At 68.4% G+C, this 42,869-nt stretch carries 30 protein-coding genes and 5 pseudogenes; 26 read left to right on the top strand and 9 right to left on the bottom strand.

Features of this window, described 5'->3' with window-relative positions; translation table 11 throughout:
• Nucleotides 1-1,212 precede the first annotated feature (1,212 nt).
• From A6A27_RS33265 to A6A27_RS33220, 12 genes and pseudogenes are all read left to right on the top strand, one after another.
• The gene (locus tag A6A27_RS33265; RefSeq protein ID WP_241825572.1) at nucleotides 1,213-2,106 is read left to right on the top strand and encodes a hypothetical protein; all 894 of its coding nucleotides are present in this window, start codon (nucleotides 1,213-1,215) and stop codon (nucleotides 2,104-2,106) included.
• Between the two features lie 136 nt (nucleotides 2,107-2,242).
• A complete protein-coding gene (locus A6A27_RS47800; protein ID WP_443190023.1) occupies nucleotides 2,243-2,506 on the top strand; it encodes a hypothetical protein in 264 nt (87 codons plus the stop codon).
• 248 nt (nucleotides 2,507-2,754) lie between these two features.
• The gene (locus tag A6A27_RS43665) at nucleotides 2,755-3,318 is read left to right on the top strand and encodes an IS110 family transposase (RefSeq protein ID WP_143194293.1); all 564 of its coding nucleotides are present in this window, start codon (nucleotides 2,755-2,757) and stop codon (nucleotides 3,316-3,318) included.
• The gene (locus A6A27_RS33255) at nucleotides 3,308-4,129 is read left to right on the top strand and encodes a transposase (RefSeq protein WP_143194292.1); all 822 of its coding nucleotides are present in this window, start codon (nucleotides 3,308-3,310) and stop codon (nucleotides 4,127-4,129) included. The genes A6A27_RS43665 and A6A27_RS33255 overlap by 11 nt, the downstream gene beginning before the upstream one ends.
• Nucleotides 4,130-4,372: 243 nt before the next feature.
• Nucleotides 4,373-4,481: pseudogene (locus A6A27_RS43660) on the top strand (IS5/IS1182 family transposase); the annotation flags it as partial.
• A 98-nt stretch (nucleotides 4,482-4,579) separates the two neighbouring features.
• Entirely contained in the window at nucleotides 4,580-5,125 is a 546-nt protein-coding gene (locus tag A6A27_RS33250) for a CGNR zinc finger domain-containing protein (protein ID WP_073838625.1), read from the top strand.
• 962 nt (nucleotides 5,126-6,087) lie between these two features.
• Nucleotides 6,088-7,083 (top strand): zinc-dependent alcohol dehydrogenase family protein, encoded by a 996-nt coding sequence (locus A6A27_RS33245; protein ID WP_073838624.1) that lies wholly within the window; start codon nucleotides 6,088-6,090, stop codon nucleotides 7,081-7,083.
• Between the two features lie 110 nt (nucleotides 7,084-7,193).
• On the top strand, nucleotides 7,194-8,294 hold the full coding sequence (locus tag A6A27_RS33240) for an MBL fold metallo-hydrolase (protein ID WP_073838623.1): 1,101 nt from the start codon (nucleotides 7,194-7,196) through the stop codon (nucleotides 8,292-8,294).
• A 396-nt stretch (nucleotides 8,295-8,690) separates the two neighbouring features.
• Entirely contained in the window at nucleotides 8,691-9,158 is a 468-nt protein-coding gene (locus A6A27_RS33235) for a Dps family protein (protein WP_073838622.1), read from the top strand.
• A gap of 34 nt (nucleotides 9,159-9,192) precedes the next feature.
• The gene (locus tag A6A27_RS33230; protein ID WP_073838621.1) at nucleotides 9,193-9,963 is read left to right on the top strand and encodes a pirin family protein; all 771 of its coding nucleotides are present in this window, start codon (nucleotides 9,193-9,195) and stop codon (nucleotides 9,961-9,963) included.
• Nucleotides 9,964-10,067: 104 nt separating this feature from the next.
• Complete coding sequence (locus A6A27_RS33225) at nucleotides 10,068-10,391, top strand: GNAT family N-acetyltransferase (protein WP_073838620.1); 324 nt, start codon at nucleotides 10,068-10,070, stop codon at nucleotides 10,389-10,391.
• A gap of 677 nt (nucleotides 10,392-11,068) precedes the next feature.
• A complete protein-coding gene (locus A6A27_RS33220; protein WP_073838619.1) occupies nucleotides 11,069-14,416 on the top strand; it encodes a S8 family serine peptidase in 3,348 nt (1,115 codons plus the stop codon).
• Between the two features lie 265 nt (nucleotides 14,417-14,681).
• On the opposite strand, the gene A6A27_RS47795 is transcribed toward A6A27_RS33220, so the two are convergent.
• From A6A27_RS47795 to A6A27_RS47790, 3 genes and pseudogenes are all read right to left on the bottom strand, one after another.
• On the bottom strand, nucleotides 14,682-14,906 hold the full coding sequence (locus A6A27_RS47795) for an RICIN domain-containing protein (protein WP_158074107.1): 225 nt from the start codon (nucleotides 14,904-14,906) through the stop codon (nucleotides 14,682-14,684).
• Nucleotides 14,816-16,402 carry a serine/threonine-protein kinase gene (locus A6A27_RS44585; RefSeq protein ID WP_073838618.1) on the bottom strand — a complete coding sequence of 529 codons (1,587 nt, stop codon included), beginning with the start codon at nucleotides 16,400-16,402 and terminating at the stop codon, nucleotides 14,816-14,818. The genes A6A27_RS47795 and A6A27_RS44585 overlap by 91 nt, the downstream gene beginning before the upstream one ends.
• Before the next feature lie 240 nt (nucleotides 16,403-16,642).
• Nucleotides 16,643-17,655 (bottom strand): annotated as a pseudogene (locus tag A6A27_RS47790) (transposase).
• Between the two features lie 446 nt (nucleotides 17,656-18,101).
• Between A6A27_RS47790 and A6A27_RS33200 the strand changes: the two are divergent.
• From A6A27_RS33200 to A6A27_RS33190, 3 genes are read left to right on the top strand one after another with little or no spacing between them, the layout of a single operon-like run.
• Nucleotides 18,102-18,953, top strand: a complete 852-nt coding sequence (locus A6A27_RS33200) for a hypothetical protein (RefSeq protein ID WP_073838616.1) — start codon at nucleotides 18,102-18,104, stop codon at nucleotides 18,951-18,953.
• Between the two features lie 50 nt (nucleotides 18,954-19,003).
• Entirely contained in the window at nucleotides 19,004-20,683 is a 1,680-nt protein-coding gene (locus A6A27_RS33195; RefSeq protein WP_158074105.1) for a class I tRNA ligase family protein, read from the top strand.
• Nucleotides 20,668-22,029, top strand: coding sequence for an 8-oxoguanine deaminase (locus tag A6A27_RS33190; RefSeq protein WP_241825571.1), 1,362 nt, complete (start codon nucleotides 20,668-20,670; stop codon nucleotides 22,027-22,029). The genes A6A27_RS33195 and A6A27_RS33190 overlap by 16 nt, the downstream gene beginning before the upstream one ends.
• 317 nt (nucleotides 22,030-22,346) lie before the next feature.
• Here the strand turns inward: A6A27_RS33190 and A6A27_RS33185 are convergent, their stop codons facing one another.
• Nucleotides 22,347-23,129, bottom strand: coding sequence for a hypothetical protein (locus tag A6A27_RS33185; protein WP_143194290.1), 783 nt, complete (start codon nucleotides 23,127-23,129; stop codon nucleotides 22,347-22,349).
• Complete coding sequence (locus tag A6A27_RS33180; RefSeq protein ID WP_073838613.1) at nucleotides 23,114-23,677, bottom strand: RNA polymerase sigma factor; 564 nt, start codon at nucleotides 23,675-23,677, stop codon at nucleotides 23,114-23,116. Before A6A27_RS33180 ends, A6A27_RS33185 begins: the two co-directional genes overlap by 16 nt.
• Before the next feature lie 193 nt (nucleotides 23,678-23,870).
• On the opposite strand from A6A27_RS33180, the pseudogene A6A27_RS33175 reads away from it, so the two are divergent.
• Nucleotides 23,871-24,710: pseudogene (locus A6A27_RS33175) on the top strand (IS5 family transposase); the annotation flags it as partial.
• A gap of 207 nt (nucleotides 24,711-24,917) precedes the next feature.
• Here the strand turns inward: A6A27_RS33175 and A6A27_RS33170 are convergent.
• Nucleotides 24,918-25,955: a zinc-dependent alcohol dehydrogenase family protein gene (locus tag A6A27_RS33170; protein WP_073838612.1), complete on the bottom strand. Its 1,038-nt coding sequence runs from the start codon at nucleotides 25,953-25,955 to the stop codon at nucleotides 24,918-24,920.
• A gap of 469 nt (nucleotides 25,956-26,424) precedes the next feature.
• Here A6A27_RS33170 and A6A27_RS33165 point away from each other — a divergent pair.
• Nucleotides 26,425-27,528, top strand: a pseudogene (locus A6A27_RS33165) (RNA-guided endonuclease InsQ/TnpB family protein); the annotation flags it as partial.
• A gap of 651 nt (nucleotides 27,529-28,179) precedes the next feature.
• Here the strand turns inward: A6A27_RS33165 and A6A27_RS33160 are convergent.
• The gene (locus tag A6A27_RS33160) at nucleotides 28,180-28,527 is read right to left on the bottom strand and encodes a hypothetical protein (RefSeq protein WP_073838610.1); all 348 of its coding nucleotides are present in this window, start codon (nucleotides 28,525-28,527) and stop codon (nucleotides 28,180-28,182) included.
• Nucleotides 28,528-28,857: 330 nt separating this feature from the next.
• Here A6A27_RS33160 and A6A27_RS33155 point away from each other — a divergent pair, with 330 nt between their 5' ends.
• The 3 genes from A6A27_RS33155 to A6A27_RS33145 all read left to right on the top strand — a co-directional run bounded on the left by A6A27_RS33155 (nucleotide 28,858) and on the right by A6A27_RS33145 (nucleotide 32,229).
• Nucleotides 28,858-30,222: a dihydrolipoyl dehydrogenase family protein gene (locus tag A6A27_RS33155; protein ID WP_073838609.1), complete on the top strand. Its 1,365-nt coding sequence runs from the start codon at nucleotides 28,858-28,860 to the stop codon at nucleotides 30,220-30,222.
• A 67-nt stretch (nucleotides 30,223-30,289) separates the two neighbouring features.
• Nucleotides 30,290-31,018 (top strand): alpha/beta fold hydrolase, encoded by a 729-nt coding sequence (locus A6A27_RS33150; RefSeq protein WP_073838608.1) that lies wholly within the window; start codon nucleotides 30,290-30,292, stop codon nucleotides 31,016-31,018.
• A gap of 752 nt (nucleotides 31,019-31,770) precedes the next feature.
• On the top strand, nucleotides 31,771-32,229 hold the full coding sequence (locus tag A6A27_RS33145; RefSeq protein WP_073838607.1) for a hypothetical protein: 459 nt from the start codon (nucleotides 31,771-31,773) through the stop codon (nucleotides 32,227-32,229).
• Nucleotides 32,230-33,254: 1,025 nt separating this feature from the next.
• Here the strand turns inward: A6A27_RS33145 and A6A27_RS33135 are convergent.
• Together A6A27_RS33135 and A6A27_RS33125 are read right to left on the bottom strand one after the other, a co-directional pair.
• Nucleotides 33,255-33,527, bottom strand: a complete 273-nt coding sequence (locus A6A27_RS33135; RefSeq protein ID WP_073838605.1) for a hypothetical protein — start codon at nucleotides 33,525-33,527, stop codon at nucleotides 33,255-33,257.
• A 1,152-nt stretch (nucleotides 33,528-34,679) separates the two neighbouring features.
• Nucleotides 34,680-35,870, bottom strand: a complete 1,191-nt coding sequence (locus A6A27_RS33125) for a thiolase family protein (RefSeq protein WP_073838603.1) — start codon at nucleotides 35,868-35,870, stop codon at nucleotides 34,680-34,682.
• 142 nt (nucleotides 35,871-36,012) lie between these two features.
• Here A6A27_RS33125 and A6A27_RS33120 point away from each other — a divergent pair, with 142 nt between their 5' ends.
• The 6 genes and pseudogenes from A6A27_RS33120 to A6A27_RS33095 all read left to right on the top strand — a co-directional run bounded on the left by A6A27_RS33120 (nucleotide 36,013) and on the right by A6A27_RS33095 (nucleotide 42,354).
• Nucleotides 36,013-36,591: a TetR/AcrR family transcriptional regulator gene (locus A6A27_RS33120; RefSeq protein WP_073838602.1), complete on the top strand. Its 579-nt coding sequence runs from the start codon at nucleotides 36,013-36,015 to the stop codon at nucleotides 36,589-36,591.
• 1,223 nt (nucleotides 36,592-37,814) lie between these two features.
• A pseudogene (locus tag A6A27_RS47785) lies at nucleotides 37,815-38,642 on the top strand (transposase).
• 146 nt (nucleotides 38,643-38,788) lie between these two features.
• Nucleotides 38,789-39,337 carry a zinc ribbon domain-containing protein gene (locus tag A6A27_RS47780; RefSeq protein ID WP_198940552.1) on the top strand — a complete coding sequence of 183 codons (549 nt, stop codon included), beginning with the start codon at nucleotides 38,789-38,791 and terminating at the stop codon, nucleotides 39,335-39,337.
• On the top strand, nucleotides 39,312-39,992 hold the full coding sequence (locus A6A27_RS33105; protein WP_073838601.1) for a VOC family protein: 681 nt from the start codon (nucleotides 39,312-39,314) through the stop codon (nucleotides 39,990-39,992). The genes A6A27_RS47780 and A6A27_RS33105 overlap by 26 nt, the downstream gene beginning before the upstream one ends.
• A 365-nt stretch (nucleotides 39,993-40,357) precedes the next feature.
• Entirely contained in the window at nucleotides 40,358-41,362 is a 1,005-nt protein-coding gene (locus tag A6A27_RS33100) for a zinc-dependent alcohol dehydrogenase family protein (protein ID WP_073838600.1), read from the top strand.
• Between the two features lie 116 nt (nucleotides 41,363-41,478).
• Nucleotides 41,479-42,354: an alpha/beta fold hydrolase gene (locus A6A27_RS33095; protein ID WP_073838599.1), complete on the top strand. Its 876-nt coding sequence runs from the start codon at nucleotides 41,479-41,481 to the stop codon at nucleotides 42,352-42,354.
• Nucleotides 42,355-42,869: the final 515 nt, after the last annotated feature.

The following is a 42,869-nucleotide window of genomic DNA, read 5'->3' as shown; positions in this document are numbered from 1 at the left end:
CACCCGCACCGCCCGACAAACCCGCCTGGCCATCGCCGACCACTGGCCCTGGAAGAACTCCCTGGTCACCGCATTCAGCCGGCTCGCCGCCCTGCCCCGACCCGCCGGCTGACCCCGCACCCCGTATTCCGACGAACACCCCGGAGGAACCCGGCTCCGCGCCGGGCCCTCACCATGCCCGAAACCCCGCCCACCCGCCGAACACCAGCCACATCGATCAACAGCGATGACTGACGGGCTTAGCGAAAGACGGAGGCTAAGGCCAGCCGCACGGACCGGTCGAAGACCGGCCCCACCCGGCACAAACCATCACGCCCCGCGCCCAGGCGACGCAGGACACCCTCCCCCGCCCGGCCCCACAGCCGAGCGGGCAAGCGTCCGGAGGGATACGCACCAACGGACCGGATAAGACTGCCCCGCGCGGCCCACCAACCCAGGGCATGAACATGATCAGCACACCCACCGTCGCACGAGGAGCCGCACCGGGCGCGGGATTCCACTTGCACGCCCACGCCTGCCCACCACGGTGGGAAACGATCCCGGAAACCCAATCCGACTCAGGATCACAAAGCTGACCAGGGACGCTTGGGCGGCCGTGGCGCTGCGTACTCGTACCTTGATGCGGTTGCGCTCGCCCTTGCTCATGCCGGCCGTAGAGGGTCATGACGAGGTCGTGGGCGTCGCTGCCCAGGTCGACGGCTCCGCCAACCTCGGGCACTCACAGCGCGACACCGTAGTGCTCGAACACGGGAAGGTGAGGCCGAACTGGTTGCCGTAGAAGGCGCGCTGTGGCTCACCCATTATCACAGCGTCGAAGCCGCGGCGTGGGTCGCGGAGCGGCGAGAGGGCGGGACGCCTCACGGCGGCGCTTCCGCGGTAGCGAGCGGGACAATCCGATGTCGAAGAACTCGGCGACCAACTGCGACCCGCCTGACTCATGTCGCACCAGATCCCTCCAGCGCTGACGAGTCGAGCCGACGGCTACGGCCGGCGGATGCTGCTGGCGCCAGCTTCCGGGGGCTTGCTGGCGGCTGGTCTCCTCGGCGATCTTCTCCTACCAGGCGCGGTGGTGCTCATCACTTTGTGCGTTGCAGCTAGGGCCGAGAGCTGATAGAAAGTAATCGCCGCCGGACTAACGACCATTACTTGGTTGCGGAAGGGATCAACATGTCCAAGAGAGGTCTCACTGCCGCCGTTCTGGCCGCCGCGGCGGTGTTCGGCTCGGCCGTCCCGGCCTCGGCGGCCTCGAGGCCGCTGTCCCATGCACGGATCGTCGCGCATTTCGATGTGGCCGCGGGTCAGCAGCCTGAGAACATTCTGGTCGAGCCGGGTGGGGTCGACCTGGTGTTCGCTGGCAGCTTCCAGGTGGTGCGGATCGGCAACGATGGCCGACGGCGTGTGCTGGCGACCCTGCCGGCACCTGACGACGGCGGGGTGAACACCCCGGGGATCGGTGTCGCGATCGCCACCGGGATCGCCCGCGGGACTGACGGTAGCCTCTACGTCGGCTACGCCGCAGGCGGCGACGACCTTACCGGCGTGTGGCGTATCCGTCCCGGTGAGAAGCCGGAACGGGTGATCCCGCTGACGGCAGCCAGCTTCCCGAACGGGATCGACGTCGACCAGCGCACCGGTGACATCTACGTGGCGGATTCGTCGCGCGGGATCCTCTGGCGGGCCCCGTCGGGTGGCGGTATCCCCGTCGTCTGGTCGGCTGCGCCGGAGCTCGCGCCGACCACCTTGTTCGGCGCCAACGGTCTCAAGGTGCACGACGGTGCCGTGTGGACATCCAACCGAGACCGCGGCACGTTGCTGCGAATCCCGCTCGGGCGGCATGCCGGCCGGGTAGAGACGCGGTTCACCGGGGCGCCCGGGATCGACGACTTCGCGTTCGCCGGTGACTCAGTGCTCGCCGCAAACGTCGGTGCCAACGAGGTCGTGCTGATCACGCCGGACGGCACCTCCAGCACAGTGCTGACCGGTGCCGACGGGCTGCAGCAGCCGACCGCCGTCGCCATCGACGGGCACACCGTCTACGTGACCAGTGCCGCGTACTTCTCGCGTCAGGATCCGAACCTTCTGGTTGCGCACCTGAACGGCAGGTAGTGAGCCACGATCCGCGGATCGGGTCGGCTTGCAACAGGCGTCCGAGTTGGCGTGTAGATGACGAGAGTGCCCTTCTAGGCTGCGATGATCGGGTTTGTCTAAGACCTGACCTTCGCGGCTTGGAAGGGCACTCTCGGTGCAACGATCTCATGCCTGGCGCGCGGACGGCGCGGCGTTCGACGAGGAGACCATCGTGTCGCACGCGGGCCTCGTGCCGGTACTGGAACTGGCCGAGCGGGCCGGCCGATGCGGGCAGATCAGCGTCCACGCCGACCGCCACGCCGCCGCCCTACGCCACCTCTTCAACCGGCTCATCGGCTGCCTACATCAATGCCTCACAACACGCCAGCTCTACGACGAGACCAAGGCATTCCCCACCCGAACCCCAGCCCCCGCTTGACCTTTGGAGAAACCCATGGCCCCTGGCGGGGCCACCCACAGGTGGGTGAAACTCGGTCGGCGGTGTCGCTCGCCGTCGCCGGTTCCGCTTGGTGCCCTTGCGGTGCCTGATTTGGAGAATGGTGTGGGAGTCCGTCCCTGGTATCCCAGGTTGTTGCCCCCGTGCACGTGTCTCAGTGTCATGAGTCTGTGACGGACTCTGCGAGCGATGCCGTCCCGGGTTGAGCCGGTCGGGACGAAGGGGTTCGTGTGGAAGTGTTGTATTCGCACGTCGCGGGGATCGATGTGCATAAGCGACAGGTGACGGTGAGTGTGCGTATCCCGGATCCGCGGCGTACGGTGCGGCGGGAGAAGACCAGGACGTTCCGCACGTTTTACGCGGACCTGTTGGTGATGGCGGCCTGGCTGGCCGAACAGCAGGTGACGCGGGTGGCGATGGAGTCGACCGGCCCGTACTGGTGGCCGGTGTACTCCGCGTTACGGGAGGCCGGCGGGTCGGGCATGGCGGTTGACGTGGTCAACGCCGCGCACGTCAAAGCGGTGCCGGGTCGTAAGACGGATGTGAAGGACTCGCAGTGGCTGGCCCGGCTGTTGGAGGTCGGGCTGCTGCGGGGCAGTTTCCTGCCGCCGGACGACATCCGCCGGATTCGGGATCTGACCCGGTATCAGACGAAGCTGACCGAGGAACGCAGCCGGGAGAAACAGCGGCTACTTAAAGTTCTGGAAGCAGCCGGGATCAAGCTGGACATGGTCGCCTCGGACACGTTCGGGGTGTCGGGCCGGTCGATGCTGGACGCTTTTGGTGGCCGGTGAGCGTGACCCGCACGTGTTGGCCGGGCTGGCCTGCGGGGTGCTGCGGAACAAGACCGAGGATCTGCGGTTGGCCCTGGCCGGCCGGTTCACCGCCCATCACGGTCAGATGATCGGGTTCCACCTGGCCCGGCTTGATCACCTCGACGAGATGATCAGCCAGGTCAAGGAGAAGATCGGCCACACCGGCCGTCCCGGCAGCAGTCGGCGGCCTGCCGTCGAGCCGTCCGGGCTGGTCGCGCCGTTCGCCGCACAGGTCCGGCTGTTGACCACCATTCCCGGCATCGGCGACCGGGTCGCGGCAGTGATCATCAGCGAGATCGGTGTGGACATGAGCCGGTTCCCGTCGGCGAAGCATCTGGCCGCCTGGGCCGGACTCGCACCGGGAAACAACGAGTCCGCCGGCCAGCGTCGCAGGGCCCGGCACCGCAAGGGCAACACCCACGTCCAGTCGATCCTCATCGAAGCCGCTCTGGCCGCGTCCCGGACCCGCACCCGCATCGGGGCAAGGTTCCACCGGCTACACCGCCGCTTCGGCGGCCGGGCAAACAAGACCGCCGCCAAGAAAGCCGCCTTCGCCGTCGCCCATACCCTCATCAAGGTCATCTGGACCGTCCTGGCCACCGGAAACACCTACACCGACCTCGGCCACGACTACTACACCCGCCGCGTCGACCCGCAAGCCCACACCCGGCGGCTGATCGCCCAACTCGAAGCCGTGTCCGGCAAGAAGATCATCCTCGCCGACCACGACAGCGACCACCCGAACAGCGGGAGTCCCGGCAACGGCGAAAGCGGTGAGGCCGCCGCCTGAAAGGCCCACCATCAGCGCACACATAGAGGCGGGAAGAGCGCCGACAAGGCCGTTTCCGGCGAAAGGTCAGCCCCCCGCAAGGGGCGACAACGTGGTCGCTCTTCCCACCAGCACCCAGCTTGCCGCACCCTGCCGCACCCCGGCAAGCCCCGTCACCACGCCCGGAAACCGCATGTCCCGGCTCCGCCGGGACGCTGCCGCACACGTGGCCAAGGTGTCCGAGTTTCGTCTCAGCGATCGGAGGTCTGGAAGATCCTGGCCAAGCTACGCCGCTGCCTGCGCCGCGCCACCGCGATCGTGCAGGCCATCCTCGTCCCTGCACCACGTCGAAGCGACCCGCCACGCAGGATGAAAATGGCTCTATGTTGAAGAGCATTACGCAAGCTGTTAGGTCTTGGCGCTCTGTAAAGATCTTTGGGATTTGGCTCATGTCGCGGGTACAGTGAGGGGATGAGTTCCACGGTCCCGCCGGAGGCGACGACGCTGATCGCGCTGCTGAACTCGCGGGCCCACGCCATCCACGCGGAGAAGCTCGACTCTCCCGAGCACGCCACAGAGGTGCTCCGCCGGCTCGGTCACGCCGGCATCGGGGTCTCCGCCGCACAGTTGGCAGAGCTGCGCGCCCTGCGGGCCGACCTGATGGCGGTGCTCACGGCCGAGCACGACGGCGAGGACCCCGCACCGTTCTGGGCCGCCTTCACCGCCCGAACGTCTGGTGTGACGTACCAGCAACAGTACGCGGCGCCGGCCCGGGTGAGCCTGGAGCAGGTCACCGGCGACCCGCTCGTTGGCCGCGTCGCACGGCTCACTGCCGAGCTCATCGCCTCTGGTCAGTGGACCCGGATGCGGCTGTGCGCCAACGACGTGTGCAGTTCGGTGTTCTATGACACCAGCCGGAGCCGCACCCAGCGGTGGCACTCCTACGAGATCTGCGGCAACAAGCACAACGTCGCGCGGTACCGGTCTCGCGCTCGCCTCCGCGCCGAAACGGACTAACGTGCGGGCTTAGCCGAGGCCGCGCCGGTCGTGGCCACTGGGTGTCGATGCCGAGCAGAAGACTGCTGGGTCGATCCATATCCTATGTCGGAACCCCTGCGGACCAGCCGCAAGGGCGTTCGATCGCCGCAAGAGCGAAGGCCTGCCGATGCGCGGCTGATTGGCCCGGATCGCAAGGCGCCGAATCAGGGCGTTGTGGTCATCGCGGGCCTCCTTGGGCGGGCTTGCCCTCTCACGATCAGCGCCACCGGCCCCGCGCGCCCGTGGGTCCACGGGCCGGTCACGGGCGCTAGGACGCGGGCCGAGTGGTCGGCCGGGCTCGCAACGATGTGTCCCCGGGGCGTGTGGAGGTCGGGTGTACCCCAGTGCACGGGTCACGCCAGGAGCCAGGGTGTTCCCTGGTGCGACGGGTCTGGGTCGTGGCGCACGCTCGTGATCGACGGCGATTCCGCTGAAAGGTCAAGGAGTGATGGGCATGAGCAGCATCGAGACCGGCAAGGCCGATTTCAAGCTCGGGGCGGTCGTGAAGATACTGATCGACGTCGCCTAACTGCGGCTGACGGTCCTTGCGATCGAGGGCGGGCAGACGGGGCAGCGCTTGGCGGTGACGCTCCCACCGAACCTCGTGCTGCGGCGCGTGGGCTACTCGCCGGGCATGACCGGCAGTAGCAAGATCGCCCACTACAGCTGCACGTGAAGACGGTCTACGGCTTCGTCTTCTATGCCCGCCAGGTGGCGCATCTGCGCGATGAGCAGAGCAATCGTGGACAAGGCCTTCCCGTCGATCACCATCAGCGCCGACGTGGTCCCCCATCCACCAACGGTAGACACTCCGACCAGCACAACATGGTCTAAATCTCAAAGACCTTTACACTGTCGGCGAGGGCATGTGTAATGGTCATTGGAAGTCGACGATTACACGCGACTTCTGTTCAGACCTTCGTTCGAAGTAGGAGCAACCCATGAGCAAGCTCATCCTCACCGCCGTCGGTGGCGACCCCGCCGAGACCGTCCGGCTGGACAACGAGCAACAACTGACCGTCGGCGGCGGGGACGTCCTCGTCGAGGTCGAGGCCGCCCCGATCAACCCGGCCGACCAGCTGTTCATGCTCGGCTGGTTCGGTGTGTACCCGCAGGTCCCCAACGCGCTGGGCGCCGAGGGCGCCGGTCGCGTCCTGCAGGCCGGACCCGAAGCCGACCAGACACTGATCGGACGGCGAGTCATCATTCTGCCGACCTTCGTCCAGGGCACCTGGGCGGACAAGGTCGTCGTCCCCGCCCGCAACGTCATCCCCGTCACCGACGACGCCGACCCGAAGCAACTGGCCATGCTGCCGGTCAACCCGGCCACCGCGTACGCCCTGCTCCACGACTACGTCGCGCTCAAGCCCGGCGACTGGATCGGGCTGAGCCTCGCCAACTCCGGCGTCGGCCAGTTCGTCATCGCCCTGGCCAAGCGGGCCGGCATCAAGACCCTCGCCATCGTGCGCCGGGACGATGCGGCCAAGCAGGTCCAGGCCCTCGGCGCAGACCTGGCAGTTGTCGCAGGGGAGAACCTGGGCGACCGGATCGCCGAGGCCCTCGCCGGGGCGAAGCTGCGGGTCCTGTTCGACGGCGGCGCGCAGGACCTCGGCGAACTGGTCCGCGCGGTCGAGGACGGCGGCACGGTCGTCACCTACGCGGCGGTCACCGGTCAGCCGCCCGTCCTGCCGCTCGGCGACCTCATCTACCGGGGGATCTCCCTGCGTTCGTTCTACATCCTCAACTGGATTCAGCAGACCCCGCGCAACGATCTCGAGCGGATCTACACCGAACTGGCGGAACTCGTGGCCCAGCGCGTGATCAGCGCAACGGTCGAGGCCACCTATCCGCTACGCCAGTACCGGGAGGCGCTGGCCCACGCAGGGCAGCAGGGCCGCTCCGGCAAGGTCCTGTTCGTTCCCGGCCAGGACGCGTAGGGAACCACTTCTACGCCGTCGCCGATCGACGCATCCCGGCCTGGTAGCACGATGCGTCGATTGGCGGCGGCCCCGATCGATCACCACTCGCTCAGCTGGAGGAACCTCTCATGACGCCTGAATTCCCGCAGACGGGAAACACACCAGCTCTGGACCGCCGCAAGATCCTGCGGTACGCGGCCCTCGGGGCCATGGCCGTTCCCGCCGGCGCTGTCCTGCTCGACGGTTCGGGGGCGCGGGCCGCCGCGACGGGAACAACCGACGGGCTGCCCGACTACGCACCCATTCCTCCCGACGCACTCGGCCCGGCGCTCAACGCGAACGGGTACTACGTCGGCCAAATCGGCGAGAATCTTTTCTGGGTGACCGATTCCATCTACCAGACGATGTTTCTCACCACGCGCAAGGGGGTCGTGCTGGTCGACGCCCCGCCCGGCATCGGCCACAACCTGATGCGCGCCATCGAGGATGTCACCCGCGCCAACGGCAGACCGAGCCGGGTCACCCACATCATCTACTCGCACTACCACGCTGATCACATCAGCGCCGCTGGCCTGTTTTCGCGCGTGGAGCGGATCGCGCACGCCGAGACCCGCAGCCTGCTCAAGTTCGCGAACGATCCCAACCGCCCGCTGCCGACCACCACGTTCGAAGACCGCTTGGTGCTTGAGGTCGGCGGCGAACGGCTGGAGCTGGCCCACCACGGGCCGAACCACTCGCCCGACAACATCTTCATCTACGCCCCCGAGTACCGGACGCTGATGGTGGCCGACGTCCTCTTCCCCGGATGGACACCATTCCTGAACCTCGCCGTGGCACAGAACATTCCTGCCTGGATCCACGCGCAGGACGTGGCGATGAGCTACCCCTGGAAGACCCTCGTCGGTGGACACATCGGCCGTCTGGGTACCCGCGAAGACGGTGAACTCCAACGGCGGTACATTGCCGACCTGCAGGCGAGCGCCCGGGCGGTGCTCGACACCCTCGACATCACTCCGTACTACCTGCGCTACGGCACGCAGGGCAACCCGTGGGGCATGGTCAACGAGTACTTCAAGGAAGCGGTACGGCAGACCTCGGCGCCGGTGGTCGCCAAATACACCGGAAAGCTGGCCGGGGTCGACGTCTTCACCGAGTCGCACGCGTTGGTCCTGTTCGAGTCGCTGCGCATCGACTGGGGCGTGCTCCGCCCCCTCGGCATCCACCCCTGACCACACCGGCCGTCCGCCCACCTCCGATGAAGTTCTCGTGCCCGCCTGTGAATTGGTCGGCGTCGGCAGGCACGGGGCGTCCGGACTTCCCCGCAGCCTACAGTCGATGCGATGTTTGCGGGGTTTTCGGCGTCCTGCCGGCGGTCTAGCTGACGACCGCCGGCGGGACACCGGTTCCCGGCGGGGAAAGACCACCGGGCGGGGATGCCCCCGATCGGGATCAACTCCTCGTACATGGTGATGCTGTCGCATCGAAGGGCTACTGCGGTGATCCGCGAAGCGATCCTGCGAACCACCGCCTGACCTGACACCGTGCGGCAACGGCCGGCCCGGCAACGGCGCCGGCCGGCCGACCCGCCACATCACCCCATCCCTCCACCTGACAGGAGAAAAGCCATGGCCGTGATCGACGGAATCCTGGACTCGGCGGACCGCAAGGTCACCGGTGAGGCGTTGCAACAGACGCTGGCCGATCTGATCAACCTGGGCCTGCTGGCCAAGCAGGCACACTGGAATCTCACCGGCCCGCACTTCCGCAGCCTGCACCTGCAGCTCGACGAACTTGCCGACCTCGCCCGCCGGTCCGCCGACGAGGTGGCCGAGCGGGCCGTCGCCGTCGGCTTCAACCCGGACGGCCGCGCCGCCACGGTGGCCGACCAGTCGGCGCTGCCCACCCTCGAGCACGGCGACATCGAGGAGGGCACCGCGGTCGAGATCATGATCGACGCCCTGTTCGCCCTGACCCGCACGCTGCGCCAGGCAGTGACCGACACCGCTGCCGCCGACCCGATCTCACAGGACCTGCTGATCGGGATCACCGCCGCCGTCGAACAGCAGCACTGGCTGTTCCGCGCCCAACGCTGAACTCGGCTGTCGCCCGACCCGGAAGGAGGCCGTCATGACCACGTTGCTCACCCCGCGCACCGACATCCGCCGCGCCAGCGACCGATTCAAGACCGACATCGCCTGGCTGGACAGCAAGCACTCGTTCTCCTTCGGCCGGCACTACGACCCGGCCAACACCCACCACGGGCTGCTGCTGGTCAACAACGACGACATCGTCCGCCCGGGCACCGGGTTCGAGACCCACCCGCACCAGGACATGGAGATCGTCACCTGGGTGATGCGGGGCGCACTGGTGCACCAGGACTCGACGGGCCACAGCGGCGTCATCTACCCGGGCCTGGCCCAGCGGATGAGCGCCGGCCGCGGCATCCTGCACAGCGAGAAGAACGACGCCTACCGGCTGGAGACCGACCGGCCCCACGAGGACGTGCACTTCGTTCAGATGTGGGTCGTCCCCGACGAGTCCGGCATCACGCCCGGCTACGAGCAGCTGGAGATCGGCGACGAGCTGCTCTCGGGCCGCCTCGTCCCGGTGGCCTCAGGAATGGACCGGCACGACGGGTCGGCCGCGATCCGCATCAGGAACCGGTACGCCGCGCTGCACGCCGCTCGACTACAGCCCGGGCAGAGCGTCCAGCTGCCCGACGCGCCCTTCCTGCACCTGTTCGTGCCCCGCGGCACGGTGCGGCTGGAAGGTTCCGGGCCCCTGGCCACCGGTGACGCCGTGCGATTCACCGCCACCGGCGGGCAGCTCGTGACCGCCGTGGACCCCGCGGAGATCCTGGTCTGGGAGATGCACGCCTCCCTATCCGACGAGAGCTGACGGCCGCGGTGTTCCCACCAGCCCCGCCGGACGTGGACGAGAACCAGGACCCGGCAACTGGCCGACGAAGACGCTCCCACCCGCTACCAAGGAGACCAGCACAGGTGGATGTCAGCATCACCGACGTACCCGAACGTCGACGGTACGAGGCCAGGGTCGACGGCCAACTCGCGGCGATCGCCGAGTACCTGTCAGCCGACGACACCGTCGTCTTCACCCACACCCAGACCTTCGACGGATACCAGGGCAAGGGCGTGGCGAGCGCGCTGATCCGCAGCGCGCTCGACGACGCACGCCGCAAGCAGCTCTCAGTGCTCCCGGCGTGCTCGTTCGTCGCGCAGTTCGTCCACCGGCACCCGGAAGACTACGCGGATCTGATCCAGGACCCGTCAGCCGGACGGTCAAGGACGCAGGCAGATTCCGACTGACCCGGTCGACGCCGCCAACAGCGGCTCCCGCATCGCCCACCGCGCGTCGACCAACCATGTGCGTGGCCTCCCGCCCCCCAGGGCTGCGCAGTGCCAACCACCTGCCTGATCGCAGCGAAATCGGCATCCGGACGCGCCCGGTCGGCAGTGACGAGACGCTGGCGCCCGGGCGCCGACAGGCCAGCCTGCAACCGCCACGCTGTCCGTTACCGCAGGTAAGGCATGTGGTATCAGCGCATGCGCACTCATAACGCGCATCGATCCCCCTCGGACACCAGCAATCGTGCGAGGTCACGGGAGCTCATCACCCTGGTGGCTCCCGATGAGGCCACCGCGTAGCACTCGTACAGACGCCATCGATTGGGGCTCTCGGCGCCACGCGCTGAGAGCGGCGTAGGGGCGAGGCGTTGCGTTCGAGCCGCAGGCGCTCCAGCGGAGCCCCTGCCGCGCCTGGCGTGCCCATCTCGGACCGCGTCTTCCGGGCATCGCGATCTGGCCAGAGGCGTCAGAGCTCGCCCGCGAGCATGCGGTCCTTAACGGAGGTTATCGACAAATCATGCTCGGGGCCGAGCGGGAATCTGTCGGCCCCGTGATTCCGCGTGCATACCCGGTATGCAATGCTGGCGCTGCGCATCGATATGGCTCCCATCGATGAAGGCCTCTCGAAGGAGGAAAGGTTGTTCCGAAAGAGAAGGAAACTGGCCGGCCTCGGCCTCGTTGGCGCCCTCGTGCTCAGCGCGCCAGCGGCAGCGGCCGCTGGTCCCGCCGCGACGCCGACCGGCCAGCCCGCTGACCGGCCCGGATATGCGACGAGCGGTCGTCCGGTCACCGTCACCCTGCTCACCGGTGACCGGGTCACCGTCACCGCCACCGGCAAGGCCGCCGTGCGGCCCGCACCGGGTCGAACCGGCATCGAGTTCCTGGTCGGCCGGGACCGTGGCCACCTCAGCGTGGTGCCGCGGGACGCGCTGCCGCTGATCCGCTCCGGCCGGGTCGACCGGCGGCTCTTCGACGTCACCGAGCTGGTCTCGTCTGGCTACGACGACGCCCGGCGCGACACGCTTCCGCTGCTGGTGTCCTACCAGAAGGGACGGGCCCGAAGTGCCGCCGCGGTCGCCGGCACCCGGGTGACCCGCGACCTGCCCGCGATCGGCGGCGCGGCCCTCACCGCGGCGAAGGTTGACGCCGGCGCGGTCTGGCGGACCCTGACGGCCGGGCGGTCCGGCGCCCGGCCCGACGCGATGGGGGGTGTCGACCGGATCTGGCTCGACGGCAGGCGGAAGGTCACGCTGGACCACAGTGTGCCGCAGATCGGTGCGCCGGCTGCCTATGCCGCCGGCTTCACCGGCAAGGGTGTCACCGTCGCCGTGCTGGACACTGGCGTCGACGTCACCCACCCCGACCTGGCCGGCCGGGTCGCCGAGTCGCGCAACTTCAGCGCGGCCCCTGACACGGACGACACGGTCGGGCACGGCACCCACGTCGCATCGATCATCGCGGGCAGCGGCGCCGCCTCCGGCGGGAAGTACCGGGGCGTGGCTCCGGACGCCACCCTGCTCTCCGGCAAGGTCTGTGAGAACGAGGGCTGCCCCGACTCGGCCGTCCTGGCCGGCATGGAGTGGGCCGCGGTGGAGAAGCGGGCCACCGTGGTCAACATGAGCCTCGGCGGTTCGGACACTCCGGAGATTGATCCGTTGGAGCAGGCCGTGCAGACGCTGACCGCACAGACCGGCACCCTCTTCGTCACCGCGGCCGGCAACGCCGGCTCGGACAGCTCGGTCGGGTCGCCGGCCTCCGCCGACGCCGCCCTCGCCGTCGGCGCCGTGGACCGCGATGACGCGCTGGCCGATTTCTCCAGCCGTGGCCCGCGCGTGGGCGACGACGCCCTCAAGCCGGACATCACCGCGCCCGGCGTCGACATCGTCGCCGCCCGGGCCGCTCACGGCCAGATCGGCGACCCGGTGGGGGAGAAGTACGTCTCCCTCTCCGGCACCTCGATGGCCACCCCGCACGTGGTCGGCGCGGCGGCGCTGCTCGCCCAGCAGCACCCCGGCTGGGTCGCCGGGCAGCTCAAGGCGACCCTGATGGCCTCGGCGAAGCCGCACCCGGACCAGACGGCGTACCAACAGGGCGCCGGGCGGGTCGACGTAGCGCACGCCATCACCGAGTCGGTGACCAGCGAGCCGGCGAGCGTGTCGTTCGGCCGTACGCTCTGGCCGCACGAGGACGACGCGCCGATCGAGCGGACGGTCACCTGGCGCAACTCCGGGCCGACCGCGCTGACCCTGGACCTCAGCACCGAGGCCACCGGGCCGGGCGGGCGCACCGCGCCGGCCGGCATGTTCCGGTTGAGCGCTCCCCAGGTCAGCGTCCCGGCCGGTGGCGCCGCACAGGTGACCGTCACGGCGGACACCCGGCTCGGCGGGGTGGACGGCGACTGGACCGGCCGGATCGTCGCCCGCTCCGGCGCCACCCTCGCGGTCACCCCGCTGGCCGTGCACCGCGAGGTGGAGAGCTACACGCTGACCGTCAGCCACCACGACCGGAAGGGCACCGCCCCCGAGTCCTACTTCACCACCCTGGTCGGGCTGGACGGCGAGCGTGTGATCGATGTCTACGACGCCGACGGCGAAGCCCAAGTGCGTGTCCCCAAGGGCGTGTACGGCCTGGCCGCCATCGTCTTCGAGACCGACGCGCAGGGCGAGCCGTCCGGCACCACCATGCTGGCGCAGCCGGAGCTGACCGCGGACAGGGACATGACGCTCACCGTCGACTCCCAGACCGCGAAGCCCGTCCGAACCACCGTCCCGCAGCGGGACGCCACGCCGGCGCTGATCGACCTGTCGGCGAACTGGATCACTCCGAACGGCGACGGCTTCGGCCTCGGCCTGTGGTCGTCCGACTTCGCGGGGCTGACCACCGCCCACCTCGGCCGGACGACGACGGCGGACCGCTTCGTCTCCTCGGTCAGCAGCCAGTGGGCCGACGTGACGGTGCCGGTCAGCCCCTACCTGTACGCGACCAGCGAGGTGCTGCCGGGCCGGTTCCCGACCGGCTACGTCAAGCACTACCGGCAGCGGGACCTGGCGACCGTGGTCCAGCGGTTCCGCGGCGGCTATCCGGGGCTGGATGCCGAGCGGCAGGTCTTCCCCGAGTCCGGGTTCAACAACGGCGGCTCGGCGATCATCCTGCCCACCACCGTGCCCGGCCAGCGGGTCGAGCACTACAACACCGCCGGGATGCGCTGGACCGGGGAAATCGACTTCGGTGAGCGCGACGACGAGGGCCGGCTGAACCCGAAGGTCGCGCTCTCCTCGAGGCCGACCGGCTACCAGCCCGCGCGGACGGTCCGGGAGGACTGGAACGCCGCGCCGTACGGGCCGTCCCTCCCCACGCCGCGCCAGGCGGCAGACGGCATCACCCGCAACGGCGACACCATCACGGTCGCGCTGCCGCTGTTCAGCGACGCCGCCGGGCACCCCGGCGGGTCGCTCACCGACACCCAACGGACCGCGCTCTACCGCGACGGCACGCTGGTCGCGGAGCAGCCGAACGGCGGGTACGGCGAGTTCGAGGTGCCCCCGGGCGCGGCGAGCTACCGGGTGGAGACCTCCGCCACTCGCGGCTTCACCGACCTGAGCACCGAGGTCTCGGCAAGCTGGACCTTCCGGTCCCGGCACGTCACCGGCGACGACTGGCTCCGGCTGCCGGCGATGGCGGTCCACTTCGCGCCGCCGCTGGCCGTGGACAACAGCGCCCCGACCGGGCGGACCTTCACCATCCCGGTGACAGTCGAACGGCAGCCCGACGCACCGGCCGCCAAGGTCGCCAAGCTCACCGTCGACGTCTCGTACGACGGTGGGAAGACCTGGCGGAAGGCAGACCTGCACAAACAGGGCGCCGGCTGGGTGGCCGTGGTCTGGCACCCCGCTGGACCCGGGTACGTCTCGCTGCGGGCCACCGCCCGGGACAGCGCCGGCAACACGGTGACCCAGCGGATCATCCAGGCGTACCGCCTGCGGTGAGCCGCCCGTCCGGGTCCGCGGTCTCCCCGCCGCGGGCCCGGACGGCGGTCGGTGGCAAGGTCGTGCGATTCGATACCAGTGACTTTCCGATGGAGCGTGGAGGTCGATTACGTCACCGTGTACCGGTGGGTGCGGCTCGACCGGACCGGCCGGGAGAACGGCATGGTGAACCGGCTCACGCAGCCGCGTCGCCCGCCACCACCGGGAAGGTGCACTGGCAGTCTCAACGACAATGCAGCGCACGGACACGGTGGCCGGAAGCTGATCATGCGACGCGCCACTTCTGGTGAACCTGGCCGTTGCAACTCCATATCTGTAGCGGTGCGCCGATGTAGGTGGCAAAGTCCTTGACTTCCACGCACTTGTCCGCCTGCGAATAGACGAGGTCGTTGGCCGCGTTCAGGACGAACCTTTGGGCGGCGCTGCCGGTGCAGCTGGCGAGCAGGACCTTTGTCCCGTCCGCCGTTGCCCACTGGCCGCAGTTAGGCACTTGCCCATCGATCGAACCGTGCCGTCCGCCGGAAAGGTCCACCGCTGCCGGGCAGCACCTGTGCAGTCCCACAGCCGGAGCTGGACGCCCCCAGAAGCGTTGCTGGACTGGGCGTCGATGCATCGGGAGCTGCCGATGCCGATGATCGCTCTTCCTGGCACGGCGGTAGTGGTCTTCGTTGGCGGGGATGGCGGTGGTTGGGCCTGTGGCGCGCTGCGCGGCCCGCCCCCCGCCTGGCTCGAAAGGGCTGGTCCGGGCGTCGGCGGGGGGGTTGTCGGAACGGGCTGGGCGGTGCCTGTTGCCGGCACCACCGGAGTGAGCGGTCGCACCGCCAGATCGGGCCCGGGGTTCTCGCTGGCTTGCGGGTCATCGGCCCGGAAGCCGGCGAGGCTGAGAAGCGATGCGGCGAGCACCGCCGCCGCGGCGACCAGTCCCGTCGCCGCACGCCGCGGCAGCCGCCATGACTTGTCGAGGTTGTTGTCGGAGTCGGCATCGGTGGCGGTGATCGGCTCGTGGATATCGACACCGGCGGGTATCAGTTCGTCGGCGCTGGCAGCGTCCGCCGGTGTAGGCGTCGAAGCAGGCGTGGTGTCGTCGCGCGAGGCGGTGCTCGGCGGGTACAGCATCCGGACAACCGTCCGCTGTGCGCCCGGGACAGTTACCCAGGACTGCTCGTGGGCACCGTCCTGTGCTGCGCGGGTCAGCAGCTCGGCGGCGATCTCGGCGCTGATGCGCTGCGCCGGGTCCCGGCGCAGCAAGCCGGTCAACGCCGGACCCAGCATGCCCGCCCGTTGTGGCGGTGGCGGCGGTTCGACCGCGAGTGCGGCGATGGTCGCGACGGGTGTGGAGCGGGCGTACGGTGGGTGTCCCTCCACTGCGGTGTACAGCGTCGCGCCCAGGGACCACAGGTCGGCGGCCGGACCGATGCTGCCGTCGGTCGCCCACTCCGGCGCCAGATATGACGGGGAGCCCATTATCAGTCCCGACTGAGTGATGCGTGGGTCGCCTTCACCGATGGCGAGGCCGAAATCGGTCAGGACGGCGCGGCCGTCCTCGGCCAGCAGCACGTTTGCCGGCTTGATGTCTCGGTGCAGGACTCCGGCCTGGTGAGCGGCCATGATCGCGGCGAGGACATCGAGCCCAATGGATCCTGCTCGATGCGGGTCGATGGGACCCTCCTCACGGAGCAGGCCGGCGAGTGAGCGCGATCGGACCAGTTCCATCACGACCCAGGGGTCCTCGCCGCCGAGTACTACATCGTGCACCCGCACGATATTGCGGTGGTCGAGCTGGGCCGCCGTCCGCGCCTCGCGCAGTGCGCGTGTCCGTGCCGCTTTCCGCTCGGTGCCGGTGACGGCGTCCGGCAGCAACAGCTCTTTGAGCGCTACTTCTCGGTGTAACACCTCGTCATATGCCCGCCAGACACGACCCATGCCACCCTGACCGAGCAGCTCGACAAGCTGGTAACGGCCGGCGATCTTCTGCCGGTCGGTCATTCGCCGTCACACCCCACATGTAGGCGTTTCGTTATCAAGGGACAGCGCTTGGTCACTGTGCATCGGGAACAGCACCAGAACAACAAGCTGCGCGCCCGGGTCGAGAACAGACTGCGCTCCCAGTCCGGATCAATGATCCTGCCTTCCTGCCTTCACAAGGTTCCCTTCCCGAGCGGATGCAGGTCCGCGCCCGCTGCGCCCTCAGCTGGCAGGCAGCCCAGGACAGGCAGCGGACACCTGTTAGTCACAACGTAGAGAACGCCACGGGGGCTCACCGACGCCGGAAACGGTGAGATGAACAACTGGTGCAGACACTGACCCGGCGCGGGCGGAGTGCCTGCCGCATCCCCAGTTGCGGCACGGCGACGCCACCCGACCCTCGGGTGCAGCCGGTCCCAGCTGCAGGCTTGCTCGGTGCCGTAACGGCTGGTGGGTGTGGTGGTGTTGCGGCGCAGGCCAGGTGTCGGGGTCGTCCAGGCGGAATCTTGGGTCCGTGTTTGGGTGGGCGGCCGGTCGAACGTCAGCCGGGTGATGTCGTAGCCCGGTGTCGGCGACGATCAGGATCTCAGGACCATCGTGGCGCCAGTGCCCTGCGACGATGAGGCGGTTGACGACGTCGCGTAGCTGGGTGGCGGTCACGGCGGTGGCGTCCTCGGCCCGGGTGAGCCGTTGTGCGTCCAGGATCGCCGTCAACGAGGTGCGGCCGGACTCCAGCGCGGCAACCATCGAGTACGGCCATCCGGGAATCATCTGGGCCTGACCTTCGCCCGGCCGTAGACGTGGCAGCACAGCCGGTCCGCCGAGGTTGACGCGTCCGGGCGCAGCCAGTTGGTGACGTCGCGCGCGAGCACGATCCGCCCGTCCGCGGTGCGCGGTAGCGGCAGGCCGGCCAGCCTCACCCGCAGCCGACCGATGTCGATGCGGCCACTGTTCAGCCCGTCGTACAGGGCGCCGTGACCACGCCGGTGCTCCGCCGCAAGCGACAGGTCGACCAGGCTGTGCGCCGGCCCGCCGGTGCACAGGGCCGTATCGGTCAGCTCGAACAACGCGTCCGCCCGGCGCACCAGGCGCTGATAGAAGTCCCAGCGAAAGCCCGCCAACACCGCCGCCGCATCACTCGCGGGCGTGTCGAGTAACACCAGCCCAGGCAGGTAGCCCACAATCGTGCCGCCGCCCCGGCCTCCAACGCGGGCAGCCGCGGCCACGGCCACCGTCCAGTCCTTCGCGTCCTTGCCAGGGAACCGAAGGATCATCAAACAGTGGCCGGCTTCCGTCTCCACGACACGCAGAGTCCATAAAGGGACTACCACCCTGCAGAGACGCGCGGGTTAAAGAAGGTGCCGACCAGGGTACGGGCCAGGGTATTCCCCGGGTTCGATTGACCTTCCTCGCCCCTAACGATACGAACCGGGCGTGCAACCGGCGGCTAGTTCACCAGGGCGCCGGAACCAGGAGGGAGGGTCGCAGTCGTGGACACCACACTGGTGACCGATGGACCGCCGGTTGCTGAAGCTGGCCGGGCCAACGGCTTCCGTGACCAAACAGGGATGACGAGGAAGCGCGCGGGTGACGCGAGTTCATCGGGCGACCGATGAACCGGTCGAATCCGTATGACGGATACGTCGTCGGTCGGCTTCCGGATTCTGAATGGTGGGACTTCGGAGGACATCTCTACGGGCTGGAACCGCTTACCTTGCCCATGGACGCCCTGCAGGACGCCGACGACGTCACCGGCGGTGCCGCAATGCACGGTGCCGCGCTGGAGTCCAGCCGCCAGCGGCTGCTGACCGGCCATGCGCCTGGCAACATCGGGGCACAGGAATCCATTGATTCATTGGAGCAAGTATTTTGGTTCCGGTGGATAGTTGGGCATCAGACCACGTTCATACTCTGGCAGCTGCTCGCACGTGCCTTGTCCAAAAGAGCAGTTGATGCCGACGGCCGCGAGCAAGATCTACATCGAGAGCGTTGCCTTGTTCGGGGCTACTCGGCAATGTTGCTCTACGCCGGCTCGTGCCCGCGGGAGGTCTATCACAAAGTCATCAGGCCCAGCATGGCGCGCCAGCATCCGGCATTCAGCGGAGCCTGGGCACGCGACTACGGCAACGTCCGAGCGCTGCTGCGTGGCCGTGAATCCGTACACGGCGGAGATGCTGCTGTAGCGCTGCTGCGGGAATGCAGGCTCAACAGGCACATTCATGAGGGCATCGCGGCAAAACTCGTGCCTTCGGCACCGTCGCTGCTGCAGAGCACGGCAGGGCACGGAATGGTCGGGCAACTCAGCACTCTGCGCGTCTTGTACGACGCCTATTTCATGACCCTGCGTGCCCAGGTTCCGTACGATTTGGTGGTGCTGCAGTTATTCCGAAGACTGCATGCCATCAGGCAGGATCTTGCTGCTCAGACTCTTTATGTGCCAATGACCCCCAGTGAGGCGGAAAAGCCGCAGGCCTTGTGGCGGCCTGATGTGGTGGCCTGCGAGCGATCGATGCCGGAAATTCTTGGAGATATCGCCACCGCCGCGCTCGAGCCAATGATCCGCACGGCATGACACCGCTTGCGGCGAGGCGCCCAGGCGAACACCAACAGGGGTGGTTGACAGTGAGCAAGCGAGTATTGATCGCAATACCGCACCCGACGCCGAATGGCGATCTGCATCTCGGCCACCTCGGAGGGCCATTCCTGTCAGCAGACGTCCTGCGACGACGATTGCAGACAGCGGGCACCCACGTTGATTTTGTCACCGGTTCGGACGATTTCCAGAGCTATATCGACCTACAGGCGGTCCGCGACCGCAGGTCCACACAGAGCGTTGCGGCCGAATCGGCGGACAAAATCGAGGAAACCCTCCGTCTGGCTGGCATGGCACCGGATTTTTTCCTGCGCCCCTCCCGCTCCCTTCTGGTGCAGAAGATGATGCGCCAAGCGCTTCGCCTGCTGGTAGATCGCGGTGTGATAGCGATGACCGAACAGGAGTTGCCATATTGCGAGACGGATGAGCGCTACCTGTACGAGGCATTCATTGTCGGCAGGTGCCCGTATTGTGGTTCCAGCGCGGCCGGCAACGTGTGCGAGGAGTGCGGACGGCCAATTGACTGCGTGTTGGTCCGGCATCCGCGATGTGCGCTGTGCGGTGCACCTGCAACACTAAGGACGGGACGGCGACTAACATTGCCCACCTCGCTTCTCGGCGGCCAGCTCCTTGAGTATTGGCAGGATGTACAGATGCCTGCACATATGCGGGCGCTCTGCATTCGTATGGCAGCTGAGGGTCTACCGGAACTACCAATCACACATCCGGATACGGCTGGCGTCTCGCCTGACATCCCTGGATGGGCGGATCAGCGCATCACAATGGGGCTCGATTGCGCAATATACTTCATGGTTTCTGCGGCGATGGCGCAAAGCGAGAAGGGGGAGCATGGCGCGCCCCGGACTCTGAACGACCTGTGCATGCGTTGGAATAGTTATAGCGAGATCATCGCCTGCTTCGGGTTCGACAACAGCTACTTTCTGTCGGTGGTTTTTCCGGCCATTTGGCTGGCGCTCGGCCTGCGTCCACCCAGCCGCCTTGTAGCCAACGAGTTCCTCCGACTGGACGGGAGAAAATTCTCCACGACCAGGCGTCATGCCATTTGGGGAGGAGAATTCCTGGGCCGGCAAGACCGTACAGCCGTGCGCGCCTTTCTCGCTTATCGACGGCCGGCTACAGAGCGGACAAATTTCACGATAGGGGAATTCGAACGATTTCGTGATCAAATTCTCGGCATGGAGTGGCAGGGCTGGCTCGACCATCTGCAATTGGCGGTGACACGAGACTGCGGAGGCGTTGTTCCGCCCGAGACACAGGCGACGCCCGACCACGAAAGATTCGCAGTCCAAGTCAACCAGATTGTCGCCTACGGCGCGTCGGGACTCGAAGCGGGGTCTTTCGCACCTGAGCTAACTATGCGTGCACTAATTGAGTTGGTGCGGCTAGCGTCTTCCTTCGGCAAATCTCAGAGCTATCTCGTCGACGCACCAGGCGCAACGGATACTCTGACCACTGCCAGAGCATACGAGTTGGGCGCCCTAGGCGCTTTCTGCCGGCTCGCGCACGCTATTCTGCCCGACACTGCTGAAGGTTTGGCCGCAGCGCTGGGCCGAGCAGGCGCCAACCTGGCTGCCTTGGATGATGGCTTCCAGCTCCTCGAGCCTCATGTGCCCCTGAAAATCGAGCAGCTTCAGGCTTTCTGGCGACAACCGCGGGCCATAGCAGTCCAATCATGGGACAACTGGTGATGACCTCGAGGACCATCATTTACGGTTGTGCCATCGCCACGGTCGACGCCAGTGACTCGGTCATCGACAGTGGCTATATCGTCCTCGAAAACGATCGGATTCGCGCAGTCGGGTCGGGAGCTCCTCAAGATCTCAACGGTCGGCTGATCAATGCGTCAGGCTGTCTCGCAACACCCGGTTTAATCAATACCCATCACCATCTCTACCAATGGCTGACACGTGGTCACGGTCAGAACTCAGGATTGCTGGAGTGGGTGAACGAACTGTGGCCGTTGTGGACGAGGCTGGATTCCGACATGGTCTTTGCGGCCGCACGAGCCGCATTGGCGATGCTCGCCCTCTCCGGCTGCACGACGACGGCCGACCATCACTACATCTTTCCATCCCGCAGCGAAAACATGCTGCATTCAACTATAGAAGCCGCCCGACATATCGGTGTGCGCCTCCATGCCGTGCGTGGGTGCATGGACATAGGTCGTAGCCGGGGAGGGCTACCTCCGGATGAACTGACCGAGGATCTCGACACTGTGCTAATCGCAATAGAAGGTGCGATCGACCGCTTTCATGATCCCTCCCCGAATTCCAAGATACAAATCGGAGTAGGACCACTCGGACCACTCGCTGCGTCACAGCAACTGATGACTGAGACAGCAGAGCTGGCGCGCGCGAAGGGTGTTCGACTGCATACCCACATAGCTGAGGAGCGCGAGGACGAAGCCTTGGTCGTCGCTCGTTTTGGGCGAAGCTCCGTAGAATATCTCGACGAACTTGGTTGGCTGGGAAACGACACCTGGCTTGCGCACTGTGTACAACTTGGCAAAAGCGAGATAGGCCGCCTCTCGCGAACCCGAACCTCGGTAGCCCACTGCCCCAGTTCGAATGCCCGACTTGGCGACGGAATAGCCCCTGTCTCCGACCTGCTTGCAGCCGGAGTAACCGTCGGTCTTGGCGTTGACGGCGCCGCATCACAGGAAGCAGGACAATTAGCAGCCGAGATGAAACAGGCACTCTACTTGTCCCGCCTCCGCGATGGGCCTTCAGCCCTCCGTCCAGCAACTGCGTTGAGGCTCGCGACCCTTGGCGGCGCCTCGTGCTTGGGCCGCCATGGCGACCTCGGATCCCTTGAGCCGGGAAAGCTAGCCGACATTGCATTGTGGTGGCTTGGCGACCTCGGCCATGCCGGCATGCGTGACCCGGTGGCGGCCCTCGTCCTCGGCCCTCCGGCGACGTTGGAGCTGTTGCTCGTTGGCGGAGAACCGATCGTTTCGGCAGGCCGCCTGGTGACACAGACCGAGGACGACATCGTTCGGCAGGTGGAGCAAATGGCCCTACGCCTGCACGGATAGCGTCTAACCGCCGCCAACACCGACGATGCCCACCGGCTGCAGTCGGACGCCACCGCGACGGTCAAGCGACAACGTGGCAGCCATCGTCCGCGTGATCGGCAACTCGCCTCGGTCTTTCGTACGCCCAGCTGACCTGGAGGTGAGTGTGTCGCTTAACTGCAGCTGTAAGCGCGCCATGCAGCGAGTACCATGCCCGCGCCGTCAGTGACGACGTGGTGCTTCGAGCCGGTCTTGCCGGAACCCCGCTCGATCGGTACGGTGCCGACGCCGCGGCGGCCGGTGCCCCGAGGACACCGGCCGCCCCGACGGATTCCGTCCTACGGCAGCTCCGAGGGGCGGTGGCTGGTCATGCCGTCCGCCGTGTGCACGATCACGGTGAGGCGGTCGACCTCGCCGCCCTCGGGCCCCGGCCACCAAGCCGCCCACCAGCCGGCCTCCACGCTGGCCTGCATGACCCGGCCGTTGTCGAGGCGGATCTCGACGCCGGTGACGCCCGGGCCCACCAGGCCGACGATGTTCGACATCATGCCCTCGCCGCTACCCAGGGAGCTCATCGTCTCCAGAGTCACCGTGCCGGCCGGCTGTGCCGGCAGCGGGCCGTCGTCGAGCAGGCCCATCGCGGCGAACTGGTCATCGCCCACACTCAGGCACTCGACGACCGTGCCGGCCTTGCGCACGATGAGCAGCGTCGCGACCCCGCGCTGCTCGGCGAGGAGCACGTCGTCCGGGTGTGGCGACGACGAGCGGGCCCCGACGTCGCTCGCGGCGCACGCCCGCGCCTGCGGCAGCACCTGCTCGCCGGTGCGCGAGCTGGGCACCGCCGTCCAGGACGCGACCGCCCGCTCGGCCGTGCCGGGCAGCAGTGCCGGCACGGCCACGGCCCCGACAGCGCCCGCCGCCACCGCGGCGGCACCAACGGCCAGCCAGCGGCGCACGGGCCGGTGGGCCGCCCGCCGGGTGACCTCGCCGGCGATCACCCGGTCCACGAACGCCCGCGAGCGCGTCCACTCCATGTCGGTGGGCTCCCGCCCCCGCGCCGGGTCCAGCACGGCCAGCGATTCGAGGTTCTTCATGTCCAGGTCCTTCATGCTTGCGTCCATGACTGCTGCTCCTTAAGCGAGTACGGGCGAGAAAGGGGGCGGGTGCCCGATTCGGGGGGCTCCAGGGCGGAGCGCAGCCGCCGGCGCGCCCGGCCGAGCCGCATGGCGAAGGTCGACCGCCGGCAGCCCAGGACGGTGGCGGCCTGCTCGGCCGTCAGGCCGTCAAACGCGACCAGGGCCAGCACCTCGCGGTCGGCCGCGCTCAGCGCGCGCCAGGCGCGCTCCAGGTCGATCCGCACCGCAGCGCCCGCGGCGTCGTCGCCCCGCTCGGACGCGCCGAGCGACTCCAGCCGAACGTCCAGCGCCCGGCGCCGTAACCAGCTTCGGGTCTGGTTGGCCATGGTGTTGCGGGCCACCGCGAACAGCCACGGCCGGGCGTCGTCCGGCAGGTCGTCGAAGCGCCGCCAGGCCGTCAGATAGACGGTCGACACGACGTCCTCCGCCTCGCCGGGCGGCACCCGCCGCTCGACGAAGCGCAGCAGGTCGGCGTACGTGTCGCGGTGCAGGGAACGGAAGCGCTCCTCGCGAGCCCCGCCGGGTCCTCTCATTCGGGTACTCCAAGGTGATACATGCCCCCTACCTGTCCGGCTCGGCGGAGGCTGTCACACCCAGGATCCAGCCCGTGTTTCGTAGGGGCCTGCTGGGTGGTGAGAAGAGCCGGCGTGGCGGTGATCGATAAGAGAGGAGGTCCCCGGTAGATCGGTTAGCGACCAAGCAAACCGAAGACCGACCGGAGACCTCGTGCCCAGGGTAGCGGCAGCGAGGCGCCACGATCTCACCGACGCTCAGTGGGCAGGGCTGCGGCCCGTCCTGCCTGCGGAGCCGGGCCCGGGGCGTCCGCCGCGTTGGACGAAACGGCAGACCATCGACGGGATCCGGTGGCGGGTCCGGACCGGGACGCCGCGGCGGGATGTGCCCGAGGTGTATGCGCCCTGGCAGACCTTGTGTCGCTGGTTCCGGCGCTGGCAGCGTGACGGCACCTCGGCGAAGGTCCTGGCAGGGTTGCAGGCCAGGGCAGACGCGGCCGGAAAGATCGACTGGACGGTGAGCGTCGACTCCACGATCAGCCGCGCCCACCAGCACGCGGCGGGCGCCCGCCGAGACGGCCACCTGCAGAAAGAACCGCCGGGCGGCCTTGCCACCCAGCCTGCCGATCACGGGCTGGGCCGCTCCGGGGCCGGTTCACCACCAAACGCACCTGGCCTGCGAGCAGGGCCGCAAGACCCTCGCCGTGGTGATCACCGCTGGGCAGCGCGGAGACAGCCCACAGTTCAGCACCGTGCTGCAGCGGATCAAGGTGTACCGGTCGGCGGCGGCCGACCCCGCACACGTCCCGACCTGGTCCTTCACGACAAGGCGTACACCAGCCGCGGCAACCGCGGGTATGCCCGCCGCCGAAAGATCCGGGTCTGCATCCCGAGCAAGGCCGACCAAGACGCCCACCGTAAGGCCAAGAGATCCAAAGGCGGACGGCCGCCCGCCTTCGACCCCGCCCACTACCGATCGCGGCACACCGTGGAATGCGGCCTCAACCAACTCAAACGCCCCGCCGGGGCCGTGAGTCACATCGACGCCTGGGCGAGGTCGTCGACGAGGCGTGCTACCGGGCGATGGACGCCAGCGGCGGCCATCCGTCGCCGGCAGTTCGAGCACGAGGCGGTCACAGCCACGCTGGACACCGGTCGACCGCCAAGCCGCTTACCAGGAGACTGGCTCGCTCCGTTCGGCCTGCAGGCAGCGGCGGCCGGCAATGGTGCTCATACCGGCCGCCGCTGCCCTCAGATGCGGTCAGGGCTTGACGAGGACCTTGAGGGCCTCGCGAGCGTCCATCGCGCGGTACCCGTCCGGCACCCCGTCGAGGTCGACGGTCCGGTCGAACACCTTCCCCGGCTCGATCTTCCCGTCGAGGACATCGGGCAGCAGCTCGCTGATGTAGGCGCGGGCCGGAGCGGGGCCACCGGTGAGAGTGATGTTGCCGCCGAACAGGCTGGCGAACCCGACGGGAGCATGCTCGTACTGCGGGATGCCGACCCGGCTGATCACGCCCCCGGGCCGCACGACGCCGACGGCCTGCTCGTAGGCGTGCATGTGCCCGACCGCTTCGAGCACCACGTGGGTGCCCCGGCCGCCGGTCAGGTCGCGGACCTTCGCGATGCCTTCCTCGCCGCGCTCGGCGACGACATCGGTCGCGCCGAACTCCCGACCCAGGTCCGTGCGCGCCTTGTGGCGGCCCATCAGAATGATCTGCTCCGCGCCGAGGCGCTTGGCCGACAGCACCGCGAGCAGCCCGACCGCGCCGTCACCGATCACGGTGACGGCGGTGCGCGCGTTGACGCCGCCCTTGACCGCGGCATGGTAGCCGGTGCCGAACACGTCCGACAGCGTCAGCAGCGAGGGAATGAGCGCGGAATCCGCGGCGACGGGCAGCTTGACGAGCGTGCCGTCGGCCAGAGGCACGCGGACCGCCTCGCCCTGGCCGCCGTCGACGTCACCAGTGGCCCAGAACCCGCCGTGCGGGCACGAGGTCTGCAGACCCTCCCGGCAGTACTCGCAGGTCCCGTCGGAGTAGGCGAACGGCGCCACAACCAGGTCGCCCTTACGGACCGTGGTGACCTCGGAACCGATGTGCTCGACGACCCCGATGAACTCGTGACCGATACGCGCCGGCCCGTCCGCCGGGGACATCCAGCGGTAGGGATGCAGGTCGGTGCCGCAGATGCAGGCGGTCGTGACCCGCACCAGCGCGTCGGTCGGCTGCTTCAGGACTGGGTCCGGTACCTCCTCGACCCGGACGTCACCGGCGCCGTAGATCAGCGTTGCTCGCATGGGTTCCTTCCCTCCTGACCGTGGCGTTCACGGCGTTCGTGCGCTTGCCCCAGCAACAGGCCCCTCTCTTCCGGGCGCGGGAGAGTGCCTGGTGGTGAGGCGTACCTCCCTCCTCCGGCGGCGCGCACGTACCGTCGAGGTCATGGCCGCTCCGACCAACATCCGCGCCCAGGTCCGCGACTTTCCTGGTAAGCCGCCCCGGCTCACCCCGGAAGCTGCCGGCCTGCCGGTCTACGGCGGGAACCGGCAGGTCCCGGGACTGCGCCGTGAGGAGATCGCCCTACTCAGCGGCCTGTCGGTGGACTACTACGTGCGGCTTGGGTCAGTGGTTCATCGGATTTGCGGCGTGGAAACCCGGCCGTTCAGGGCCGGGAGGAAACGCCGCTCCCTCCCCTCGGTGATCGTCTTACATGGACGGTTGGTAGGGTGTGAGGCGTGGGTGAGGTGGTGAAGCGGGGCGTACAAGTACCGCTTTTATCCGTCTCCTGAGCAGGCCGAACAGTTGTCCCGCACGTTCGGGTGTGTGCGTCTGGTGTACAACCGGGCGTTGGAGGCGCGGACCCGGGCGTGGGCGGTTGACCGGCAACGCACCACCTATGTGCAATCGTCGGCGTGGCTGACCGAGTGGAAGCGCACCGATGACCTGGCGTTCCTGAACGAGGTGTCGTCGGTGCCGTTGCAGCAGACGCTGCGGCATCTGCAGGCCGGGTTCGTGGCGTTCTGGGACAAGCGAGCCCGGTACCCGAGGTTCAAGTCCAAGCGCAAGTCGCGGGCGTCGGCCGAATACACCCGCTCCGCGTTCCGCTGGCGTGACGGGCAGCTCACCCTGGCCAAGATGAACAGCCCGCTGAACATCGTGTGGTCGCGGCCCCTGCCCGCCGGGGCGGAGCCCTCCACGGTCACGGTGTCCCGGGACGCTGCCAGCCGCTGGTTCGTATCCCTGCTGGTGGAGGACCAGACCGTGAGGCCGCTGCCGCCGGTTGCGGCCGAGGTTGGTGTGGACGCGGGCATCACCAGCCTGCTCACCCTGTCCCACCCGATCCCAGGGGTGAGCGACGAGCAGGGCACGGTGGCCAACCCGCGTTACGGGCAGGCCGACCGGCGCAAGCTTGCCAAGGCGCAGCGGAACCTGGCCCGCAAACAGAAGGGCTCCAACAACCGGGCCAAGGCCCGAATGACGGTGGCCCGCATCCACGCCCGTATCGCCGACCGGCGGCGGGACCACCTGCACAAGCTGACCACCCGACTCGTCCGTGAGACTCAAACGGTCGCGATCGAAGACCTCAGCGTGCGGAACATGCTCCGCAACCGCCGCCTGGCCCGCGTCATCTCCGACGCGGCCTGGGGCCAGTTCCGCAACATGCTGGAGTACAAGGCCACCTGGTACGGGCGTGAAGTGATCCCCGTCCACCGGTGGCTGCCCACGTCCAAGACCTGCTCCGGGTGCGGACGGATCAACACCACCCTCGCCCTCAACGTCCGCTCCTGGACGTGCCCGGGCTGCGGGGCCGAGCACGACCGGGACATCAACGCTGCTCGCAACATTCTCGCCGCCGGGCTGGCGGAGAAATAAAACGCCTGCGGAGCTGACGTAAGACCCCAAGGGAAAATCCTCCCGGAAAGGCAGTCGGCGATGAAACAGGAAACCTCACGGGCGACCGTGGAAAACCGGCCCTTCAGGGCCGGGAGGATGTCAAGTCGTTCCAACGGTCTTTGGTCGCTTGATTCACGCGGCGCGCAGGGGCGCGACGCGCGCCGTCGCTGGACCCTGACCCGGAACGCCGGTTCCGAACGACAACCGAAGAGTCGCTCATCAGCGGAGAGTGGACTGTCGCCCCGTCGCCACCGGGTCGACGACCAATCACTTTGGCGATGACCTCGATATCGTTCGGTACATCCAGGACTCGGATGGCGACCCCGTCTGAAGCGTCCCCGGCCCAGAGGGGAATCTGGTCGCAACGACGATGTCCAACGGTGTGGTCGCCCTGCAGCTGAACAACTTTGCACGGCGACGTCGTTGTCTCGACCGACCCCGGCCTTACCGAATCGATCCTGTTCGACCTCGACGAGTTCGGCGTACCGGCGGCGCCCTTACAGCGGGCGATGGGGACAACGACGATCCAACGTCTTAAGCGCCGCCGATGAGCTGCGCGAGCTGCGGCCAGGTGAGCGTGACCGAGTCGCCGGTCAGCGCCGCGGTGGGCCCTCCACTGTGCCATCGCGCCTACCTCACGACCTCACGAGCCCCGGCGTGCAGGTGCTTCAGCTCGCCGCCGGTCAGCGCGAGTTCGTAGCTGCGGTGGTGCCCGGCTCGCGACAGCGACCACCACAGCATCGCCACACGGCGGGCGCCGGTGGCGCCGAGGTAGCGGCTGAGCATGAGGATCTGGGAGCGGCGGCTGCGGCAGGCCGCGACGGCGGGTGCGGTGTCTGCCCAGTACTGGCCGAGCGCCGACTCGAGGGCCAGCTGCGGCAGCCAGGCGCAGGCGCGCGGCCACAGTCCCCGGGTTCCGCAGGCGGGGGCGGCCACGAGGCGTTCCGCCTCGGTGAGGTAGGTCTGTGGTGAGGTCACCCCTCGATCAGCCAGATGCGCCGATGGCTGGATGTGTCCCGCTCCGGCTATTACGAATGGCGCGGCCGCCCGGAATCGGCGACCGCGCGCCGGCGGGCGGAACTGCAACAGCTGGTCCAGCACTCGTTCGACGCCTTGGGACGGCGACCGCCCACGTTGCCGAACTCGTCACCGTCTGGTCCGGCATGGGGTCACCCGAGCCGGGAGCACCGGAAACGGGAGATGCCAGGTCGCGTAGGGCCGCGAGCAGGGGTCGGCCAGGGCACTGGTGCGGCGCCACCAGTGGTGCACCCTGGGGCGACTCCGGCATCCGCCCGCCAGGCTGTTCGCATGCGGACGTTTGATGTTGTGGTGGTCGGCGCCGGGCCCGGCGGCGAAGTGGCCGCAGGACGTCTGGCCGAGGCTGGCCTCTCCGTGGCGATCGTCGAGGCCGACAAGGTCGGCGGCGAGTGCGCGTACTACGCGTGCATGCCGTCGAAGGCACTGCTGCGCCCCGGCGAGTTGCTCGCCGAGGCGCGGCGGGTGCCCGGCGTCGCCGAGGCAGTGACCGGAAGGCTCGACCGGGACGCCGTGCTGCGACGCCGTGACGAGCTGATCGGCGGCCTCGACGACGCCGGCCAGCTGCCCTGGCTCACCGATCGTGGTATCACTCTCGTGCGCGGCTGGGGCCGGCTGACCGGCGAGAAGCAGATCGAGGTTGGCGGCGAGACGCTGTGGGCCCGGCGGGCGGTGATCCTGGCCGCCGGCACTACCGCGACCTTGCCGGATATCGACGGCCTCGCCGAGTCGAAGCCATGGACCAACCGCGAGGCCACCACGGCCAAGGAGATCCCCGAGTCGCTGGTCATTGTCGGGGGCGGGGTGGTGGGCGTCGAGATGAGCCAGGCATATGCGTCGCTGGGCACCCGGGTGACCCTGGTCGAGGGTTCGCCCGGGCTGCTGCCCCGCGAGGAGGACTTTGTCCGCGAGCAGGTCACCGCGGCCCTGGTCGACGCGGGCGTGGAGATCCGCAGGGGGCGGCAGGCCACGGCCGTACGCCGCGACGGTGACCTGGTGTACGTGACGCTCGACGACGGTGGCCCGGTCACCGCCGAGGAGGTCCTGGTGGCGGCGGGGCGTACGCCGCAGACTGCCGGCCTTGGCCTGGACCGCGTCGGTGTCGCGGCCGAGGGCTTCGTCAAGGTGGATGACCGGATGCGGGTGCCCGGCCTGGATTGGCTGTACGTCGTGGGCGATCTCAACGGGCGGACCCTGTTCACCCACATGGCGAAGTACCAGGCCGCGATCGCCGCCACTGCCGTACTCGGCGGCGACATGACGGCGGAGCACCTCGCCGACGGGCCGGGCGCGCCGCGCGTGATCTTTACCGACCCGCAGGTCGCCGCGGTGGGTCACACTAGCGCCAGCGCGGCCGCGGCCGGGTTGCAGGTACGCATCGTCGACGTGCCGACCGACGGCAACGCCGGGGCGTCGTTCACCGGTGGCGACCGTGGCACGGCACGCTTCCTCGTCGACGAACGGCGCGACGTGTTGGTCGGTGTGACCGTCGTGGGCACCGCAGTGGCCGAGTTCCTGCAGGCGGCGACCATCGCGATCGTCGGGGAGGTACCGGTCCGCCGACTGCGCCACGCGATCCCGCCGTTCCCGACCCGCAGCGAGATCTGGCTCGCCCTGTTCAACGCCCTCGGCATATAGACGGCCGCGAAGCCGGTGGGCCTTTACTCACGAACCCCTACCGAACCCAACCCCTCAGGAGGAAATTATGTCCGATGTCGTCCGCGAGCCGGTCGTTGTTCTCGTCCACGGCGCGTTCGCCGAGTCGTCCAGCTGGAACGGCGTGATCGAGCGCCTCGCCGCCGAGGGTGTCACCGCGGTGGCGGTCGCCAACCCGCTGCGCAGCGTCCGCACCGACGCCGAGTACGTCCGGGACGTCGTCGCGTCCCTCGGCCGCTCCGCGGTCCTGGTCGGCCACTCGTACGGCGGTCAGGTCATCACCCAGGCCGCCGCGGGCGAGCCTGCCGTCCGGGCCCTGGTCTACGTGGCCGCGTTCGCTCCGGAGATCGGCGAGACCGCGCTGGCGCTGTCGAACCAGTTCCCGGGCAGCACGCTGGGTGACGCCGTCGTGCCCCGCGCGCTGACCGGCGGTGGTGGCGAACTCTACATCGATCCGGCGAAGTTCCCGCAGCAGTTCGCGGCAGACGCCGACCCGGGCGAGGCCGCGCTGATGGCTGTCACCCAACGGCCGATCACCGAGGCGGCGCTTAACGAGGGCCTCACCGGCGACGAGCCCGCCTGGCGGCGGCTGCCCAGCTGGTTCGTCTGGGGCAGTGCCGACCGCAACATTCCGGCCGCCGCACTGCGCTGGATGGGTGAGCGCGCCGGGGGCAAGGAGCTGACCGAGATCCCTGGTGCCGGACACGCCCTGCCGGTCACCCAGCCCGGCCCGGTCGCCGGGGCGATCCTGCGGGCCGTCGCCGTCGCGCGCGCTTAAACGGTCCTCGTTCACACCACCGCACCACTCACGGCAAAAGTCCCACCTAACCGAACAGATGGCCCGCGAGACAGCGTCTCTGGTCAGCGTGGCGATCCTGAGTCGACTTGGGTTCCGGGATCGTTTTCCAGCGTGGGGAGGCGTGGGCGTGGAGATGGAATCCGGCGCCCAGTGCGGCTCCTCTCGGCCGGTGGCCGGTGGCCGGTGGTGGGTGTGCTGATCGTGTTCACGCCCTGGTGTCGGTGGGCTGCGCGGGGCAGCCTCCGGTCCGTTGGTGCGTGGTGCGCCGGACGCTTGCCCGCCAGGCTGTGGGGCCGGGTGGGGGAGGGTGCCCTGCCTTGCCTGGCGGGGCGTGAGGTGTGCCGGGTGGGGCCGGTCTTCGACCGGTCCCACCCGGCTGGTCTTGGAGGCGGTGGGGGTGACGACGACGTTGGCTTCGAGCGTGTCCACGACGGGCCTACTACGCCTTGCGGTCCATCCGGACGACCATCGCCGCCGAGCCCGCGCACCGTCCGCGCCGCCAACCGGCGGCGTCCGACCGTCGCCGCCGGACCGGAGGGCAGCACCGATGAGCCGCTGCGCAGCGACGTGCCCCTGGCCGCCCACTCGCCCCGCCAGGAAGCACCACCCGGGCGTGCGTCGCGGCCTGGCCGGGGTCTCAGGTCCGACGACCAGGGTCGTGCACCTCGGTTGACCGGCCGCCCCGACGGGGAGGCTGCACGCAGTCAAAAGTAGTTCACAAGGAGCAGATCATGGCCACGATTCACCTTCACGAGACCACCACCGCGACGCCGGAGCAGTTCCTGGCCGCGTTGACCGACTTCGGGCCGGGCCGATCGAAGCTGTTCAGCGCCACCTCGGACGAGTTCCTGAGGGTGCACGAGCAGGGCCCGACGTTTGCGGATGTCACCGAGGGCACCGGTAGCGCCTGGGAACGGCTGCGGTACGACTGGTCGGATCCGCGCCGAGTGGTCATGAGGACGATCGACTCGAACCTCTGGGGCGGTGCGTCGGGACACACGTACACCATCACTCGGAACCCCCACGGGACGACGGATGTGGATGTCGTGGTGGTGCGGGAGGGCAAGAACGCCAAGGGGCGGGTGATCGGGTTCCTGCTGGGTACCGTCGCCAAAGGGGTTCTGGCGAAGGCGCTGGCTAACTCGGTCAAGGTCGTCGAGGCCCGCAACAACCCGCTGCCTACCGGGTGACCCGCCCGGATCCGGGCCGGTACGCGCGGTTGCCGTCGTGCCGGGCGCCCGGCAGAGCCGCGTCGGCTCAGCCGGAAAGGCGAGCGGCCCGCCGCCGGGCAGGGCACCGCGCAGCGTGCGGCGGTTGGCGCTGCCCGTTGCCTCTTGGCAACACTTTGCGCAGGTGCCATTGGACCGTGCGGGGCTGAGGAACAGCTCCGCGTCGATTTCCATATTCGACTGGCCGTCACGGGCGCGCCTAGCGATCTGCCGCTCCTGCGGGATGAGCTCATCCGGCCTGGAGGCCGTCCGGGTGCGGATCGGGTCGCCGCTGCCGGCCAACTCACGGCAGCTGCTCTCGACGAACGCGTCGGCGGAGACGAACTGGTCGGCCGCGGCCTCGAGGCGAGCGAAATCTTCCACGACTCCGGCGGAGTGTTCCACCACGCCGGCACCGAGGCCCAGGTGCCTGGCCCGCACCCGGACCGGCGGTCGCGCGGCTCCTCCCTGGCGTTCGCGGACCCGGACGGCAACGGGTTCCTGCTGCAGGAGGTGACCGCGCATCCCGGGACGGACCAACCACGTCGTGTACGGATCGGTGGCTGAGCTCGAGCAGGCGTTGCGAGCCGCGGCCGCCCACGGCCAGCACGAGCGGGAACTCGGCCGCGAGGATGCGGACTGGCCGTACTGGTACGTCGCGTACCTGGCCAGGTGGCTGGCCTCGGAGTCTGACATGAGCCGGGCCCCGCACACCCGAACGGCGTGCGGGGCCGTCCCGGCCGGGAGCCGTAGCCTGCCACCGCGGCGTCGGCGGTCGGCGCGGACTGCCCGGCCGGAGCCGGCCCAGGTTCCGGCGAGAGCGGCAGCGCTGTCGTACACCGGTTCGTAGCCGTCTCCCGACACGGCCGATCCAGGTCGAGCAGACCCGGCGGCGAGCCGGGAACGAGGCGGAGGGGCGCTCCTCACCCCGCTCACCCCTCCCCGCCGAATGGCTGCGCCGCCCGGTCGGCCATTCGACCGGACCCTCCCTCAGCCCATGGGGTGCCTCAGCCGGCGTCAGGATGCGGGCACGGCGGGGGAGTGACGCTGTCCCCGAACGCGGCCTGGCCCCACTCTCGCTCAACGATCAGCCGAAAGGCGGCCCGAACCGCCTCGACGTCGGTGGTGTCGAACCGGAACTCGCGCTGTCGCTGCTCGGGCGTGCGGTACAGACGATCGCTCAGATAGCGGTAGTCGATCGGGTACAGGAAGTTTAACGCCGGAAGGTCGTCCCCGAGGACGGCCAGTGCCTGCCACAACGAGCGGATCCACCGGCTCATCGCCGGGCTCCGTCGGGCTGGCCGGCGGGTTGATCGGCGCGCCCGGCCGGCGTGGGCGGGATGGCAGTGGGCAACGAGTTCATACCCGGATCGACGCGCCCCCGCAGACCGATGTTCACCCGGCCGCCTGGCGATTCGGGTGAGCTCGCGCACTGCCGGCGAGTTGCGGAACCTACGCGTTCAGCAGGCCGTCACCATGACCACGAGGGGGCGACTGAGCCGCTCAGGGAAGCCGACCCGGGAGTGGGCCAACAGAGGGTCCTGAACGCATTCCGCCAAGAGTGGGCTACCAGCGGAGACGGTCACCACCGGCGACGACAACGCCGGATACCCGACAACCCTCGACGGCATGCACAGGTATGTCACCCGCCACCGGCTACACCAGCGCCGGACAGTTCGCCTCCCGCACCTACGGTGACCCCGGCACGCGGACGAAGGTGCGGGGACTGGACGATCAGGAGCCCTTCCAACCGGAATAGGGAGATGGCCTGCCAGACGTTGGTCCGGCTCAGTCCATGCTCCTGAGCCAGTCGCATTCTGCTGGGCAGCGACGCGGCGGGCGCGAGGTCGCCGGACGGCCAACAGGCCACCTCGAGGCCGGTGATCGGGTCGTCTCGGGCGGTGGGCGCGCTCGGTCTGCTGGCCGATCGGATCGGCGGGGTGGGCGCGGCGATCGGCCGCGCCGTCCACCGGGACTGACCCCACGGCATGGTCCTCTGGTGCCGCCTGGGACATCCCGGGCGCCGTGCGGGGGCTGCGCATGCTCGACGCCGTTACCGACATCACGATCACGGTGCCGGCCGCCTCGGGGCCTGCCCATGGCGTGGCCCTGGGCAGGCCGCTGATGACGATGTCGACCATCTGGAGGCCAGCAAACGTACGGTTCGCCAGGGCGAAGTACCCGGGGCACGGATCGAGGTCCGGTGCCTGATGCAGTAGCTGCCCATTGATCCCTGCCCGCCGGTTGGCAAGATGCCATGCAGGCCGGCTCGGAGACACGGACGTTCTCATGCGCGACGACGGCCGGCAATGGGAATGGGTGTGGGCCAACTGGCGTGGCCTTCAGCGGCGTCGCGGACTGAGCGCACGGGCGGGACACCGCCAGCGGGCCGGGACGAGACGTGCCGGCCCGCTCGCCGGGCCGGCCGGCCGTCAGCTGTCGAGGCGCTCGATGATCGTGGCGTTGGCGGTGCCGCCGGCCTCGCACATGGTCTGCAGCCCGTACCGGCCGCCAGTGCGTTCGAGGGCGTGCAGCAGGGTGGTGGCGAGGCGGGCGCCGCTGGCCCCGAGCGGGTGGCCGATGGCGATGGCCCCGCCGTCGATGTTCACCTTCGCCGGGTCAGCGCCGGTCTCCGCGAGCCAGGCGAGCACGACCGAGGAGAACGCCTCGTTGACCTCGAACGCGTCGATGTCGGCTAGGGTGAGGCCGGCCCGGGCGAGCACCCGGGCGGTGGCCGGAATGATGCCGGTGAGCATAAAAATCGGGTCGTCCCCGACGACCGTCGCGGTGTGGATCCGGGCCCGGGGGCGCCATCCGCGCCGCCGGGCGGTCTCGCTGGTGGTGAGCAGCAGCGCCGCCGACCCGTCGTTGAGCGGGCTGGAGTTGCCTGCGGTGACCTTCCAGTCGATCTCACCGAAGCGCGCAGTCCAGTGCGCGGCGGCGAAGGCCGGCGGCAGCTCGGCGAGCCGTTCCACCGTGGTCCCAGGCCGGATGGTCTCGTCAGTGGCGAGGTCGACGCCGGGCAGCGGGGCCACCTGGCTGTCGAACCGTCCCTGCCGCCAGGCCTCGGCGGCCCGCTGATGGCTGGTAGCGGCGTACTCGTCGAGCCGGGTGCGGGACAGGTCCCATTTGCGGGCGATCAACTCCGCGCTGACACCCTGCGGGATGAGACCGCCGGGGTAGCGCGCGGTCACTGCCGGCCCGGCGACATCGGCCCGGGCACCGTCGACGACGGCTGCGCTGCCGATCGGCACCCGGCTCATCGACTCCACCCCGGAGGCGACCACGATGTCGTACGCCCCGGCGACCAGGCCCTGGGCGGCGAAGCTCAGCGCCTGTTGGCTGCTGCCGCACCGCCGGTCGACGGTCACCCCGGGCACCGACTCGGGGAATCCGGCGGCGAGGGCGGCGAGCCGGGTGGTGTTGGTGCTCTGCTCGCCGACCTGGCCGACGGCGCCGCCGATGATGTCGTCGATCTCGACCGGGTCGAGGCCGGGGACCCGGGCGACGAGGCTGCGCAGCGCGTGCGCGTGCAGCTCGACGGGGTGGACCTCGGGATACGCACCTCGTTTCGCCTTGCCGATGGGGGTTCGTACCGCCTCGACGATGACCGCGTCCCGCATCCCTGCCTCCTGCGAGTTGACCCGGACCGATTGGTCCGGGACCGAGTAGTCCGATCCTGCGCCGCCCGGGTCGCGCCAGTCAATCGTTGACGGACCAGCCGGTCCGTTATCCTCGCCACAGCGACCGTGAAGGGAGGGGCCCATGGCGCGCACCGCCGCCCCGGGCAGCCGGGAACGGGTTTTGCGCACGGCCGGCGAACTGTTCTATCGGCACGGTGTGCGGGCCGTCGGGATGAACCAGGTGATCGACGCGGCCGGCTGCGGCAAGAGCCTGCTCTACGCCCACTTCCCCAGCAAGAACGACCTGGTGGCCGCGTACCTGCGGGCCTGCCGTGCGGTGCGGGACCGGGACTTGGCGGCGGCCACAGCGGGCCTGGCGGACGACCCGGCCGCACGGCTGCGCGCGCTCGTCGCGGAGATCGCCGCCAGTACCACCCGGCCGGACTTCCGCGGCTGCGCGTTCCGGATATACCTCACCGAGTTCCCCGAGGACGAGGGCGGGCCCGCCCGGGTGGCGCGGGACTACCTGCGCGACAGCCGGGCCGAGATCGACGGCCTCGTCGCCCGGCTGGACGTGGCGAACCCCGGCCAGCTCGGCGACCGGATCTGGCTGATCGTGGAAGGGCTCTACGCGAGCGCCGCCCGGCCCGACTCGGCTACCGCGTCCGCCGCTGCGACCCAGTTCGTCGACGACCTACTCGCCGCCGCCGCGCCGCGCTGAGCGGTCACTCAGCCAACGGCTCGGATCTCGTCGCCGTGCTGGTCCAGCCCGAGCAGGGGCCTGTCGTAGTGCGGCGGGGTCGCCGAGAAGCTGACCGGTCGGCGCACCCCCAACGGTGCGTGCATCCGGCCGGTTCAACTCGTACCAGGAAAGGGCTTGAGAACCCCGTGACATCGCTGGTCGGCGATGCGGTGATATGGTCGGCGGCTCGCCCGCCGCAAAGTGACGCAAACCCTCGTATTTCCGGTAGAAGATCTTCAACGACATCCTCGACCCCAACCAGAACCGGGACACTCGTTGTCTGACTGAACCGAGTGGCCAGCAGCGCCGTTGTAGGACCGGACATAGCAGGCGGGGCGGCGTCTTGTCCGGGGGTGATGGGCATGGACGACGGGCGCCGGGCGCAACCAGCGACAGGAATCCAATTAGGAGGGCGGGATCGGAGGGTCCGTGCCTTTGATCCCATGCACGGTCGTGGGATAGCGATTGCTGTCGCCCCGGTTGGGCCGCCGTCATTCAACATGAATTGTTCTGATTCGAGTGGAGGAGAATCATGTTAGGCAGCAAGAGAGTTATTCGCGCTGTTGCACCCTTCGTTGTAGCGGGTGCAGTATCGTCCAGCCTTCTACTTGGCGGACCGGGATCAGCCTCCGCTGCACCCGTCAGAGCGCAAATAGCTGCGGGGTACGTCAATGACATCATTCGTGAAGATATTTGGGCCTACGCCCTGTGTTTGGGCGAAGCGCAACATAGGAATAATTACACTTACGGAAACCCAAACGGCTCGCCTGACCAGTACTTCTACTGCGCGTCGCGCGACGCGGGCGGCTTCAACCTCTGGTGGAGGCACTGGGTCTAAGCGCCTGCGCGAGCAAGTCCGCGAACAGGTCGAGGGTCGAACCGGCAGCCGACGGCCGCGCTGGTCGACTCCCAGTCGATACGCGGTGCCGACACCGTCGTCCGACCCAGCCACGGCTACGACGCCGCGCGCGAGTTGATGATACGCCGTGCCGAGTGGCGGGTCGGGCCGGGCCGGTGGCGTCAGGCTGTCGGGTGGCAGAGCCGGTTCGGGTACGTCGAAATCTGTCCGCCCGTAACCCAATCTGGCTCTTCGAACTTGAGCGGGGTTCGCGGGTGAGTCGACCCGAGCGTGAAGGGCTCGCAGCCCGTCACTGATCATCTGAGTGTCTAGTTCGGATGGTCACAAGTGAAGAGCTGCGAGCATGGTCAACGATACGACCCGGCTGCTGGGGCTGGACGGCCTGGTCGCTGAGCGGGTCGAGGTGGACGTCACCGGCGTCCCGGTGGTGGACCTGTCCACCGGCTGTGAGCAGGCACGATGCTGCCCGCACGGGCGGGCAGCGGGCGCTGAAGGTGAAGCAGTGGACCACAACCCGGTCGAGGGACCTGCCAGTCGGAGGCCGGACGGTACGGCTGCGCTGGCGCAAACGTCGCTGGTACTGCTCGACGCCAGGCTGTCCGCGTAAGTCGTTCACCGAGTAGGTCGCGCAGGTCCCGGCCCGTGCCCGGCTGACCAGCCGGCTGCGGCAGGCGGCCGGGGCGGCGGTCGCCGACGCGGGTCGCACGATCGTGCAGGCCGCCCGGGACGACGGCATCTCCTGGCCGGTCGTCGCTGCCGCGTTCACCGCCCACGCGAGCGCGGTGTTGCCGGCCGAGCCGGAGCCGGTCGCGGTGCTGGGCATCGACGAGGTGCGTCGCGGTAAGCCGCACGACCTCTCGACCTGCTCGCAGTCGCCCGCACCCAGCCGAACAGGGAACACGTCCACCAGCTGCTGCACCGCTTCTACGCCCGCTGCGCCGCCTCTGACCTGCCCGAACTGCACCGGCTCGCCACCACGATCGAGACCTGGTGGCCACAAATCCTGGCGTTCCTGACGACCGGCATCACCAACGCCGGCTCCGAAGGAACCAACCGGGTGATCAAAACCATCGCCTGCAACGCCTACGGCTTTCGGAACCCCGAAAACCAACGCCTACGCACCCGCACCGCCACCACCCGACACCACCGAGGACACCTCAACCCCGCTTAAATTCGAAGAGCCCCCAATCTCCAGTGCGAATTGACGAATGCCCTGTCGATAGTGCTGGTGGGCAGAATGCGTTGTTGCGCCATGGCGTTCTCGTGGAAAGCGCCCACCGGTAGTGTTTACGGATTGTTAGGTCCTTGGCTTATCGCATGAGCACCCGTTTGTATGACAGATGCTACACGGGAGTGGTCAATTCCCCCGGACACAAACCGAATCCCAGCGATGCGTCGCAAGATCGATATCTGCTCGCACCGTTTGCGTCCTGCCACCAATGCGGCGACTTCGGCCGACGCAGCGGGGACAGGTTTCACTGCACCCGCCGCGGGGTGGTGTGGCAGGCCGACGTGAACGCCGCGATCAACATCCTGCACCGAGCCGGCGACCCCGACATCGCCCTGCACACCCCACACCACAGGGTGAAGCAGATCCTGCAGGACCGGGCCGATCGCCACCGGACGCTTCGTGGAATCGCCGGAGGCGCGAGCAAGTATGCGGCCCTCATCGTCGACTGGATCACCGCCAGTAGGCGACCGCGTCGTCGTGCGCCCGCTGCAACCAGGCGAAGGCCTTCCGTACGGACACCAGGGGCCGACCAGGGAGTCCCACTGGTGCAAACGCCGCGGCCATGCTGCAAGTGTCTTCTTCGACAGCGATACGATCCAGGAGGCAGTCATGAGCACCCCCGAAGTGCCCAGTGACGACGCGACCAGCGGCGCGAGCGCTGGGAAGGTCGACTTGAAGCTGGAAGTCGTCGTCATCCCCGTTTCGGATGTCGACCGTGCGAAGGCCTTCTACGGGAGCCTCGGGTGGAGGCTGGACGCTGACTTCGCCTTTGACAACGGCTTCCGGGTTGTCCAGTTCACTCCGCCGGGCTCGCCTTGCTCGATCCAGTTCGGCACGAACATCACAACGGCGATGCCCGGCTCGGCCCAGGGCCTCTACCTGGTCGTCTCCGACATTGAGGCTGCGCGAGACGTGCTCGCAGCCCGTGGTGTAAAGGTCAGCGAGGTATTCCACGCCGAGGCGCCGGGTGCCCAGTTCCGGCCCGACGGCACGAGCGGTCGGGTCGGCGGGCCGGCGGACGATCACGCCAGCTACGGATCCTTCGGCACGTTCAGCGACCCGGACGGCAACGGCTGGCTGCTGCAGGAGGTCACGACGCGGTTGCCCGGCCGCATCGAAGCCACTGAAACTTCGTACTCCTCGGCGAACGACCTGCAGCAGGCGTTGGTGCGTGCGGCGACTGCCCATGGCGAGCACGAAAAGCGCACCGGGCAGCACGACGAGAGCTGGCCGGAGTGGTACGCCGCGTACATGGTGGCCGAGCAGTCCGGCGGGGAGCTGCCGACGTGAGAGCTGAGCCCGCGGTCCCATGAGATGCAGTGCACTGTCGCTTTGAACGTCTCGCGATACGTCACTTCACCCAAGGAATGGGGCGCGTGTGGCCGAGACGACATACGCCCTGCCGACGCCTCGCCGTGGGTGCGGGTCGATTCTCGGCGTCGGGAGGGCGCTGTCAGCGGCGGGTCTGATGTCGGCACCCATCGTCGAAGTCGACCGGGTGAAGGAGTCTCGGTTGGCGACTCGACCTGACGTCGCCTTCGACAACGGCCTTCCGGGCCGTCCAGCTCACGCCGCCGGGCTCCGGGTGCTCGGTCCAGTTGGGCACGAATCGAACGACCATTACGAGAACGCGCGAACCGAGAAGGAGACGCATCATGAGCCAATTAGTCCTCACTGCGGTAGGCGGCGATCTCGACGACACCGTCTCACTGGACCTCGGACCTGAGGGCTCGCCCGGAGTCGACGACGTCGTGATCGAGGTCGAGGCGGCGCCGATCAATGGCGCAGACTTACTGTTCGCGGCTGGCTGGTTCGGGGTCTACCCAGAGGTCCCCGCAGCAATGGGGGCCGAAGGTGTGGGTCGCATCGTCGGGGCCGGGTCGCAGGTCGATCCCACACTGGTCGGGCAGCGTGTGATCATCCTGCCGACGTTCCGTTACGGCACCTGGGCCACCAGAACGGTGGTGCCGGCGCGGAACGTCATCCCAGTCCCCGAGGGGGCCGATCCTCTGCAACTGGCGATGCTCTCCGTCAACCCGGCCGCTGCATATGCCCTGTTGAACGACTTCGTCCCGCTGCAGCCGGGCGATTGGGTCGGCTTGAACCTCGCCAACTCGGCCGTCGGGCACTACCTGATCGCCCTGGCTCAGCGCGCCGGCATCAAGACGCTGGCGGTGGTTCGCCGCGAGGACGCTGCCGACCACGTCCGACAGCTCGGCGCCGACCTCGTCGTACTCGATGGCGATGACCTCGGCGAACGTGTCGCGCAGTCTCTGCGCGGCGCCAGGCTGCGCGTCCTGTTCGAGGGCACGGGTGACCCCGGCCAGGTGGCTCAGCTGGTGACCGCGGTGCAGGAGGGTGGCTCGGTGATCACCTTTGCGGCCGTTACTGGTCAGGCTCCCGTGCTGCCACTGGCGGACCTGATCTACCGGGGAATCTCTCTTCGCGCGTTCTACATTCTCAACTGGATTCGGGACACACCACGGGAGCGCCTCGAGCGTGTCTACGCCGAGTTGTCGGAACTCGTCGAGAAGGGCGCCATCGGTGCGGTCGTCGAGGCGACCTACCCGCTGGATCAGCACCAGAAGGCGCTGCGGCACGCACAGAAGAACGCTCGCACCGGCAAGATCCTGTTCGTCCCGAACGAGTCGGCCATGTAGGCATAGTGGCAAGGGCGTATTGGAAAAGGCGCTGGCAAAGACAGTCGAGGCCATCGAATCCCGCAACACCGGGGCGAGGTCATCGGAAACCGCATAGACGTGCGAAGGAGTAAATAATGGCAACGGACACACAGGCGGTGGAGCTCTCGCAGCTGACGGCGCCGATCATCACGGTCGAAGCGGCCAACGGCGTCACGTACGCCTATCGGCGCTTCGGCAGGAGCGACGCCCCTTGGCCGCCGCTGCTCTTTCTGCAGCACTTCCGGGGCAATCTCGACAACTGGGACCCGCTGCTCGTCGACACCATTGCAGGACACCGTGAAGTGATCCTCCTCGACAATGCAGGCGTGGGCCTCTCCTCTGGCAAGGTCCCCTCTACCGTCACCGAGATGGCCCGCGATGCGATCGCCTTTCTTGACGCGTTGGAGATCGGCCGGATCGATGTGCTTGGCTACTCTCTGGGTGGCATGGTCGCCCAGGAGCTCGCGTTGCTGCGGCCACGGGTGGTACGCCGCATCGTCCTGGCAGGAACCGGTCCACGGGGCGGCCAGCAAATGCACGGCTGGACCTTCGACATCGAGCGTACGGCGAACAACGCGAACAACGGCATCGAGGACCTGCTCCACATCTTCTTCGAGGTCACTGAGACCAGCCGGGCGCTCGGCCGCGAGTACATCCAGCGGGCCTTCGGCCGGATGGAGGGGGCCGACAAACCGAATGGTCCGGAGGTCGCGCGCGCTCAGTACGACGCGATCGTGGAATGGGGGATCCCTGACCCGACCCAGCTCAATAGGCTTGCCGGGATCACCCAGCCCACGCTCGTCGCCAACGGTGACAACGACATGATGATCCCGACCGTCAACTCGCAGATCCTCGCCGATCACCTGCCCAACGCGCGGCTGCGGATCTTCGCCGACGCCGCGCACGGGTTCCTCTTTCAGTACCCCCGACAGTTCGCCGAGCTCGTCACGGAGTTCCTGTCCGCGGCTTGACCCTACCTCTTTGTTCACACCGACGAAGAGGTCACTGGTTCAATCCCAGTATCGCCCATAAAGAGAAACCGCAGGTGAGAGGCCGGTTGGGGAGGTCCCCGACCGGCCTCTCTGCTACCCCTCGCTGGAGATCATGAGTCGCCCGTGAGTGGCGGTTCCGCGGCCTCGGCAGCAGCGGCACCACACCTCGTTCCGGCAGGTTCGCTCGGATGCCAACGTCGAACCCCTGCTACATCCCTTCCTCCTCCCGGGCCGCCGCGATCCGATCCACAATGGTGTTCGGTCGGGATGCTGACCGTCTCCCGTCACCCCTCAGTGCGCTCTAGTGAGCACATGGTCGGGCAGTCCTGCCTGGCGGTGGGGCGGTCTCGGTCTTACTCGCGTGGGTGGTGCCGGGTTGACGTTTTGCGGCCACCGGCCCGCTGGGGCGGGTCTTCTGGTCGGCTCCGCGCCCTGCCACCGGGCCACTCCCGGCGGTGGTTGCCTCAGAGAGTGTTGTGTTACTGGCCGATCAC

Origin of the sequence: Micromonospora sp. CB01531 (assembly GCF_001905095.1) — a bacterium.
Lineage (GTDB): Bacteria > Actinomycetota > Actinomycetes > Mycobacteriales > Micromonosporaceae > Micromonospora.
This window is presented reverse-complemented; position numbering and strand designations above follow the sequence as displayed.

Bases quoted from the DNA above. Each gene is read 5' to 3' on its own strand.
- A6A27_RS33235 (WP_073838622.1), top strand. From the start codon at position 8,691: ATGGCCGTGATCGACGGAATCCTGGACTCGGCGGACCGCAAGGTCACC.
- A6A27_RS33180 (WP_073838613.1), bottom strand. From the start codon at position 23,677: ATGAGAGGACCCGGCGGGGCTCGCGAGGAGCGCTTCCGTTCCCTGCAC.
- A6A27_RS47780 (WP_198940552.1), top strand. From the start codon at position 38,789: ATGAGCACCCGTTTGTATGACAGATGCTACACGGGAGTGGTCAATTCC.
- A6A27_RS33135 (WP_073838605.1), bottom strand. From the start codon at position 33,527: ATGAGCCGGTGGATCCGCTCGTTGTGGCAGGCACTGGCCGTCCTCGGG.
- A6A27_RS33145 (WP_073838607.1), top strand. From the start codon at position 31,771: ATGGCCACGATTCACCTTCACGAGACCACCACCGCGACGCCGGAGCAG.
- A6A27_RS33155 (WP_073838609.1), top strand. From the start codon at position 28,858: ATGCGGACGTTTGATGTTGTGGTGGTCGGCGCCGGGCCCGGCGGCGAA.
- A6A27_RS33100 (WP_073838600.1), top strand. From the start codon at position 40,358: ATGAGCCAATTAGTCCTCACTGCGGTAGGCGGCGATCTCGACGACACC.
- A6A27_RS33095 (WP_073838599.1), top strand. From the start codon at position 41,479: ATGGCAACGGACACACAGGCGGTGGAGCTCTCGCAGCTGACGGCGCCG.
- A6A27_RS33120 (WP_073838602.1), top strand. From the start codon at position 36,013: ATGGCGCGCACCGCCGCCCCGGGCAGCCGGGAACGGGTTTTGCGCACG.
- A6A27_RS44585 (WP_073838618.1), bottom strand. From the start codon at position 16,402: ATGACCGACCGGCAGAAGATCGCCGGCCGTTACCAGCTTGTCGAGCTG.
- A6A27_RS33240 (WP_073838623.1), top strand. From the start codon at position 7,194: ATGACGCCTGAATTCCCGCAGACGGGAAACACACCAGCTCTGGACCGC.
- A6A27_RS33200 (WP_073838616.1), top strand. From the start codon at position 18,102: ATGGACGCCCTGCAGGACGCCGACGACGTCACCGGCGGTGCCGCAATG.
- A6A27_RS33190 (WP_241825571.1), top strand. From the start codon at position 20,668: ATGGGACAACTGGTGATGACCTCGAGGACCATCATTTACGGTTGTGCC.
- A6A27_RS33250 (WP_073838625.1), top strand. From the start codon at position 4,580: ATGAGTTCCACGGTCCCGCCGGAGGCGACGACGCTGATCGCGCTGCTG.
- A6A27_RS33125 (WP_073838603.1), bottom strand. From the start codon at position 35,870: ATGCGGGACGCGGTCATCGTCGAGGCGGTACGAACCCCCATCGGCAAG.
- A6A27_RS33185 (WP_143194290.1), bottom strand. From the start codon at position 23,129: ATGGACGCAAGCATGAAGGACCTGGACATGAAGAACCTCGAATCGCTG.
- A6A27_RS33150 (WP_073838608.1), top strand. From the start codon at position 30,290: ATGTCCGATGTCGTCCGCGAGCCGGTCGTTGTTCTCGTCCACGGCGCG.
- A6A27_RS33105 (WP_073838601.1), top strand. From the start codon at position 39,312: ATGAGCACCCCCGAAGTGCCCAGTGACGACGCGACCAGCGGCGCGAGC.
- A6A27_RS33170 (WP_073838612.1), bottom strand. From the start codon at position 25,955: ATGCGAGCAACGCTGATCTACGGCGCCGGTGACGTCCGGGTCGAGGAG.
- A6A27_RS33230 (WP_073838621.1), top strand. From the start codon at position 9,193: ATGACCACGTTGCTCACCCCGCGCACCGACATCCGCCGCGCCAGCGAC.
- A6A27_RS33245 (WP_073838624.1), top strand. From the start codon at position 6,088: ATGAGCAAGCTCATCCTCACCGCCGTCGGTGGCGACCCCGCCGAGACC.